General features: G+C 61.6%; 56 protein-coding genes and 2 other RNA genes (2 of these 58 running past the window's edge). 29 read left to right on the top strand and 29 right to left on the bottom strand.

Annotated elements, in window-relative coordinates:
- Positions 1-1,554: the 5' portion of a TonB-dependent siderophore receptor gene (locus BUC04_RS10350; protein WP_067656404.1), read on the bottom strand. The gene continues 573 nt to the left of window position 1, outside the view; the window shows 1,554 of its 2,127 coding nt (coding positions 1-1,554); the start codon lies at positions 1,552-1,554; its stop codon lies beyond the left edge, outside the window.
- Between the two features lie 496 nt (positions 1,555-2,050).
- Between BUC04_RS10350 and BUC04_RS10355 the strand changes: the two genes are divergently transcribed.
- The 9 genes from BUC04_RS10355 (at position 2,051) to BUC04_RS10395 (ending at position 8,379) form a co-directional block, all read left to right on the top strand.
- Positions 2,051-2,677 carry a PepSY-associated TM helix domain-containing protein gene (locus BUC04_RS10355; protein WP_067656411.1) on the top strand — a complete coding sequence of 209 codons (627 nt, stop codon included), beginning with the start codon at positions 2,051-2,053 and terminating at the stop codon, positions 2,675-2,677.
- 31 nt (positions 2,678-2,708) lie between these two features.
- Entirely contained in the window at positions 2,709-3,224 is a 516-nt protein-coding gene (locus tag BUC04_RS10360) for a DUF2271 domain-containing protein (protein WP_067656414.1), read from the top strand.
- A 23-nt stretch (positions 3,225-3,247) separates the two neighbouring features.
- On the top strand, positions 3,248-4,066 hold the full coding sequence (locus BUC04_RS10365; protein ID WP_067656417.1) for a DUF4198 domain-containing protein: 819 nt from the start codon (positions 3,248-3,250) through the stop codon (positions 4,064-4,066).
- 64 nt (positions 4,067-4,130) lie between these two features.
- Complete coding sequence (locus tag BUC04_RS10370) at positions 4,131-4,451, top strand: hypothetical protein (RefSeq protein ID WP_067656419.1); 321 nt, start codon at positions 4,131-4,133, stop codon at positions 4,449-4,451.
- On the top strand, positions 4,451-5,005 hold the full coding sequence (locus tag BUC04_RS10375; protein WP_143165678.1) for a DUF6162 family protein: 555 nt from the start codon (positions 4,451-4,453) through the stop codon (positions 5,003-5,005). The genes BUC04_RS10370 and BUC04_RS10375 overlap by 1 nt, the downstream gene beginning before the upstream one ends.
- A gap of 8 nt (positions 5,006-5,013) precedes the next feature.
- Complete coding sequence (locus BUC04_RS10380; protein ID WP_082766562.1) at positions 5,014-5,919, top strand: metal ABC transporter solute-binding protein, Zn/Mn family; 906 nt, start codon at positions 5,014-5,016, stop codon at positions 5,917-5,919.
- Complete coding sequence (locus tag BUC04_RS10385; RefSeq protein WP_200804679.1) at positions 5,919-6,629, top strand: metal ABC transporter ATP-binding protein; 711 nt, start codon at positions 5,919-5,921, stop codon at positions 6,627-6,629. Before BUC04_RS10380 ends, BUC04_RS10385 begins: the two co-directional genes overlap by 1 nt.
- Positions 6,629-7,504, top strand: coding sequence for a metal ABC transporter permease (locus BUC04_RS10390; RefSeq protein ID WP_067656427.1), 876 nt, complete (start codon positions 6,629-6,631; stop codon positions 7,502-7,504). Before BUC04_RS10385 ends, BUC04_RS10390 begins: the two co-directional genes overlap by 1 nt.
- Positions 7,504-8,379 carry a metal ABC transporter solute-binding protein, Zn/Mn family gene (locus BUC04_RS10395; protein WP_067656429.1) on the top strand — a complete coding sequence of 292 codons (876 nt, stop codon included), beginning with the start codon at positions 7,504-7,506 and terminating at the stop codon, positions 8,377-8,379. Before BUC04_RS10390 ends, BUC04_RS10395 begins: the two co-directional genes overlap by 1 nt.
- 417 nt (positions 8,380-8,796) lie before the next feature.
- Here BUC04_RS10395 and BUC04_RS10400 read toward each other — a convergent pair whose 3' ends face one another.
- The 3 genes from BUC04_RS10400 to BUC04_RS10410 form a co-directional block, all read right to left on the bottom strand.
- Positions 8,797-9,408 (bottom strand): BamJ family beta-barrel-assembly machinery protein, encoded by a 612-nt coding sequence (locus BUC04_RS10400; RefSeq protein ID WP_067656436.1) that lies wholly within the window; start codon positions 9,406-9,408, stop codon positions 8,797-8,799.
- 92 nt (positions 9,409-9,500) lie between these two features.
- Positions 9,501-10,319, bottom strand: coding sequence for a M48 family metallopeptidase (locus BUC04_RS10405; protein ID WP_067656438.1), 819 nt, complete (start codon positions 10,317-10,319; stop codon positions 9,501-9,503).
- Between the two features lie 98 nt (positions 10,320-10,417).
- On the bottom strand, positions 10,418-12,367 hold the full coding sequence (locus tag BUC04_RS10410; protein ID WP_067656446.1) for a S9 family peptidase: 1,950 nt from the start codon (positions 12,365-12,367) through the stop codon (positions 10,418-10,420).
- A 234-nt stretch (positions 12,368-12,601) separates the two neighbouring features.
- On the opposite strand from BUC04_RS10410, the gene BUC04_RS10415 reads away from it, so the two are divergent.
- A complete protein-coding gene (locus BUC04_RS10415; RefSeq protein ID WP_067656449.1) occupies positions 12,602-13,219 on the top strand; it encodes a lipid-binding SYLF domain-containing protein in 618 nt (205 codons plus the stop codon).
- Between the two features lie 81 nt (positions 13,220-13,300).
- Here the strand turns inward: BUC04_RS10415 and BUC04_RS10420 are convergent, their stop codons facing one another.
- From BUC04_RS10420 to dnaK, 3 genes are all read right to left on the bottom strand, one after another.
- A complete protein-coding gene (locus tag BUC04_RS10420; RefSeq protein ID WP_067656452.1) occupies positions 13,301-15,259 on the bottom strand; it encodes an alpha/beta hydrolase family protein in 1,959 nt (652 codons plus the stop codon).
- A 208-nt stretch (positions 15,260-15,467) separates the two neighbouring features.
- Positions 15,468-16,601, bottom strand: coding sequence for a molecular chaperone DnaJ (gene dnaJ / locus BUC04_RS10425; protein WP_067656455.1), 1,134 nt, complete (start codon positions 16,599-16,601; stop codon positions 15,468-15,470).
- 115 nt (positions 16,602-16,716) lie between these two features.
- Positions 16,717-18,645, bottom strand: a complete 1,929-nt coding sequence (gene dnaK, locus BUC04_RS10430) for a molecular chaperone DnaK (protein ID WP_067656456.1) — start codon at positions 18,643-18,645, stop codon at positions 16,717-16,719.
- A gap of 244 nt (positions 18,646-18,889) precedes the next feature.
- Between dnaK and BUC04_RS10435 the strand changes: the two genes are divergently transcribed.
- The 3 genes from BUC04_RS10435 to BUC04_RS10445 all read left to right on the top strand — a co-directional run bounded on the left by BUC04_RS10435 (position 18,890) and on the right by BUC04_RS10445 (position 21,011).
- On the top strand, positions 18,890-19,795 hold the full coding sequence (locus BUC04_RS10435) for a DMT family transporter (RefSeq protein ID WP_067656461.1): 906 nt from the start codon (positions 18,890-18,892) through the stop codon (positions 19,793-19,795).
- 68 nt (positions 19,796-19,863) lie between these two features.
- Positions 19,864-20,121, top strand: coding sequence for a hypothetical protein (locus BUC04_RS10440; protein ID WP_067656464.1), 258 nt, complete (start codon positions 19,864-19,866; stop codon positions 20,119-20,121).
- Between the two features lie 251 nt (positions 20,122-20,372).
- Positions 20,373-21,011 (top strand): L,D-transpeptidase family protein, encoded by a 639-nt coding sequence (locus BUC04_RS10445; RefSeq protein ID WP_067656466.1) that lies wholly within the window; start codon positions 20,373-20,375, stop codon positions 21,009-21,011.
- Between the two features lie 58 nt (positions 21,012-21,069).
- Here the strand turns inward: BUC04_RS10445 and grpE are convergent, their stop codons facing one another.
- Entirely contained in the window at positions 21,070-21,684 is a 615-nt protein-coding gene (gene grpE / locus BUC04_RS10450) for a nucleotide exchange factor GrpE (RefSeq protein WP_067656470.1), read from the bottom strand.
- Between the two features lie 94 nt (positions 21,685-21,778).
- Here grpE and nadK point away from each other — a divergent pair, with 94 nt between their 5' ends.
- Complete coding sequence (gene nadK, locus BUC04_RS10455; protein ID WP_067656473.1) at positions 21,779-22,663, top strand: NAD(+) kinase; 885 nt, start codon at positions 21,779-21,781, stop codon at positions 22,661-22,663.
- Between the two features lie 68 nt (positions 22,664-22,731).
- Here the strand turns inward: nadK and BUC04_RS10460 are convergent, their stop codons facing one another.
- Entirely contained in the window at positions 22,732-23,436 is a 705-nt protein-coding gene (locus BUC04_RS10460; RefSeq protein WP_067656477.1) for an SDR family NAD(P)-dependent oxidoreductase, read from the bottom strand.
- A gap of 65 nt (positions 23,437-23,501) precedes the next feature.
- Positions 23,502-24,515 (bottom strand): hypothetical protein, encoded by a 1,014-nt coding sequence (locus BUC04_RS10465; RefSeq protein WP_067656479.1) that lies wholly within the window; start codon positions 24,513-24,515, stop codon positions 23,502-23,504.
- A 227-nt stretch (positions 24,516-24,742) separates the two neighbouring features.
- On the opposite strand from BUC04_RS10465, the gene recN reads away from it, so the two are divergent.
- The 3 genes from recN (at position 24,743) to BUC04_RS10480 (ending at position 28,264) form a co-directional block, all read left to right on the top strand.
- Positions 24,743-26,404, top strand: coding sequence for a DNA repair protein RecN (gene recN, locus BUC04_RS10470; protein ID WP_067656480.1), 1,662 nt, complete (start codon positions 24,743-24,745; stop codon positions 26,402-26,404).
- A 235-nt stretch (positions 26,405-26,639) separates the two neighbouring features.
- Positions 26,640-27,791 (top strand): L-threonine dehydrogenase, encoded by a 1,152-nt coding sequence (gene yiaY, locus BUC04_RS10475; RefSeq protein ID WP_067656482.1) that lies wholly within the window; start codon positions 26,640-26,642, stop codon positions 27,789-27,791.
- A 101-nt stretch (positions 27,792-27,892) separates the two neighbouring features.
- Positions 27,893-28,264 (top strand): outer membrane protein assembly factor BamE, encoded by a 372-nt coding sequence (locus tag BUC04_RS10480; protein WP_067656485.1) that lies wholly within the window; start codon positions 27,893-27,895, stop codon positions 28,262-28,264.
- Between the two features lie 69 nt (positions 28,265-28,333).
- Here BUC04_RS10480 and BUC04_RS10485 read toward each other — a convergent pair whose 3' ends face one another.
- The gene (locus tag BUC04_RS10485) at positions 28,334-28,690 is read right to left on the bottom strand and encodes an RnfH family protein (protein WP_073325848.1); all 357 of its coding nucleotides are present in this window, start codon (positions 28,688-28,690) and stop codon (positions 28,334-28,336) included.
- Complete coding sequence (locus BUC04_RS10490; protein ID WP_067656489.1) at positions 28,683-29,117, bottom strand: SRPBCC family protein; 435 nt, start codon at positions 29,115-29,117, stop codon at positions 28,683-28,685. Before BUC04_RS10490 ends, BUC04_RS10485 begins: the two co-directional genes overlap by 8 nt.
- Before the next feature lie 253 nt (positions 29,118-29,370).
- Here BUC04_RS10490 and smpB point away from each other — a divergent pair, with 253 nt between their 5' ends.
- The 3 genes from smpB (at position 29,371) to BUC04_RS10505 (ending at position 31,159) form a co-directional block, all read left to right on the top strand.
- On the top strand, positions 29,371-29,859 hold the full coding sequence (gene smpB / locus BUC04_RS10495; protein WP_067656491.1) for an SsrA-binding protein SmpB: 489 nt from the start codon (positions 29,371-29,373) through the stop codon (positions 29,857-29,859).
- Between the two features lie 67 nt (positions 29,860-29,926).
- Positions 29,927-30,287: a transfer-messenger RNA gene (gene ssrA / locus BUC04_RS10500) on the top strand.
- A 158-nt stretch (positions 30,288-30,445) separates the two neighbouring features.
- Positions 30,446-31,159, top strand: a complete 714-nt coding sequence (locus tag BUC04_RS10505) for an HNH endonuclease family protein (RefSeq protein WP_067656492.1) — start codon at positions 30,446-30,448, stop codon at positions 31,157-31,159.
- On the opposite strand, the gene BUC04_RS10510 is transcribed toward BUC04_RS10505, so the two are convergent.
- Complete coding sequence (locus BUC04_RS10510; RefSeq protein ID WP_067656494.1) at positions 31,129-31,623, bottom strand: DUF6491 family protein; 495 nt, start codon at positions 31,621-31,623, stop codon at positions 31,129-31,131. The two genes, BUC04_RS10505 and BUC04_RS10510, sit on opposite strands and share 31 nt — an antisense overlap.
- 153 nt (positions 31,624-31,776) lie before the next feature.
- Here BUC04_RS10510 and BUC04_RS10515 point away from each other — a divergent pair, with 153 nt between their 5' ends.
- Positions 31,777-33,480: a DUF885 family protein gene (locus tag BUC04_RS10515; protein WP_067656496.1), complete on the top strand. Its 1,704-nt coding sequence runs from the start codon at positions 31,777-31,779 to the stop codon at positions 33,478-33,480.
- 25 nt (positions 33,481-33,505) lie between these two features.
- Here the strand turns inward: BUC04_RS10515 and BUC04_RS10520 are convergent, their stop codons facing one another.
- From BUC04_RS10520 to BUC04_RS10550, 7 genes are all read right to left on the bottom strand, one after another.
- A complete protein-coding gene (locus BUC04_RS10520; RefSeq protein WP_082766563.1) occupies positions 33,506-34,876 on the bottom strand; it encodes a BatD family protein in 1,371 nt (456 codons plus the stop codon).
- Complete coding sequence (locus BUC04_RS10525) at positions 34,873-36,426, bottom strand: VWA domain-containing protein (protein WP_067656502.1); 1,554 nt, start codon at positions 36,424-36,426, stop codon at positions 34,873-34,875. Before BUC04_RS10525 ends, BUC04_RS10520 begins: the two co-directional genes overlap by 4 nt.
- On the bottom strand, positions 36,419-37,396 hold the full coding sequence (locus BUC04_RS10530) for a vWA domain-containing protein (protein ID WP_067656505.1): 978 nt from the start codon (positions 37,394-37,396) through the stop codon (positions 36,419-36,421). The genes BUC04_RS10525 and BUC04_RS10530 overlap by 8 nt, the downstream gene beginning before the upstream one ends.
- Positions 37,389-37,892 (bottom strand): DUF4381 domain-containing protein, encoded by a 504-nt coding sequence (locus BUC04_RS10535; protein WP_067656508.1) that lies wholly within the window; start codon positions 37,890-37,892, stop codon positions 37,389-37,391. Before BUC04_RS10535 ends, BUC04_RS10530 begins: the two co-directional genes overlap by 8 nt.
- On the bottom strand, positions 37,889-38,797 hold the full coding sequence (locus BUC04_RS10540; RefSeq protein ID WP_067656511.1) for a DUF58 domain-containing protein: 909 nt from the start codon (positions 38,795-38,797) through the stop codon (positions 37,889-37,891). Before BUC04_RS10540 ends, BUC04_RS10535 begins: the two co-directional genes overlap by 4 nt.
- A gap of 4 nt (positions 38,798-38,801) precedes the next feature.
- Positions 38,802-39,767 (bottom strand): AAA family ATPase, encoded by a 966-nt coding sequence (locus tag BUC04_RS10545; protein WP_067656514.1) that lies wholly within the window; start codon positions 39,765-39,767, stop codon positions 38,802-38,804.
- Positions 39,768-39,832: 65 nt separating this feature from the next.
- Positions 39,833-40,783, bottom strand: coding sequence for an ankyrin repeat domain-containing protein (locus BUC04_RS10550; RefSeq protein WP_073325852.1), 951 nt, complete (start codon positions 40,781-40,783; stop codon positions 39,833-39,835).
- A gap of 139 nt (positions 40,784-40,922) precedes the next feature.
- Between BUC04_RS10550 and BUC04_RS10555 the strand changes: the two genes are divergently transcribed.
- Positions 40,923-42,233 carry an ion transporter gene (locus BUC04_RS10555; RefSeq protein WP_073325854.1) on the top strand — a complete coding sequence of 437 codons (1,311 nt, stop codon included), beginning with the start codon at positions 40,923-40,925 and terminating at the stop codon, positions 42,231-42,233.
- A 56-nt stretch (positions 42,234-42,289) separates the two neighbouring features.
- On the top strand, positions 42,290-42,652 hold the full coding sequence (locus BUC04_RS10560; protein ID WP_143165680.1) for a hypothetical protein: 363 nt from the start codon (positions 42,290-42,292) through the stop codon (positions 42,650-42,652).
- Between the two features lie 48 nt (positions 42,653-42,700).
- Here the strand turns inward: BUC04_RS10560 and rfaD are convergent, their stop codons facing one another.
- Positions 42,701-43,654: an ADP-glyceromanno-heptose 6-epimerase gene (gene rfaD / locus BUC04_RS10565; RefSeq protein WP_067656527.1), complete on the bottom strand. Its 954-nt coding sequence runs from the start codon at positions 43,652-43,654 to the stop codon at positions 42,701-42,703.
- Between the two features lie 52 nt (positions 43,655-43,706).
- A complete protein-coding gene (locus tag BUC04_RS10570; protein ID WP_067656972.1) occupies positions 43,707-44,714 on the bottom strand; it encodes a glycosyltransferase family 9 protein in 1,008 nt (335 codons plus the stop codon).
- Between the two features lie 414 nt (positions 44,715-45,128).
- Here BUC04_RS10570 and sigZ point away from each other — a divergent pair, with 414 nt between their 5' ends.
- On the top strand, positions 45,129-45,662 hold the full coding sequence (gene sigZ / locus BUC04_RS10575; RefSeq protein WP_067656530.1) for an RNA polymerase sigma factor SigZ: 534 nt from the start codon (positions 45,129-45,131) through the stop codon (positions 45,660-45,662).
- 80 nt (positions 45,663-45,742) lie between these two features.
- Here sigZ and BUC04_RS10580 read toward each other — a convergent pair whose 3' ends face one another.
- Entirely contained in the window at positions 45,743-46,618 is an 876-nt protein-coding gene (locus BUC04_RS10580; RefSeq protein ID WP_067656533.1) for a LysR family transcriptional regulator, read from the bottom strand.
- Between the two features lie 122 nt (positions 46,619-46,740).
- Here BUC04_RS10580 and BUC04_RS10585 point away from each other — a divergent pair, with 122 nt between their 5' ends.
- Positions 46,741-47,733: an oxidoreductase gene (locus tag BUC04_RS10585; RefSeq protein ID WP_067656536.1), complete on the top strand. Its 993-nt coding sequence runs from the start codon at positions 46,741-46,743 to the stop codon at positions 47,731-47,733.
- A gap of 183 nt (positions 47,734-47,916) precedes the next feature.
- On the opposite strand, the gene ffs is transcribed toward BUC04_RS10585, so the two are convergent.
- An RNA gene (gene ffs / locus BUC04_RS10590) (signal recognition particle sRNA small type) lies at positions 47,917-48,013 on the bottom strand.
- 120 nt (positions 48,014-48,133) lie between these two features.
- Complete coding sequence (locus BUC04_RS10595; RefSeq protein ID WP_067656539.1) at positions 48,134-49,525, bottom strand: DASS family sodium-coupled anion symporter; 1,392 nt, start codon at positions 49,523-49,525, stop codon at positions 48,134-48,136.
- Between the two features lie 307 nt (positions 49,526-49,832).
- Here BUC04_RS10595 and BUC04_RS10600 point away from each other — a divergent pair, with 307 nt between their 5' ends.
- The 4 genes from BUC04_RS10600 (at position 49,833) to BUC04_RS10615 (ending at position 52,452) form a co-directional block, all read left to right on the top strand.
- Complete coding sequence (locus tag BUC04_RS10600) at positions 49,833-50,123, top strand: ComEA family DNA-binding protein (protein WP_067656541.1); 291 nt, start codon at positions 49,833-49,835, stop codon at positions 50,121-50,123.
- A gap of 153 nt (positions 50,124-50,276) precedes the next feature.
- Entirely contained in the window at positions 50,277-51,173 is an 897-nt protein-coding gene (gene galU / locus BUC04_RS10605; RefSeq protein WP_067656543.1) for a UTP--glucose-1-phosphate uridylyltransferase GalU, read from the top strand.
- Positions 51,174-51,382: 209 nt separating this feature from the next.
- Positions 51,383-51,799, top strand: a complete 417-nt coding sequence (locus BUC04_RS10610; protein WP_067656545.1) for a bactofilin family protein — start codon at positions 51,383-51,385, stop codon at positions 51,797-51,799.
- Positions 51,800-51,819: 20 nt separating this feature from the next.
- Positions 51,820-52,452, top strand: a complete 633-nt coding sequence (locus BUC04_RS10615; RefSeq protein ID WP_082766566.1) for a DUF2982 domain-containing protein — start codon at positions 51,820-51,822, stop codon at positions 52,450-52,452.
- Here the strand turns inward: BUC04_RS10615 and BUC04_RS10620 are convergent.
- The 4 genes from BUC04_RS10620 to glmM all read right to left on the bottom strand — a co-directional run.
- Positions 52,412-53,266 carry an EamA family transporter gene (locus BUC04_RS10620; protein WP_067656549.1) on the bottom strand — a complete coding sequence of 285 codons (855 nt, stop codon included), beginning with the start codon at positions 53,264-53,266 and terminating at the stop codon, positions 52,412-52,414. The genes BUC04_RS10615 and BUC04_RS10620 overlap by 41 nt on opposite strands.
- Positions 53,267-53,279: 13 nt before the next feature.
- A complete protein-coding gene (locus tag BUC04_RS10625) occupies positions 53,280-54,008 on the bottom strand; it encodes an ElyC/SanA/YdcF family protein (protein ID WP_067656975.1) in 729 nt (242 codons plus the stop codon).
- The gene (locus tag BUC04_RS10630; protein WP_067656551.1) at positions 54,008-54,928 is read right to left on the bottom strand and encodes an ROK family protein; all 921 of its coding nucleotides are present in this window, start codon (positions 54,926-54,928) and stop codon (positions 54,008-54,010) included. The genes BUC04_RS10625 and BUC04_RS10630 overlap by 1 nt, the downstream gene beginning before the upstream one ends.
- A gap of 119 nt (positions 54,929-55,047) precedes the next feature.
- Positions 55,048-56,016 carry the 3' portion of a phosphoglucosamine mutase gene (glmM, locus tag BUC04_RS10635; RefSeq protein ID WP_067656553.1) on the bottom strand. 375 nt of this gene lie beyond the right edge of the window, so only the last 969 of its 1,344 coding nucleotides appear in the window; the start codon falls outside the window, past its right edge; it ends in the stop codon at positions 55,048-55,050.

Below are 56,016 nucleotides of genomic sequence, written 5' to 3' on the forward strand. Positions count from 1 at the left end.
CAGCAGGCGGCCTTCGCTCAGCTCCCACTTCGCTCCCAGTTCCCAGGACTTGGCCAGTTCCGGATCCAGTTCCATGCCGTCGTTAACGTCATCCTCGTCATTCACCGACCCTTGCGGAGTGAAGCTCTCGGAGTAGCTCAGGTAGATGCTGGAGTCCTGGTTCGGGTGGAAGATGGCACCAACACGAGGCAGAAAGGCACTGTTGCCATCGTAATCGCCCTTGGTTTGCTGATCGTAGCGACCACCAATGAGCACCTGCCACTGGTCGTTCAGGGTGATCAAATCCTGCACATAGATGCCGTAGTAATCCCACTCGGTGGGGTCACCGGCTTCCACCCGGTTGTAGTCCAGGTCCGGTCGGGCCGGGATGCTGCTGGCATCGCCGTAGGTGATGGTGTAAGTGTCACCGGACTGACGGCGCTGCAGGTAGTAGTACTCCAGACGGTTGGCGCCGATCAGCATGTTGTGCTCGATGCCGCCGGTGCTGAACTCACCGGTAAAATCGACGTAGTAGCTGGTATACTGCCAGTCATCGAAACGGGAGAACGGGCTGACGGTGTAGGTCTGATCTGCCGAGTTGTAGCTGTTGTAACGCGGCGAGCTATCAAAGCGGTGACGGTTGAACTCGTTTTGGTTGTAGCCCACCTTCATCTGCCAATCCATGCCCAGGTAGACGGTCAGGTCCGCACCGTAGTTTTCCACCTCGTTGTCAAAGTTGGCCCAGGGCATATCCCAGGCGGTGCGGCGATCGCCCACCACGTTGCCGTCGAGATCCAGCCAGGCACCGGAGTCGTTACCGGACTCGTCGTTGGTCTTGTCATAGTAGACAGACACCATACCCCAATCGCCGATGTCGGCTTCCAGGTTGAGGTAGCCCAACCAGCGATCCCGCTCATGGTCAGAGCCGTCGCCGTACTGACGCCAGAAGGTCACATCCTGCTTCACACCCACGGCGCGGTAGCGGAAGTTGCCCTCTTCATCGATGCGGCCACCGGTGTCGATCTGGTAGCGGGTGCTGCCCTGGTCATCAAAGTCGAAGCCCACATCAACGAAACGATCGTGGGTCGGCTTCTTGCTGACCATGTTGACCAGGCCGCCCGGAGCGGTCTTGCCGTACAGCATGGAAGAGGGGCCCTTCAGCACCTCAATCTGCTCGGAGGTCTCGATCGGCGGCACGTAGTAGGCCCAGAACTGGTGACCGTCACGCATGTAGCCATCGTTGCTGATCTTGAAGCCGCGGGAGTTGAAGCTTTCCCGGTTCCAGAACTTGGTGCCGCCGGTGATGCTGGCATCATTGGTGAGCACCTCGCCCAGGGTGGTGGCAAGCTGCTCATCAATGATGATCTCCGGGATCACGGTCACCGACTGGGGGGTATTCAACAGCGGGATGTCTGCCCGCATGGCGCCACGAGCGCTGTCGTTCTTGTAGTCGTCGAAGCTGACACCCTTAACGGTGATGCGCTCTACCTCCTCCAGTGAGGAGGCGTCAGCCAGGGCGGGAGCGGCACAAAGTGCAGAGATGATCAGTGCCAGGGGGCGAAGCGTTGCAGACATCCTGTTGTCTCCTAAGACGGTAAGAAGCAAAAAGAAACGATTCTCAATTAAGTGGCTCGAACCTTAACTGAAAATGATTCTCACTTAGAATCAACAGAGTTCAAAAATGTTAGCCAGATCACTCATTGGTTAAAACAGCAACAAGCGTTTGCAATCTGAAGCGGTATAAAACCGCCGCGACAGCCCTTGTGTCAGGGCGGTTTGCGACTGAGCTGATCCGATCTGATCTACCGCAATCCCTTGTCCCGCAAGGGTTTAGATTTAAACCTGGCACCTTAATCGCTTTTTTCAAAAACTGTGGTTATCAGCAATCGATGGCTTAGCTGTAGGGGCTCAACCCCACCCTTCTCATTAACATCAATGCAACAGCCATGGCGGGTGACGTGATCCCCCTCACGGTTATCGAGATTCATTCTCACTTTTTAATGAGAGCGATTCCCATTTGCCTTCTCAGTTTGTACTCTCGGTTCCATCTTTTTGTTAGTCGATCAGTCCCATGCCCCTGACACGAAAGCCGGTACAGAGCCTGGCACGCACCATCCATATCTACAGCTCTATGAGCCTGTTACTGGTAATGCTGTTTTTCGCCATCACCGGCATCACCCTGAATCGACCTGACTGGTTCGGCGCCGAGGGGCCAGAGCGTCAACAGTGGGAGATCGAGGTACCGGCTTTCTTGCTGGGTCAGGAAGATGGCTCGCTGCGCCCCGATAACCAGGCCCTGGTGCACTACCTGCGCCAACAGCCTGGTATCCGTGGCCTGGCCTCCTCGGTGGACGTGTACACCGTGGTGGAGGATGGCGAGCTGCTGGAGGGGGAAGCCAGCCTGGACTTCAAGGGCCCCGGTTACAACGCCAGCGTCTACATCGACCTGCTCGACCGGGTAGCCGAACTGGAAACCCAGGACTACGGCACCATCGCCTGGCTCAATGACCTGCATAAGGGCCGCAACACGGGCGAGGCCTGGAAGTGGTTCATCGATTTCTCCGCGCTGATCATGGTGCTGTTCATTATCACCGGGGTGATCATCCTGCTGCCAAAGAAGCGCAGTGTCCGCTCTGCCATGACCTGGACCGGGGTGGGCAGCGTCGCCACCGCCCTGATCTATTTCGCCAGTTTTTAATGCTCCGCTTTTTGCTAAGGAAGCTTCCGCTATGAATCGCCTTTCTCTCGTCGCCGCTGCCTTTGGCCTGCTGGCCAGCAGCACTCTCAGCGCTACCACGCTGTCGGACGACGCCAACATGACCATCCAATTTGAATTGCCCCAGCTGGACGTGGCCCAGTACGCCCGCCCCTATGTGGCGATCTGGCTGGAGAACAGCGACCGCGAGTCTGTTCGTACCATCACCCTGTGGACCGGAAAGCAAACCGAGTGGCTCAAGGATATCCGTAGCTGGTGGCGCAAGGTCGGTCGCTACGACGCCGAGTTTGCCGACGCCCTCTCCGGCGCCACCCGCCCAGCCGGTCAATACCGGGTCGAGTGGGACGGCAAGGACGACAACGGTCAGTTGGTGCCCGCCGGTGAATACACCCTGATGACCGAAGTGGTGCGTGAGCACGGCGGGCGTGACCTGGTCCGCATGCCCATCACCCTGGGTGACGCCCCCTTTACCCAAAGCAGCGAAGCGCAGGATGAGATCGGTGTTATCTCCCTGAGCTACCAGCCTTAATTGAAGAACAACAAGGAATGATCATGCTCAAACGTACACTCTCTGCTGCGGCCCTGCTGGCCGCCTTCGCTGCCCCTCAGGCCCTGGCTCACCCGCTGTGGATCCTGCCGTCGCACTTTACCGTGTCCGCCGACGAAGGCGACTGGATCACCTTCGACGTGACCGCTTCCCACGGCACCTTTACCTTCGACAAGCCGGCCAGTGCCGACTCCGCCCGCATTGAGCGTCCGGATGGCGAGCAGGACCGTCCTGATCACGTGTTCAAGGGCAAGCGTCGCTCCGTGTTCGATTACCACTTCGTCGAAGACGGCACCTACCGCATCGGTGTGGCCTTCCCGGAGATGTACATGACCAACTTCCAGGCCGGCCGCCGCGACAGCGTTCGCCGCATCCCCGCCAGCAAGGCCGAGCGTGATGCCCTGCTGCCGGAAGGCGCTCGTGAGGTGGTGACCACCCAGATGCTGCGTGCTGCGCACACCTACGTCACCGTCAAGGCCCCGGACCGTACCGTACTGGAACCCAAAGGCCAGGGTTTTGAGATCATCCCGCTGACCCACCCGGCGGACTTCATCGAGCAGGAGGAGGTGAGCTTCCAGTTCCTGTTCAACGGTGAAGCCGTTCAGGGCGTCGAGGTGAATGTCACCCCGGAAGGTACCCTGTACCGTAACCGCCAGGATGCCATCTCCGCCGTCTCCGGTGACGACGGCAAGATCAGCTTCACCCCTGAGCATGCCGGCCGCTACCTGATGGACACCAGCTTCACCCAGGAGCTGAAGGATGACCCCCGCGCTGACCGTTACCGCGCGGTGGTGAACGTCACCTTCGAAGTACAGCTGGACTGATATGCCGTTAAGCGCCCAACTGACCTTGATTGCGTGAGTTGGGCGCCTGCGTCTTGGAGACCCCATGAAAAGATCCCTTTCCCTGTTTGCCGCGGCGATGGCCCTGGCCCTGCCGACTCAAGCCCACTACGGCACCCTGGCCTGCTGGTTTGAGCAGGACCGCAGCGAGGTGCATTGCCAGGCTGGCTGGACCGACGGCAGCAGCGCCACCAACTACGAAGTCCGGCTGTTCGATTACGACGATACCCTGATCGACCTGGCCCGCACCGACAACCGTTCCCGGGTGCTGTTTGAGGCCCCGGAGACCGACGAGTTCTACCTGGTGTTTGACCCAGGCCACGAAGCCCCGGCTGAAGTGGATGTGGTCGAGATGCGGGAGCGCTGATGATGCGCGCCACGACGGTACAAAGAGTAAAACCGGATAATGGCGTCCGGGAAGGGATGTGGGTTGGCTCAGCGATAGCTGGGCTGTTGCTGTTTGCGGTCACTGCCCTGCCCTTTCACCAGGCCCAATCCCACGACCATGGTCTGGCCCAACACCAGGTCTCCGACCGCGACATCGACAGTGATAATCACGCCCTGTTTGCCGAGCTGCGCATCGCCTTCGAGGAGATCCGGGACCTGTACCAGGACAACGGACAACAGTGGCCCGAGATCACCGAGCTGCAGGATGAGTTCCTGCCGCCCTTCGTTGAGGACATGAGCTGGCAGCGCCAGGGCGCACACCGGTGGCAACACCTGGGTGACGGCGAGTACCTGGGCCAGCCGGGTCAGGACAGCGCACCGGCGGTGCTGCTGTTGGCCGCCCAGCAGCCGGCCCAGATCTGGTTTCATCCGGCTCCCGTCGCCGGCGCCACCGACACCAACATTGATCAGCTTATCCACCAGGGCTGGAAACAGCTGGTCAACGCCCAAGCCACACCCGGCCATCATCATTGAGAGTTGATATGCGTTTCTCCAAACCCTCCCTGCTGGCGGCGGTGCTGCTGCTGCCCACCCTGTTCCCCGTTACCGCCTGGGCCAAGCTCAAGGTTGGCATCACCCTGCACCCCTATTACAGCTACGTTGCTGCCGTGGTGGGTGACAAGGCCGAGATCGTGCCACTGGTGGATGCCGGCTTTAACCCCCACAACTACCTGCCTCAGCCTGGTGATCTGCGCCGCCTGAGCCAGATGGACGCCATCGTAGTCAACGGCATCGGCCATGACGAGTTCGCCATGCAGGTGATCGCCTCCGCCAACCGTAGCGATCTGGCGGTGATCGAGGCCAACGTTGGCATCCCGCTGCTGCCGGCCATGGGCGCCTCCGTCGGCGACGGTGCCATCAACCCACACACCTTTGTGGGCATCGCCACCACCATCCAGAAGGTCTACACCATCGCCGCCGAACTGGGCAAACTGGACCCGGACAACGCCGCCGAATACCGCCGCAATGCCCGCGCCTACGCCCGCGAGCTGCGCCAAATGAAGCAGGCCGCGATGAACCAGCTCAATGGCCTGGACACCCAGGGCCTCAAGGTGGCCACCACCCACAACGCCTACGGCTACCTGCTGCAGGAGTTCGGTATTGGTGTGGATGCGGTGATCGAGCCGGCCCACGGGGTCGAGCCCTCTGCCAGCCAGTTGCAAGGTACCATCGAGCGGATCCAGGCCTCCGGGGTCAACGTGCTGTTCTACGAGCTGGACATGCCCAACCGCTTCGTCGACACCATCCAGGAGGCCACCGGCGTTCGACTCTACCAGTTCTCCCACATGACCCATGGCCCCTACGATGCCGACAAGGTGATCAAGGAGACCGGCGACAACCTGGATACCCTGGTTAAGGCGATCCACTACATTGCCGAGGCCGAGTGATGGGACCGAGTATCGAAGTTAAGGGCCTGTCGCTGCGCTACGGCAACGACCAGATCCTGCACCCCTTCAACCACCAGTTCGACGCCGGCGGCTGTCACGTCATCATGGGGCCCAACGGCGGCGGCAAAACCTCGCTGATCCGCTCGGTACTGGGCCTGACCCCGTTCGAGGGTGAAATCAGCATCCACTGGCCACAGGGCAGCAGCGGCAAGATCGGCTACGTGCCCCAGGCGGCTGGCTTCGAGGCCAGCCTGCCGCTGACCGTGATGGATTTTGTTCTGCTCAACTGCAGCCAGCGCCCCCTGTTTGGCGGCGTGAAGCGGACCGATCGCGCGTTTGCCCTCACCCAGTTGGAGCGGGTAGGCATGGCCGACAAGGCCAAGCGCCGCATGGGCCAACTCTCCGGTGGTGAGCAGCAACGGGTGCTGTTTGCCCAGGCCCTGCTGGACAACCCGGATCTTATCGTGCTGGATGAGCCCGCCACCGGCATGGACAAGGACGGCCTGCGCTACCTCGACCAGCTGATGATGGACCTACTTTCCGAAGGCAAAACCCTGTTGATGGTGCACCACGACATCCGTGCCGTCCGGCGCCTCGAGCAGGCCCGGGTTCACGTGATTAACCGCCGCCTGATCACCAGCGGCCACCCGGATACCGTGCTGGCACCGGAAAACATCGAAAACCTGTTTCACCCGGAGGAAGCCGCCTGATGGAAAGCTTACGTCAATGGGCCCTGGCCGGCGCCGAGGCCGGTTACCTGCCGGAGAGCTTCGGCTACGCCTTTATGGTCAATGCCCTGATCGCCGCGGTGATGGTGGGCCCACTATTGGGCGGCCTCGGTACCCTGGTGATCGCCAAGCGCCTGGCCTTTTTCTCTGAAGCGGTGGGCCACGCAGCACTGACCGGCATCGCCATCGGCATTCTGCTGGGTGAACCGGCGGAGAACCCGATCATCTCGCTGTTCACCTTCTGCATGCTGTTTGCGCTGATCCTGCACTTCGTGCGTAACCGCACCGCCGTGCCCTACGACACTCTGGTGGGGGTGTTCCTGGCCATCGCCCTGGCCGGTGGCTCAGCACTGCTGATGTTCGTGGCCCGCAAGATCAACATCCACATGCTGGAGAACGTGCTGTTCGGCTCCATCCTGACGGTCAACGACGCCGATATCCTGCTGCTGGCTCTGTGCTGTGCGGTCATCGTTGCCCTGCTGCTGCCCACCTTCAATCGCATGCTGCTGACCTGCATCAGCCCGGATCTCGCGCGGGTGCGCGGCTACAACAGCCAGTTCTACGACTACCTGTTCGTCATCATGGTGACCCTGGTGACCATCGCGGCGGTGAAGATCGTCGGTGCGGTGCTGGTGGGGGCGCTGTTGCTGATCCCCGGCGCCACCGCCCGCCTGTTGACCACCAACATGGGCAGCTTCGTGCGCCTGTCGGCGCTGCTGGCCACCATCGCCTGCGTCGGTGGCATCTACCTGCCGATGGCGATGGAGATACCGGTGCCCTCCGGTGCCGCCATCATCCTGATCAGCGCCTTGTTCTTTATCAGTGCCAACCTGTACAAGATTGGAGTGAAATCCTGATGAAACGTCTGTTTACCCTGTTGTGCATGCTATTGGCGCCGCTGACGGCCATGGCAGAGCAAGCGAAGCACCACAGCGTACTGACCGGCTTGCCGGTCAACTATATGCTGGCCTCCCAGCTGCTGGAAGGCACCGACGCCGAGGTAAAGTACCTGCCACCGAGCCGATATGGCATGCATCGAATGGCCAACTGGCTGGATGGTCAGGGGCAGCAAACAGTGCAAAGCGCCGCCTCCGAGGCCGATGCGGTCATTACCCTGGCCGCCGCCTGGCCCCAGGACCCGCTGTTCCGCTACGCTCGCGCCCACAACATCCGCCTGGTGGAGATCGACGCCAGCCAGACCATCGGCCCCCGCGCCCAGAGTGTGGCGGTACTGCCCGGCAACAACGGCCAGCCCTCCCCCTACGTCTGGCTCAATCCCGCCAACCTGGCGCAGATGAACACCATCGTGGCGATGGATCTGCAACGCCTTTGGCCTCAGCACCAGGCCACCATCCGCGCCAACCGTGCCAAGCTCAACCAGGCGATCCTGTCGATGCAACAGCGCCAGGCAATGCAGTTGATGGAAGCAGAGATCGACTCGGTGATCCTGCTGGATGAGCCGATGGAAGACTTTGCCGCTGGCCACCAGCTGTTCGTTCACCACCGTCAGTTCGGCTCCGAGCTGGAGTGGAGTGATGCCCAGTCCCAGGCCCTGGTTCAGGCTCTTGAGGACGATCCGGAAGCGGTGATCCTGATGACCCGTCGTGCCAGTGGCAAACTCAACGGCCTGCTGCCGGAGGGTACCCGTGTGCTGCAGATAGACGCCCTGGACCGCTGGGGTCGCGGCATCGACAACGCCGATCCCCTAGCCCGCTGGGCACTGCCGTTGTAACAGGGCTGCCGCCCTGCTGGGTGCCAAGGTTTCCCCTAGCACTATGTGCCATAGGTGTTTCCCTGGCGCCCAGTTTCTTTACCGCTTTTAGTTCCCACGTCAGGGGCTCCGCCCCCGACACCCCCTTGCCTCCAGTCGGTGCTTCTCCTCGCTCGCTACCAACGAGACTGCGGTACCGGCCAGAGTCGGCACCCCTGCCTCCGCTGGCCTTTCGGGCCATCCAGGCCCTCAACCTAGTCTCATTGGGCTCACTCGGGCACCTCTAAGTCGGCGCAAGATCCGTGTGCCACCATTACTTTATGAGCCTGAACCCCGACTAAAAGGGACCTTGTAGGTAATCTTTCCGCGAAAAGAAAACAAAAAAGCCGTCGCCTCCTTTTAAGAGCGCGACGGCTTTTTCTTGCTACAAGATACCCTTTACAGGATCTCCAGCAGCTCCACTTCGAACACCAGGGCGGCGTACGGCGGGATAGCACCACCAGCACCTTGCTCGCCGTAGGCCAGGTTGTGCGGGATGTACAGCTTGACCTTGGTGCCAACCGGCATGGTCTGCAGGGCTTCGGTCCAGCCAGCGATCACGCCGCCAACCGGGAAGTCAGCCGGCTGGCCACGCTCTACGGAGCTGTCGAACACACGGCCATCGGTGAAGGTACCGTGGTAGTGGCAGCGAACAGTAGATTCGCGGGTCGGCTTCTCGCCTTCACCCTGCTTCAGAACCTCGATCTGCAGGCCAGACTCGGTCACGGTCACTTCGTCACGCTTGGCGTTCTCAGCCAGGAAGGCTTCGCCTTCGGCAGCGGCGGCCTTGGCCTTGGCTTCCTGCTCGGCTTTCAGACGCTCGGAGATCACGGCGAAGGCCTGTTGCAGCTCTTCTTGCGGTACCTGGCTGTCAACGCCGCTCATGGCGTCGGCCAGACCGGCCTGTACAGAAGCGATGTCTACGCCTTCAAAGCTCTGGCTGGCCAGTTGCTCACCCATCTGGCGGCCAACACCGTAGCTCACCTTCTTCTCAACAGAATCAAAACTCATTAGAGGTTCCCTAAATTAGGACGGAGTAAAGGCGGCAAGTGTACCACCGAATCCCCCTAAGCTCCCGACAATTCCGCCCAACTAAGCCCAACTCAGCCCGGAGGCTGACATTGGGGCTGGTGACCCGCCTGCCTTGCCGCCTGGTACCACTGCTGGGCCTGGTTCTGTCGATATCTCAACTCGCTGATGCGGCTGTCGTGGGAGGGGTGGGTGGACAGCATCTCCGGTGGCGCGCCACCGCCTGAAGCCTTGGCCATGTTTTGCCACAGGCTCACCGAGGCGCTGGGGTTGAAGCCGGCACGGGCCATCAGCTCCAGGCCGATGATGTCCGACTCAAGCTCCTGTTCGCGACCGAACGGCAGGATGATCCCCACCTGGGCGCCCATGCCGAGGCCAGCCATGATCATATCGGAGTTATCAACCCCACCGGCGCCCAGCGCCACCGAGGCGATCTGCAATCCGGCGTTGGTCATCTGGCCGCGGGAAACCTGTTCGTTACCGTGGTTGGCCAGCACGTGGCCGATCTCATGGCCCATTACCGCCGCCAGCTGGTCCTGGGTCTTAGCCACCTTGAGCAGCCCGGTATAAACACCGATGTGACCGCCGGGCAGGGCAAAGGCGTTGACCTGGTCGGAGTCAAACACCACCACCTCCCAGGTCTCCACCTGCTCAGGGTCGATCGCCGCCAGGTGCTGAGCCTCGGTCAGGGCATCGGCAATACAGCTGACGTAACGATTGGTGGCAGCATCCTTGGAGATGGTCTCCTGCTGCTTGATCTGCTCAAACGACTGCGCCCCCATCTGGCGCATCTCATCCGGTGAGAACAGCAGCATCTGCCCCCGACCGGTGGGGGATTGCGTGCTGCACGCCGCCAGCATCAGCGACAACGCGCACAGGACTGTTCGCTTCATCCTTCCTCCTTGGGATTCAACTTAACTCCGTGACGGTTCCAGTGTGCCAGCGCCGGCCACAGAAACAAAGCGGGGACACCCTATGGTGTCCCCTCTGCTCACAGCTTCAGGTGCTGCTCTAAAAAGCCCAACAGCTCGGCGTACATCTCGGCCCGATTGTCCTCGTTGTAGAAGCCGTGGCCCTCTTTCTCCATCACCATCCACTCGTAGGGGTAATCGATCGCCTCCAGGCCATCGCGCAGGGCGTAGGCGTGCTCAATCGGCGCCCGCACATCCTCTTTGCCGTGGATGATCATCACCGCCGCCTTGAGCTTGTCCAGGTGGTGGATCGGGCTAAAGGCACGCAGCTGTTCCTTGTCAGAGCCCAGGTACTTGTCGAGGATCTTCATCCCCATGGTGCTCTCAGTGGTGTCGCCCTTCTTGAACATCAGCTCCATGTCGTAGATGCCGACAAAGCCCACGCTGCAGGCAAACAGCTCCGGTGCCAACACCGCCGATTGCAGTGCCGAATAGCCACCAAAGGAGGCGCCGTAGATGCAGATCCGCTCCGGATCGGCAATGCCCTGGGCTATCACGTACTCGGTGGCATCGATGATGTCGTACTGGATCTCCTGCCCCCACTTGCGATAGCCCGACTCCTCAAACGCCTTGCCATAACCGCCAGAGCCGCGGAAATTGACCTGCAGTACCGCCATGCCCCGGCTGGCCAGCAGCTGAGTCTCCGGGTTGTAGCCCCACTCATCCCGCGGACCGTGTGGGCCGCCATGGGGGTTGACCACCAGCGGCAGCTTCTCCGCCTTGGCCCCGTTCGGCAGGGTCAGGTAGCCGTGGATCTCCACCCCATCCCGGGTGGTCAGGCTGATCGGCTTGACCTGGGCGGACTGCGTCGGCTTCACCCAGGGACGTGCGGCGGTCAGGTGACGCACCGTGTTATTGCTGCCGTCATACAGATAGAAGGTACCCGGATCCTGGGCGCTGTAGCTGACCACGATCGCCTTGCTGCCATCCGCCGTGGTGCTGGTGATGCGCACCTGATGATCCGGAAAGGCCGCATCCAGGCCACGCATCAGCTGGGCTTCCCGGGCCTCGTTATCGATGTAGACCACCTCGGACACATCCGGCATCACCTCCAGGCCATACAGCTTGCGGCCATCGGCGCTGAGATAGAAGTCACTGGGATCCACCCGTTCATCCCGGTAAAGCAGCTCACGGCTGCCATCGCGCATGTCCATCAGGTAGAGGCCCAGCCGGCTCTCACCAGCCCGGTCCAGTGCATAGACCCGATGCTCGTCGGCAAAGGCCAGCGGGGAAAAATCGAAATCACTGTCCGCCGCCTTGGATTGAGCCACCAGCCGCCACTCCGCTTTGTCGTCTTCGCGGTAGTAGATCTCCAGTTGATCCTTGTCATTGAGGCCAAAGCTAAAGCGGGCCCGGCCCTGGTGATCGGTCAGGAAGCTGCCGTGGGGCACGGGCGCCCGGGCAACCTGCTTCTTACGACCGCTGTAGATGTTGACCTTGTAGAGGGTGGGTTTGGGGTTCTTCCCCTCCAGGAAGGGCGTGGAGGCGATCAGCACCGATTTGGGCTCGTCCGGCAGCAGGTCAACCACCTGGCCGGAGCCCATGGTGGCGTTACGCCGGCCAACGTGGCTGGACAGCCCGCTATTGCCGGCATTGACGCCAAAGATGTTCTTCTTGCGCTTGCCATTGACGTTCACCGCCAGCCACTCGCCGTTGCTGCGCGGCTGCTCGTACCAACTGGAGAAGGTTTCCAGCCGGAAGATCACCCGCTCGTCATTGGCCCAGTGGTACGCCCCAACCTGGTTGTTGCCATCCAACTTGGCCAGGTAGGTGGGCTTAAGGGTATCAGCCGCCAGGATCGCCAGCACGTTCTTGCCTTCGTGCGGGGTGATCACCGCCAGATGCTTGCCATCCGGCGAGATCTTTACCGAGTGAAATTGACTGTTTTTACTGAAATGCTCAATCTCAGCCGGCGCAGCCTGGATACCCCAGGCCAGAATCACCAGCAAGAGCGATAAAATTCGCTGCATAGGAACCTCCTTTTCCTTTGGTGGCACCATGCTAACACCAGAATTTATCTCACTAAAGACAGTAAGTTACTGTCGATATGACCCTCCAATACTCAGATCCCTGAAGCACCAGCCACAGCCAGCCACTCACACCAGGCCACAATGTTAAATTGGTGAATTAATCTACACTTTGCTGCGCTGTCTGGATAAACCACCGAGGCTGGCCAGTATTGGCAGCCAGTAAGGAGAACTGGGATGAAACGCATAGTGGGACTGAGCCTAGTGGCCCTGACACTGAGCCTGGGCCAAGGCTGGGCGGAAGAGGAGGCCGAGGCCGCTCGAGCCGCTGCCAAGGAAGCCAATGACAAGGCGGATGCGGCCAAAGAGGAGGCCAAGGCCGCTGAGGATGCCAAAGACGCGGCGGAATCGCTGGAGGAAGCAGAAGCCACGGTGAAGCAGTTTAAGAAAGAGGACGACTCGCTGGCGGCGGTGATGGATAAGGCCGCGGGCTATGCGGTGTTCCCCACCGTCGGCAAGGCTGGTATGGGGGTGGGCGGTGCCCACGGCTCCGGTATTGTCTACGCCGGTGGCAAACCCATCGGTACCACCTCACTGACCCAGTTGACCATCGGCTTCCAGCTCGGCGGCCAGGTGTTCAGTGAGCTGATCCTGTTCGAAGATGCCGAGGCACTGGAGAACTTCAAGGGCGGCAACTTCGAGATGAGCGCGCAGATCTCCGCGGTGGTTGCCGCGGCGGGTGCCGCGGCCTCCGCGCCCTATGAGAACGGCATCAAGGTGCTGACCATGACCGGTGGCGGCCTGATGTACGAGGCCTCCGTCGGTGGCCAGAAGTTCTCCTACAAGGACCTCTGATAGCCCCATAAAAAAACGCCCGGGCAGTGCCCGGGCGTTCTTTAGCTCAAGCCAGAGGCTGGGTGCCTCCAGCAGCTCGCCTTAGAGTTTCAGGTGCTCATCAAAGAAGCCCGCGATATCTTCAAATAGCACCTTACGGTTCTCGTCGTTGTAGAAGCCGTGCCCCTCTTTCTTCATCACCTTCCAGCGATAGGGATGGTTGGCCGCCTCCAGTGCCTTGCGCAGCGCCTCGGCCTGCTCAATGGGCGCCCTCTCATCCTGGCCACCGTGGATGATGAACACCGGTGCCTTGAGCTTGTCGATATTGTGCACCGGGCTGAATGCCTGAAGCTGCGCCTTGTCCTGGCCAATCACCCGGTTCAGATAGCGCATACCGGATTCATGCTCAGGAATGTCCCCCTCGGTGTACATCATTTCAAGATCATACACCCCGACAAAGCCCAGGCTGCAGGCGAACAGATCCGGTTCGAGGATCGCCGACTGCAGCGCCGAGTAGCCGCCAAAGCTGCCACCGTAGAGGCAGATCCGCTGTTTATCGGCGTAGCCCTGCTCGACCACGTGGCGGGTGGCGTCGATGATGTCGTACTGGATCTTATCGCCCCAGTGACGATAACCGGCCCGTTCAAAGTCACTGCCAAAGCCGCCGGAGCCACGGAAGTTAACCTGCAACACCGCGTAGCCGCGGCTGGCCAGGAACTGGGTGGTGGTATCGTACTGCCACCAATCCCGGGGTCCATGAGGCCCACCGTGGGGATTGACGATCAGCGGCAGGTTCTTGGCCTCTTTACCCTCAGGCAGGGTCAAATAGCCCCGAATGGTCAGGCCGTCCCGGGCCTCGAAGCTGATGGGCTTGACCGTGGCTGATTTCGCAGTCTCGACCCAAGGGCGGGCACGCGCCACCTGCTTGAGGCTGTTTTTCTCCGCATCAAATAGGTAGAACACCCCGGGTACGGTATCACTGAACGCGTTCACAATGGCGAAGCGGCCATCGAATGACTGGTGGCTGAGGCGTACCTGCATCCCCGGCAGGGCCTGGATCAGCCCCTTGAGCAGGGCGGTTTCCGGACGCTGTTTATCGATAAACAGGTAGGAGGGATAATCCGGCTCCACCTCCAGTGCATAGAGGTGGCGACCATCGGCACTGAACCAGTAGTGTGACGGGTCGACCTCCTTATCACGGTAAACCAGCTTGCGCTCACCGGTCTTCATATCCATGCGGTAGACACCACTGATAGGGCTATCGCCACGGGCAGCGATATAGACCTGGTGATCATCAGCAAATGCCAGCGGGGCGTAATCCACGTTCTCGCCGGTGGGCTCACCTTCATAAACCAGCGCCCAATCCGCGTCTTTCTTATCCCGGTAGTAGAGCCGGACCTGGCCGTTGGCGGCGACACCACTGACAAACCGAGCGACACCTTTGTGATCGACAAGGAAATCAGCGCTTGGTACTGGCGAGCGTCCCTTACTGCGCATGCGTCCTGTGTAGACATTGAGCAGGTGTAGCTCCGGCAATACATTGTCGCTGCTAGAGAAAGGGGTGACGCTGATCAGGATGTTCTTCTTATCCTCGGGCAACAGGTCAACGATTTGACCATAACCATAGGTAGCGGTGGCCTGCTTGATCTTGCGACCGGTCTGCATCCCCCCCATCCGATAGCCAAAGATATTCTTGCGCTTCTTGCCATTGACGTTGATGCCAAACCATTCGCCGGCACTCACTGGCTGCTCCATCCAACCCTTGTAGTAGTTGAGCTGAACGATCACCCGCTCCTTGTTGACCCAGTGGAAGTCACCCACCTCCTTGTTGTCGCCAAAGCGGGCCACCGTGGTCGGCTCCAGTGATTCACTGTTGAGGATCGCCAGGGCGTTCTTGCCCTCGATGGGGGTCAGCACGGCGATGTGCTTGCCATCCGGGGACACTTTCACATCCAGAAACTGGCTGTCCTTACTGTAATACTCCACGCTGTCCGGGCCAGGCTGCGCAGCACTGAGGGAGAGGCTGAGAAACAGCCCCAAAACTAAGCTTAAGTACCTCATTATCTTGGATCTCCTTATCCATCTTTCGGCTCTAACCTAACGCCATGTTGCGCCATTGTTAAGGACAAACTGCCCGTATGGCGTCATGCCTCTGGCGTATGGATTTTTCGCAAAGCGATGCAGTTAGGAGCGTGAAAGGCCCAGTTAAACTGGTCGGAATGGGCACAAAAAAGGCGCCCTCAAGGGCGCCTTTTCATCCAAACCCAGCTTAGCTGGTCAGGTCATCGAAGAACTTCTTCACACCGTCGAAGAAGCCTTCAGCCTTGGGCTTGTGACGTTTGGCAGAGACCGCACAGGTCTCCTCAAACTCCCGCAGCAGCTCCTTCTGACGCTCGGTCAGGTTCACCGGGGTTTCGACGATCACCTTACAGATGAGATCGCCCACCGCGTGGCTGCGCACCGACTTCACGCCCTTGCCGCGCAGGCGGAACATCCGGCCGGTCTGGGTCTCGGACGGTACCTTGAGGGAGACACGACCGTCCAGGGTCGGTACCTCGATCTCGCCGCCCAGCGCCGCGTTGGCAAAGGAGATCGGCACCTCGCAGTAGAGGTTGTTGCCGTCACGGACGAAGATCGGGTGCTCCTTGATGTGCACCTGAACGTAGAGATCCCCCGCCGGGGCCCCCATCTCGCCCGCTTCGCCTTCGCCTGCCAGACGGATACGGTCGCCGTTATCAACGCCCGCCGGGATGGTGACGGACAGGGTCTTGGTGGTTTCCACCCGGCCCTGGCCGTGACACTTGTTGCAGGGGTCTTTGATCACCTTGCCGCGACCGCCACAGGTGGGACAGGTCTGCGCCACGGCGAAGAAGCCCTGGCGGATCTGCACCTGACCGGTGCCGTGACAGGTGCCACAGGAGGAGACGCCGGTCTTGGACTTGGAGCCGGTGCCGCCACAGCTGTCGCAGCTGGACAGGGAGGGGATCTTCAGCTCTTTCTTGCAGCCCTTCACCGCCTCTTCCAGGCTCAGCTCCAGGTTGTAGCGCAGATCGCTGCCGCCCCGGGCTTGCTGACGACCACCACGGCGGCCGCCAAAGATGTCACCGAACACGTCGCCAAAGATGTCGCCAAAGTCGGCACCACCGCCACCACCAAAGCCGCCGGCACCGCGGTTGGGATCCACCCCGGCGTGGCCAAACTGGTCGTAGGCCGCGCGCTTCTGTTCGTCGGTGAGGATCTCGTAGGCTTCCTTCACCTCTTTGAACGCCGCCTCGGCCGCTTCGTCACCCGGGTTGCGATCCGGGTGGTACTTCATCGCCAGGCGCTTGTACGCCTTCTTGATGTCGCGGTCGCTGGCATCGCGGGCCACGCCCAGTACTTCGTAAAAATCGCGTTTTGACATTGGTTTGCCGTGATCCGTTAGTTAAACCAGTTGGACTTGCTGTTAAGCAAAAACGGGCGGCCGGGAAAGGCCGGTCGCCCGCTTCATTCAATGCTAAGAAGGGTAAGACAAAGAATTACTTCTTGTCGTCTTTCACTTCTTCAAACTCAGCGTCAACCACGTCGTCCGCCGGCTTGGCTTGTGCCTCGGCGCCCGCGTCGCCACCCGGGGCTGCGCCCTGGGCCGCTTGAGCTTGTTGCTGGGCCAGCTCCATCAGCTTGGCAGACGCCTGGATCAGCTCCTGGGTCTTGGCCTCGATGGCGTCCTTGTCTTCGCCCTTAACCGCTTCTTCCACGGCCTTGGCCGCTTCTTCGATCTTGGCTTTGTCTTCTTCGCCCAGGGCTTCGCCGGCTTCTTCCACCTGCTTGCGGGTGGCGTGCACCAGACCGTCAGCCTGGTTGCGAGCCGCGACCAGCTCTTCGAACTTCTTGTCCGCTTCGGCGTTTGCTTCGGCGTCGTTCACCATGGCGTTGATCTCATCCTCGGACAGACCGGAAGAGGCCTGGATGGTGATCTTCTGCTCTTTGCCGGTGTTCTTGTCCTTGGCAGACACGTGCAGGATGCCGTCGGCATCGATGTCGAAGGTCACTTCGATCTGCGGCATGCCGCGCGGCGCTGCCTGGATGCCTTCCAGGTTGAACTGACCCAGGGACTTGTTGCCCTGCGCCTGCTTACGCTCACCCTGCAGCACGTGGATGGTTACCGCAGCCTGGTTGTCTTCCGCAGTGGAGAACACCTGAGACTTTTTGGTCGGGATGGTGGTGTTCTTCTCGATCAGCGCGGTCATCACGCCGCCCATGGTCTCGATGCCCAGGGACAGCGGGGTTACGTCCAGCAGCAGCACGTCTTTCACGTCACCGGCCAGTACGCCACCTTGAACCGCAGCGCCCATGGCTACCGCTTCGTCCGGGTTCACGTCCTTACGCGGCTCTTTGCCAAAGAAGTCAGCAACGGCCTGCTGTACCTTCGGCATACGAGTCTGGCCACCCACCAGGATGATGTCGTTGACGTCGGACACAGACAGGTCAGCGTCCTGCAGAGCTACCTTCAGCGGCTCCAGGGAGCGGATGATCAGGTCTTCTACCAGGGATTCCAGCTTGGCGCGGGTTACCTTGATGTTCATGTGCTTCGGCCCGGTGGCGTCGGCAGTGATGTACGGCAGGTTGACGTCGGTCTGCTGGGCAGAGGACAGCTCAATCTTGGCCTTTTCAGCGGCTTCTTTCAGGCGCTGCATCGCCAGGGGATCGTTCTTCAGATCGATGCCCTGCTCGTTCTTGAATTCGTCCGCCAGGTAGTTGATCAGGCGGTTGTCGAAGTCTTCACCACCCAGGTGGGTGTCACCGTTGGTGGCCAGAACCTCGAAGGTGTGCTCGCCATCCACCTCATCGATCTCGATGATGGAGATATCGAAGGTACCACCACCCAGGTCGTACACGGCGATGACGTTGTCACCGGCCTTCTTGTCCATGCCGTAGGCCAGGGCCGCGGCAGTGGGCTCGTTGATGATGCGCTTCACGTCCAGACCGGCGATGCGACCGGCATCCTTGGTGGCCTGACGCTGAGAATCGTTGAAGTAGGCCGGTACGGTGATTACCGCTTCGGTCACTTCCTCGCCCAGGTAATCCTCGGCGGTCTTCTTCATTTTCTTCAGGACTTCAGCAGATACCTGCGGCGCAGCCATCTTCTCGCCGTGGGCTTCAACCCAGGCGTCACCGTTGTCCGCTTCGACGATCTTGAACGGCATGATGTCGATATCACGCTGTACCACTTCGTCTTTAAAGCGACGACCGATCAGACGCTTGATCGCGTACAGGGTGTTGTGCGGGTTGGTCACCGCCTGGCGCTTAGCCGGCTGGCCCACCAAGGTCTCGCCATCGGTGTAGGCAATGACAGAGGGGGTGGTGCGATCACCCTCAGCGTTTTCAATTACTCGCGGCTTGTCGCCATCCAGAATGGCCACACAGGAGTTTGTGGTGCCCAGATCGATACCGATGATCTTACCCATCGAGTGCCTCCAAAAAACTTTGAAACAACGCGGTTCTTAACTGTTACGAGGTATTTGGGGCTGGCGCTTTGGCCTTTCAAGGCCCGGCCTAAAAAATAATTTCGCCCCGGAACTGACAGCAAAGATGGGGTCGGGGTGCCCGCTTTCAAGGGGCAGACCCAAAAAAGTTGTGGGAATTCTGAGTCGAGCTGCACTAACTGGGTATAATTGCTGCCAATTCCTGCCCCATCAGATCCAACCACCCATGGCAAAAAATCAAACCCGCGCGATGCAGTTCGGCTTTGCCGCCGTGTTGCTCTGGTCCACCGTGGCCACCGCCTTCAAGCTGTCGCTGGCCCATATGTCGCCGGCCCAGTTGCTGCTGTACGCTTCCCTTACCTCCGCCACGTTGCTGGCCGCCATCGTCTTGGTGCAAAAGCGCGGCCAGCAGGTGGTGCGTCAATGGCGCGGGCAACCGCTGCAATACATTAAAAGCGGTTTGCTTAACCCCTTTCTCTATTACCTGGCACTGTTTGGCGCCTACGACCGGCTGCCAGCACAGCAGGCCCAGGCGCTGAACTACACCTGGGCTATTCTGCTCAGTCTGCTGGCAGTGCCAATGTTGGGGCAAAAACTGCGGCGCTGGGATGTGCTGGCCGCGGTGGCGGCCTATTTCGGCGTGGTGGTGATCGCCACCGGTGGCAACCTGGCCAGCCTGGATTTTGCCAGCCCACTGGGGGTGGGCCTGGCGCTGCTCTCCACCCTGCTCTGGTCGCTCTACTGGATCGTCAACACCAAGGACCAGGGTGATCCGGTGGCCAGTTTGCTGCTCAGCTTCCTGGTCTCCCTGCCCTGCATCGCCCTGGTCTGTGCCTGGCGCGGCGAACTGGCGCTGCCCTCCTGGCAGGGGCTAGCGGGCGCCGCCTACGTTGGCCTGTTTGAGATGGGACTAACCTTCGTACTCTGGCTGACCGCCATGCGCACCGCGGAGCGCACCGCGCCGCTGTCCAACCTGGTGTTCCTCGGCCCCTTCCTGTCGCTGTTCTTTATCGCCCAGATCCTGGGCGAGGCGATCGCCCCTGCCACCTTGTATGGCCTGGGATTGATCGTCGCCGGCCTGCTGATCCAGCAGTTTGGCCCCAAGTGGCAGCAGCGTAATGCGACAAACTAACACTTGCAATTGATTCGCATTTGCATCAGCCTTGGCGGTGATGAGATGACTGCACTGGAAGCGATGCGATGTCGACACTGCAAGATACCCGCAACACCCTGCCTTTCGTCTTGGCTCTGGGGCTGCTGCTGAGCCTGAGCCTGCTGCCTTTGCTGCCCCAAGGCAACGCCCTTTGGTGGCTGCTTCCCCTGGTCACCCTGGGGTTCGCCGCCCTGGCGGCCAGCCTGGCGGAGATGCTGGCCCAACGTCCCAGCCGCTGGGCCTGGGCCGCATTAGGCCTTAGCTGGCTGCTGATGCCGATACTGATGCCATTCGATGGGCTCTGATCCCCCGCACAGAACCCCTGTTTTTGCGGCTTTGACCATTTTTCACCCAGGCTCCGGCCAAAAAAATTTTTGCCTCTGTAACTGCCTAAGTTGCCGTCGATTTTGTTTTACCACTATGCTGGGTTAATCCCCCACGGGATTGAATGACCTGCTGATTTATGGAACATTGCGGCGCTTGAACACGATAGAGGTGAGTCTTGCGGATCTTTCGACTTTGCACACTGGCGCTGACATTAGTCTGCACGTCAGCCTTGTCCCAAAAGCACACGGTGACCTCCGTGCTGAGCCACTATGGCCCGGCGGTGCAACAGCGACTGGCTCCCTTCTGGCAGCTGGTCCCGGAAGGCTTCGAGGTGAGCAACGCCAAGTTTGTCGCCCTCAAGGCGGAGCAAAAGCTGGAGATCTGGCTGCAAAGCAGCGACGGCCAATGGCACTTCTTCCGTACCTACCCCATCCTCAAGACCAGCGGCAGCCTGCGCCCCAAGATGCGCCAGGGTGATCTGCAGGTCCCCGAAGGCGTGTACCGTCTGGACGCCGCCAACCCCAACAGCCAGTTTCACCTCTCCTTGCGGATCAACTACCCCAACGAGATGGATCGCTACTTCGGTGCCCAGGAGCAGCGGGGTGATCTGGGTGGCAACATATTCATCCATGGCAACGAGGTATCCTGGGGCTGCCTGGCCATGGGGGATCGGGCCATCGAAGAGCTGTTTGTGCTGGCCCACGACCTGGGGCTGGACAACATCGAGGTGGTGATCGCCCCACGAGACCCGCGTCAGCATCAGCTTAAGCGCCCCGATAGCCTGCCCAAATGGGTGGATCTCAAATACCTGGAGATCCAGGCCAGCATTGCCGAGCTGGACCAGCATAGCCCGGCGCTGCTGCTCTGACAGCCAATCAGCCGACACAAAAAAACCGCCTTTCGGCGGTTTTTTTGTTTTGTCAGGCTCAGGCCTGGGTGTCGACCTTGGGGGCACCGCCCTGTGACACCATCACCATGGCCGGGCGCAGCAGGCGACCGTTCAGGGTGTAGCCCTTCTGCATCACGGTCATCACGGTGTTGGCCGGATGATCCGGGCTCGGCACCATGGAGATCGCCTGGTGCAGCTCCGGGTTGAACGGCTGACCGGTCGGGTCCACCACCTCAACGCCAAACTTGGCCACGCTGGCGATAAAGCTCTTCTGAGTCAGCTCCACCCCTTCCAGGATCGGCTTCACCAGCTCCTCCTCCCGGTTCGGTACCTCCAGGGCACGCTCCAGGTTATCCAGGATCGGCAGCAGTTCGTTGGCGAACTTCTCCAGCGCGAACTTGCGCGCCTTCTCCAGATCCTGTGCGGTGCGACGACGGATGTTCTCCACCTCCGCGGCCGCTCGTACCACACTGTCTTTCTGGCCGGCAATCTCGGCTTTGGCAGCGTTCAGTTCAGCTTCCAGTTCAGCGATACGCTGGTCACGAGGATCCACCTCCTGACCCGCTTCGGTTTCTACCTCAGCGTCTACCTGCTCCGGTTGCTGTTCTGCAATCTCTTCTTGATCAACTACTTTTTGCTGCTCGTCGCTCATCACAACTCCGCCAAACCACTTTATTCATTAAAACACTGAGCCTATTATGGGGACGAAATCGACCACTTCAAGGCCGCGATGACGCGGATTCTGCATGCCAGAGCACTTCAAGACCATTGGCCTTATCGGCAAACCCCATCACGACGGGGCCAACAAAACCATCAAACGCCTCCATCAGTGGTTGAACAGCCTCGGCTACGAGGTGCTGATCGAACAGCGGGTAGCCCGACAACTGAGCCAACTCAACGCCCCGGGGCACACCCTCAATGAGTTGGGGGAGCGCTGCGACCTGGCCATTGTGGTGGGCGGTGACGGCAACATGCTGGGGGCCGCCCGGGTACTGTCCCGCTACGATGTGGCGGTGATCGGCGTCAACCGTGGCAACCTGGGTTTTCTGACCGACTTGCCGCCGGAGGGTTTCGAGCCGGCGCTGAGCAAGGTGCTAGAGGGGGAGTTCAGCACCGAGCACCGCTTCCTGCTACAGGCCGAGGTGTACCGACACGGTGCGCTCAAGGCCTCCAACAGCGCGGTCAACGAGGCGGTACTCCACCCGGGCCGGGTGGCCAACATGATCGAGTTCGAGGTCTACATCGACGGTCAGTTCATGTACAGCCAGCGGGCCGACGGCATGATCGTCTCCACCCCTACCGGCTCCACCGCCTACTCTCTGTCCGCCGGCGGGGCGATCCTCACCCCCAACCTCAACGCCATCATCCTGGTGCCGATGTTCCCCCACTCGCTGTCCGGCCGCCCCATCGTGGTGGACGGCAACAGCGAGGTGAAGCTCATTGCCTCACCGGAGATGGGCGAGCGACCACTGGAGGTCAGCTGTGACGGTCACGTTACCCTCTCTGCCCTGCCGGGGGATGAGATCATCATCCGCAAGGCCGACCATTCGCTGCGCCTGATCCACCCCCGTGGTCGCAGCTACTTCGAGGTGCTGCGCAGCAAACTGGGTTGGGGCAGCAAGCTGTTCTGACCCCATACCAACAAAAACGCCCGCAACCGAAGCCATCGATTGCGGGCGTTTTTGTTGGTACTGCATCGCTACCAGGGGATAGCCCGGCGGTCCCGCAGAAACTGGCCACTGGGGCCATCACTGGGCAGGGTGGCGGCCCAGACGATGTCCGCCGCCGCCTGCTGCGGTGAACGATCCGCCTCCGGGCCGCCCATGTCGGTCCGTACCCAGCCCGGGCAGACCGAATTGACCTTGATGTCCTGCTCCACCACCTCCGCAGCCAACACCGCGGTTAAGGCGTTAAGGCCCGCCTTGGAGATCCGGTAGGCGGTGATCTTCGGCCCCATATCCGCCAGGGCACCGTAACCGGAGGAGACATTGACGATGCGACCGAAGCAGCGCTGCATCATCCCCGGCAGCGCCGCCCGACACAGGTAGATAGGCCCGTACAGGTTGGTCTCCAGTGTTTGGTGCAGGGTGAGGTCATCCAGCTCCGGTAGGCTCAATGTCGCATCCAGGTACACCCCGGCGTTGTTGATCAGCAGATCCAGCCCCCCTTCCGATTCGATCTGCGCCAACAGCGTGTCCACCTGGGATGAAGAGCGCACCTCCAGGCTGACCGCTCGGGCCCTCCCTCCCTGCGCCTCAATCGCTTCCGCGGTGGCCTGCGCTGCGGCAACCTGACGGGCTGCGCACCAGACCTGGATCCCCCGCTCAGCCAGTTGCAGACAGATTTCGCGGCCAATCCCGCGGCTGGCGCCGGTGACCAGCGCCACTGGACTCGATTTTGCCATCCTATCCTCCTCACCTGAGTGATTGCAGTATGGCCTGTCCGTTCGGCTCTGGCCGCCTTGTCGCGCTAGCGCTGCAGACCCCGGTAGCGGTAGCCGGCAAAGCGGCTTTGCACCCATTGCCGGGCTGCCTTTCGTCGGGCCAGTTCCTGCTTCGCCTCATGATTGAGCTCATTGGTATCCAGCAGCCCCAGCTCCCGCAATCTCGGCTCCAGGTGACGCAACTCGCGCAGACCCATGGGGCTGCTCACCGGCGTCAGCTCGGCAAACAGCGCCACCAGCCGACGGGCCTGGAACAGCTTGGCCACCGATTCATGCAGCGATGCGTCCCACAGCAGGGCCTTGGGCCGTCGTTGTCGACCTGTAGCCGAGTTGGCCATGGCAAAGCTGTGCACATAGGCGCTATCGCGCTTCAGCACCTTGAGCTGACGGCCCATATCTCGCAGTGCCAGTGCCATCTCCGCTAGCCCCAGCTCGACCCCCTGCGAGTAATCGAGCTGATTTTGTTCCAGCGCCAGGCCACAGCGCTCAGCACATTGACTCAATGGCTCGGGCAACTCGGTCAGCAGCGCCTCGCCGCTGTCGAGCAGGCGCACCCCGCGATGGGTCTCATCGCAACGCTCAAACAGCTTGTCGTACAGGCCGGTGCCCAGGCTGATACCGTAGCGCTGCTCGATCTCCTCCAGCAGGTCCTGGAAGCGATCCTTGTGGGCGTGGTAGTTATTGACCTTGCGGTCGACCGAGCTCTGGCTGAACTGCTGCTGGGCCAGCTCCACCCGCTTCTGGGTCAGGGCAAACTGGCTGTTGCTTAAGGCGTGCTGCTTCAAGCTCTGGTTCAGTTGCAGCTGATTGATCTCAACCCGGTACATCCCCATCCGAATGGTGCGCATCGCCAGCCAGGCGCCGATCACCGACAGTGGCGCCTTGTACAGATCAAACAGCTGCTCCACCCACTCCGGAGTCCAGCTCAACGGCACCGTCACGGCGGCCTTGGTGGAGACAATCAGCAGCGGCAGACAGACCACCAGCGTGGCCACGAACAGGCGCTGCACATCCCGTTCGTACTGTTGTTTCAGTTCCATCCTCATTCCCAGGCGATTTGCTATCGCGCCGCACTCTATCGAAAAATCGCGATCATTGACGGGACCAAAACGGCAGTTTTTCCTTACGCTGAGCGTTACCAGGGCCAAGTTGCGGCCCCGGTTCAGCTCGGTTGGCCACACTTCGTCAATAAAACCCTTTACTGACCACTTTTTCCTCATATACTGTACCCCCATACAGTACATGTTTATCCATACAGGGATTCACCATGCTCGCACAGCTGACGGTCAGCAACTTCGCCATCGTTAAGTTCTTGGAACTGGACCTGCACCCGGGGATGACCAGCATCACCGGGGAAACCGGCGCCGGTAAGTCCATCGCCATCGATGCCCTGAGCCTGTGTCTTGGCGGTCGTGGCGAGGCCAGCATGGTGCGCCCCGGTGCGCCACGGGCGGAGCTGTCCGCCCGCTTTGATCTGAGCAAAATCCCAGCCGCCCGCCGCTGGCTACAGGACAACGCGCTGGACGAGGAGGAGGAGTGCATCCTGCGCCGCACCATCTCCGGCGAAGGCCGCTCGCGCGCCTGGATCAACGGCCATCCGGTGCCCCTGGCCCAATTGAAAAGCCTGGGCGAATTGCTGGTGAGCATCCATGGGCAGCATGCCCACCACAGCATGCTGCACCCGGATGTTCAGCTCACCCTGTTGGACCAGTACGCCGGCCACGACGCCCTGCTCAGCCGCTGTCGCCAGTCCCACAAAGCCTGGAAGCAACTTGATCAGCGCATCCGTCAGTTGCAGCAGGAGCAGGAGGAGCGCCGAGCCCGGGCCCAGCTGCTGGAGTACCAGGTGCAGGAACTGGATGAGTTTGCCCTGCAACCCGGCGAGTTTGAGCAGATAGAGACCGAGCATCACCGCCTGGCCAACTGCGGCAACCTGCTGGAACAAAGCCAGCGAGCACTGTATCTGCTCAGCGAGGGCGAAGAGGTCTCGGTTCAGAGCCTGCTCAGCCAGGTGATCAGCGAGGTGGAGTCGCTGCAACAGGCGGATCCCAGCCTGGGTGAGGTGGTCAGTATGCTGCACGAGGGCCTGATCCAGGTGCAGGAGAGCAGCAATGAGCTGGACAGCTACCGCAGCAGCCTGGAGATGGACCCGGAACGCTTTAACGAGCTGGAACAGCGCCTGTCCCGGGCGATGTCGCTGGCCCGCAAACACATGGTTTCAGGCAACGAGCTGGCAGCGCACCACCAGGCCCTGGCGGAAGAGCTGGCCAGCATCGCCGGCGACGACGCCGAACTGGAGACCCTGGCCGAGGCCCGGGAAGCAGCCCTGGCTGAACTGCAGGCCCAGGCATTGCGCCTGAGCAAAAGCCGACAACGCTACGCCAAGGAGCTGGACAAGCTGGTCACTGCCAACATGCGCGAGCTGGCGATGCCCCATGCCCGCTTTGCCATCGATGTGGACCACCAGAGCGAAGCACCCGGCCCGGAAGGCGCCGACAAGGTACAGTTTCTGGTCTGCACCAACCCGGGACAGCCGATGCAGCCCATCGCCAAGACCGCCTCCGGCGGCGAGCTCTCCCGCATCGGCCTGGCCATTCAGGTGATCACCGCCCGCAAGGTGGCCACCCCGACCCTGATCTTTGACGAGGTAGACGTGGGGATCTCCGGCCCCACCGCCGCGGTGGTTGGTCGCATGCTGCGCCAGCTGGGTCAGTCCACCCAGGTGTTCTGTGTCACCCACCTGCCGCAGGTGGCAGGCAACGGCCACAACCACATGTACGTCGCCAAGCAAAGCCGCTCAGGCCAAACCGAAACCCAGATGATGCCGCTGCTGGGCGACGCCCGGGTGGATGAGCTGGCCCGCCTACTCGGTGGCGATACCATCACCGATAACACCCGGGCGAACGCCCTTGAGTTGTTGGCGCAGTAACCGTCTCACTCAATCCCTGACCCTGCCTCGGGTCAACCTGGCCCGAGGCAACCCGGCGTGAGCAGCACGCCACAAACCGCAATCGATTTGTTTTACCCTCCGCTTTCGGGATCTCAGATCCCACTACGAAACATTTTCGCCACATCATCTTATGACGCCGGTCACATAACCTTGCAGCAGCCGGTGCTAGCTTGGTTCTCAGCAAAGGATTAATTCACTGTTGAGGAGTGCTGTCATGGCCGTTACCAAATTCTTCATCCCTGCCGTCAATACCCTGGGCCAGGGTGCCCTGGACGACGCCATCGGCGATATTGTCGCCCTGGGTTTTCGCAAGGCGCTGATCGTCACCGATAAGCCGCTGGTGCAACTGGGGATCAGTAGTCAGGTGGTGGACAAGCTCCAGACCCAAGGCATCGAAGCTGTGGTGTTCGACGGCGTGCAGCCCAACCCAACCACCGCCAACGTGGCCGCCGGTCTGGCCATGCTGAAGCAGGCTGAGTGTGACTTCGTGCTCTCCCTCGGCGGTGGCTCGCCGCATGACTGCGCTAAGGGGATCGCCCTGGTCGCCACCAACGGCGGCGACATCCGCGACTACGAAGGGGTAGACCAATCCGCCAAGCCGCAGCTACCGCTGGTGGCGATCAATACCACCGCCGGCACCGCCTCGGAGATGACCCGCTTCTGCATCATCACCGATGAGTCACGCCACATTAAGATGGCCATCGTCGACAAGAACACCACACCGATCCTGTCGGTCAATGACCCGGAGCTGATGCGCCTTAAGCCCAAAGACCTGACCGCGGCCACCGGTATGGACGCGCTGACCCACGCCATCGAGGCCTACGTCTCCACCGCCGCCAGCCCCATCACCGACGCCTGCGCCGAGAAGGCGATCAGCCTGATCAGCCAGCACCTACGTGCCGCAGTGGCCAATGGCGACGATCTGGAGGCGCGGGAGCAGATGGCCTATGCCCAGTTCCTCGGTGGCATGGCCTTTAACAACGCCAGTCTGGGTTATGTTCACGCCATGGCCCACCAACTGGGTGGCTTCTACGACCTGCCCCACGGCGTCTGTAACGCCCTACTGCTGCCCCATGTGCAGCGCTTCAATGCCCCGGCTTGTGCCGCCCGCCTCAAGGCCGTGGCTGCGTTGATGGGCGTCGACACCAGCGCACTGGATGACACCGCCGGGGCCGAGGCTGCCATCGTTGCCATCCAGACCCTGGCCAGTGACATTGGCATCCCGGCCAACCTGACCGCGCTGGAGGTGAAGGCGGAGGACATCCCCACCCTGGCCAGCAACGCGTTGAAGGACGCCTGTGGCCTGACCAACCCGCGCCAGGCCAGCCATGAGGAGATCATGGGGATCTTCCAGGCGGCGATGTAACTTGCCAGAGAAAAAAGGGCGGCACCGAGGTGCCGCCCTTTTTTTGCAGCCACGGCTTCGCTATGATGCGGGCTTACTAACATGGCGACACAGAGAAAAGAATGAAGCAGTTCCGCACGCTGGTATTGGCAGCGGCCCTGTCCACAGGGATGGCAGGTTGTTCCGTATTTGACTGGATGGTGTACAAGATTGACATCCCCCAGGGGAACTTCATCGAACAGGTGCAGGTGGAAAAGCTGCGCATTGGCATGACCCGCGAGCAGGTTGAGTTTGTACTGGGGCGCCCGGTACTGCGCGACAGCTTCGCTTCGAACAAGTGGTACTACGTCTACCAATTCAAGAACGGTCGCACCAATGAGCTGACCCGGCGTGAGCTGGTGGTCCGCTTCGAGGACGACGTGGTGGCCGAGGTGGAAGGCGACTACAACCTGAGCGACGAATTCATGACCCCGCTGGACGCCGGCCGACCCTGAGTGCCCTGGTCGTCATTCAACAAAAACGCAGCCCGATGGCTGCGTTTTTTGTTGCGACGGCTTCAGAGGCTACTGCTCGGCGTTGTCGTCCGCCCGCAGCGGATTGGGCCGGCCACCGGTGACCTTATCGGCACGCCCCTCCTGCTTGGCCTTCTCCGCCCGGCGCTTGCGCACCTCGCGAGGATCCGCCAGCAGAGGACGGTAGATCTCCACCCGCTCACCGGCCTTCAATGGCTGGCCCAGCTTAACGGTGCGGCTGAAGATCCCCACCTTCTGTTTGGCCAGATCTATCTCAGGATGCAGCAGCAACACCCCGGAAGCCTCGATGGCGGCCTCAACGTCACTGCCCACCGGCACATGTACCTTTTTCAGAAAGGCGCTGTCCGGCAGCGCGTAGACCACCTCCACCTCCATCATCTCAGCCACCGTAGACCTCCTTGGCCCGGACAGAGAAAGATTGCACCATGGACTGCGCCAGCTCGTTGAACACCTTGCCAAAGGCCTTTTCCACCAGGGCGTTGGCAAACTCGAACTGCAAAGTCAGCTCCACCTTGCAGGCGTCTTCCCGCAGCGGGGTAAACTGCCACTGGCCCTGCAGCTGACGAAACGGCCCCTCTTTCAGCTGCATCAGGATCCGGCTGCCCGGCTCCAGTTGATTCTCGGTGGTGAAGCTTTGGGCGATCCCCGCCTTACGCACCGATACCGAGGCCAGCATCGATTGTTCGTCGGCCTGGTGAACCTCGCTGCCAACGCAGCCAGGCAGAAACTGCGGATAGGCCGCCACATCATTGACCAGCGCGTACATCTGCGATGCGCTAAAGCGCACCAAAGCGCTGCGATTAATCTCTGGCATTACTGCCCTCCCATGTTCACTTCGCGCTAGTTTGCCATAGCGCCGATGCCGCTTCACGGGAAAATGGCGTAACACCCCAGTCCCAGCCGTTTTGAGACCAACCGCTGGGGCAAATCCTCAACCCAAGGGACGCCCATTTCGCTGCTGACATCGGTGCCATCTGCGCCAGCGCCAAGTCATTGCACTCTTGGCGTCAATAACTGGCACTTCAGGCCATACCAAATTGACCGTGGACGGGTATAATGTGCCGCCTATGGCTAAGAAAAACGCAAAGAAAACCAAGCCCACTTCCTCCACCATCGCGCTGAACAAGAAAGCGAAGCACGAGTACAAATTCCTGGAGAAGATTGAGGCGGGACTCTCCCTGCAAGGCTGGGAAGTCAAATCCATGCGGGCAGGTAAAGTGAACCTGACCGATTGTTACGTCATCATCCAACGGGGCGAGGCCTACCTGGTGGCCTGCAACATCACCCCCCTGAACACCGCCTCCACCCACGTGGTGTGCGAGCCGATGCGCCCGCGTAAGCTGCTGCTCAAGCGCCGTGAGCTGGACCGCCTGATTGGCCAGGTCGAGCAGAAGGGTCATACCCTGGTGCCAGTGGCGCTGTACTGGAGCAAATCGTTCGCCAAGCTGGAGGTTGCCCTGGCCCAGGGTAAGCAGATGCACGATAAGCGTCAGGACAGCAAAGAGCGCGACTGGCAGCGTGAGAAGGCCCGGGTGATGAAGGGCAAGATGCGCTAACTGCTGGTTGTCTGTACAGGGTTCACTTGCCCGCCAGCGGGTGAAGTGGTAGCCTTATAACGTACTTGGGGTCGATTTAGGATTCGACGGGATACTCGAAACCCAAGGTGCATGCCGTGGGGCGGTTGGCCACGTAAAAAGCCGCAAAAAAATAGTCGCAAACGACGAAAACTACGCCCTCGCTGCCTAATAAGCAGTAGAGTGCCTGCCTCTGAAGCCCCGCTTGCTGGCTGAAGGTTCAAGGCAGTCAAACCCTGCAAGATCGCGTGGAACCTTTGTCCGGAGGTGAAGCGTTAAAACCAATCGGACTCGCCTTGATGAAGCCTGTTGTTCGGCGTCTGACTGGGTTAACTAAAAGAGCAACTAAGCATGTAGTGCCGACGGCGTAGGTGTTTCGGACGCGGGTTCAACTCCCGCCGACTCCACCAAACGTTTGGAAAAAGCCCATCCGCAAGGATGGGCTTTTTTTGTGCCTGCTGGCCGGCCAAACCTAAGCCAAGCCACTGTTAAACCACAACAGATTGCCTCCGGGCCCGGGCTTTGTTAGCGTGCCTGCCAGATTGAAGCTTCGGATGTTGCCAACGCCATGCGCCTGTTTGTCCTCTGGGTGCTGCTGTGGCCGGCCTTCTCACTCCACGCTGACGAGATTAAGCTCTCCAACAGCGGGATCTGCCACGACCACAACAGCCCCTCCTACGCCCGTACCCAAAACTTCCAACCCTTTGCCAGCCTGGAAGCCTGCCTGAAGGCCGGTGGCCGCCTGCCCGCCAATCGGGCGGAACCGACGGCCGTCAACAGCCAGAGTGGAGACTACCATCGCAGTGCCTTTCGCCACTGGAGCGGCAGCTGCCCCAACACACGTCATCAGCTGCTGGCCGAACAGTCCACCGCGGTGCAGACCACCTTCACCAACGACCGCGGCTGCACGGTAGATCGGGGTAAGTGGCGCGACCTCTACTCCGGCCTGACCCACTACGTGGCCAGGGAGCTGGACATCGACCACATCGTGCCGCTGGCCTACTCCTGGTCGCGGGGCAGTGACCGCTGGGACGATGCCACCCGCGAGCGCTTTGCCAACGACAACGCCAACCTGGTGGTCACCACCGCCCGGCTAAACCGCCAAAAGGGGGCACTGGGCCCCACCGAATGGCTGCCACCGGATGAGGCCTACCGCTGCCAGTACCTGCTCAGATTTGACCGGGTGATGAAGCGCTATGGCCTGAGCTATCAGCCCGATGAGGCACTGGAAATGGCCGCACTAAAGCAACGCTACTGCGGCATCGAGCCCTCATCCGATTGAGTGTCATCCTGCGCCAGGGCCTCGACCCCATTGGCGATCTGGGCCTTCACCGCCTGGTACTGCTCCTTACCGTCCACCTTGTAGATCCGCTCGATATGAGTCTTACGACCCCGCTCCAGTGGGGTCGATACCGTATCGAACCGCGCCTCCACCGAGCCCACCGTGGAGCTGACCAGCACCACATTGGCAAAGGTCAGGTTGGGATCCGGCCGCTGCAGGATCAGCAGGTACCAGGTTCGGGGTGACTGCTGGATCAGCACCGCTTGGTTATCCAGTGCCTCCCAGGAGTTCATCCGGTAGTTCTCGATGCGCTGTACCTGTTCCAGCTCGCTGAAGCTGTACTTGGGATCCTCCACATAGGGCTCAGAGCTGCACCCCGCCAATACCAGGCCCCAGGCCAGAAGCAGCCCCCACACCAGAACCGGCCGGGAGCTGATCGAGAATCCGCTTTGTCGCCACGCCATACTCGGCTCCTTTTTCACTGTCTCACTGCAGTATTCGCAATATCCCTGACCCCTGCCAGAGTGCGCCGACCCGGTCAGTGCCATATCCCTTGTTGTTGCCCTGCCCCTATGCCACCATCACAGTCCGTTTCATGGCGATGTTGTAGAGGATACATGGACGCATTTTCCCAAATAGAACAAGACTATATCCAGCTTATCAGCCAAGACCCCAACGCCTGTGTTGAGCTGGGACTGCCGCAACGCCTGGGGGATCTGCCAGATCCCTCCATGGCCGCTGCCAAGGCGCAGCGAGAGCGGGCTGAGGATATGCTGACTGCCATTAACGCCCTCGATGCCGAACTGCTGAGCTTTGAGCAGCAGCAGGACCTGGCCCTGATGGCCCTATCCGCCCGCCAGATCCTGGTCAAGGGCGACTTCCAGGTGGAGGGGCAGAGTACCCTGCAGATGCTGCCCCAGGCCGGCGATAAGCTCAGTGCCGGCATTTTCCTACTGGTGGTGGCGGATCCCCGTCCGGCCCAGGCTCGGCTGGATGACATCCTGTCTCGCTTGCAGCAGGCCCCCGAGTTTCTCAGCGCCATGCTGGCGCGCTTGCAGACCCCAGTGGCGCGCTGGGTCAATATCGAGCTGGAAACCCTGGATGGCCTGCCGGGCTTCTTTGCCACCATCGCCGATTGGGCCGAGCAGGAGGACTATGAAGCCCTCGACAGCCTGCGCCGCGCCATCGACCAGACTAATGACGCCATGGAGCGCTATGCCGCCGCCCTGAAGGGGCTGCTCACCACTGAGCAGTTTGCTATCGGTGCTGAGCAGGCACAGCGTCTGCTGGCCGCTAATGGTATCGAGCAGAGCCTGGAGAGCATCCACAGCTTTGCCTGTGATTTTGTCAGCCGCACCCAGGCGGAGATCGAGGCCCTGCGCCAGCAGCTGTGTCAGCGCTACGAACTCGCCGCCGACACCACTGTTCAGCAACTGCAACAGTGGCTCTACCAACGCTATGCCGTAGAGGTGGCGGATGGTGATCTGCAAGGGGTGATCCGCCGCTACCAGGACGAGGCGAACAAGATCGAGGCCTTTATCCGCGATACCGGGCTGTTCCCCATCCCGGCGCAACAACGGATGCAGATCATGCAAACCCCGGCATTCATGGCACCAATGATCCCCGCCGGCGCGATGATGCAGCCGGCTGCGATGCGCCCCGGTGAAAAGGTGTCGCAGATCTACCTGACCCTGAGCGAAGCGCTGCTGGATGAGCACACCGAGCTGGGCATTCCGGTGATGATGATCCACGAGGGGATCCCCGGTCATCACCTGCAGTTGGCCACCGCCAGCCTGCATGACTCGCCGGTACGCCGGGTCTTCCCCGCCATGGAGCTGGCCGAGGGCTGGACCACCATGCTGGAGGATTACATGCTGGACCAGGGCTACATGGGGTCACTGACCGACGAAGCCCGCTTTATCGCCAAGCTGGACATCAGCCGCATCAGTGCCCGGGTGGCGATTGATCTTTACTTCCTCACCGGCGAGCGGCGCTACCTGGAGATCGGCTATCCGGTCGCCCTGGACAGCGAGGATCCCTTCATCAATGCCGGGGCTCTTTTGCAAGCAGTGACGGGCTTCACCGAGGGGCGTGTCCAGGCGGAGCTGAACTGGTACTCACAGGAGCGCGGCTATCCGATGTGCTACCTGCTGGGCAACACCCTGGTGTGGCAGCTGAAACGGGATTTCGATGCCCACCACACCGAGCTGACCGAGCGGGAGCGGGACCAGGCGTTCCACCGCCACTTCCTGCAAGCGGGCAACATGCCGATGGCGATGCTACGTCAGCGCTTTGCCCACTTAGGCCTGATCGCCGCCTAAGCGAACCCCTCACGGCCCCCGCTGTTCAGCGGGGGCTGTCGCTCTGGTGTTCGTCCCTCACTGCCGCTGTCTCATTGGCTGCTGTCCCCTCTGCTATTCTCCCTTCAGCCTCGCTCTTCTCCAGGTTCGAACGCATCTGGCCCAATCGGTTCAAGGCCGGGATCGCCAGGGGCCAGCGCCAGCCTCGCGGGCGTCGTATGCTGTACCACAGCGCCCAGAGTGCCCCGGCACTGGGCCTGCCACCCGGGGCAAACTGCTGCTGTGACCAGCGGGCACGCAATCCAGAAGAGAGGTCCGGGGCCAGCAACCAGGTCCCCTGCTTGCGCACCCGCTTGAGGTAGAGCAGCCGATTGGCCTCGGCGTAGTGGCGCTTAAGCAGCGCCACACGAAACTGCCAGCCCAGTGGAACCCGCCCCTGCTGCCAGCGACGGCGCAGCCAACGCAATCCCAACCAAAGTCCAGACAGCACCAACAAGAACACCAGCAGTGGCCCGCCATAGGCCCGTACAGCGCTTGCCGGGGTGTGCCTCACCGACCACTGGCCGCCAGGCACCACCAGGCTCTGTAGCTTGTCCTGCTCGGTATCCCACCACTTGATTGACCACTGAGGCAGGGTCAGCTGGCCCCCTTGTTGAACCAGCCAGGTTTGCTCATCGACCCGCTGGGCACTGTAGGCACCGCGATTTTGCTGATCGGTCAGCACCGGCGGCGCCGCGTAGGCCTGAACCTTGGCATTGCTGGGCAGCGGCGGGGCCGGCAGCATCGCTGCGGTGGTGTTGTCTGCGTACTGGGTGATGGTGCGGGTGATGCTGTCGCCCACCCGCAGCTCGCCGCCCGGCTCAGGTTGCCACTGCACCTTTAGCGAAAGATCACTGGCGGCTACCCAGGGCACCGCTTCGGTCAGGCTGGGATCCGGCAGCTGCGCCTGGAACTGCAGCGGCGGGGTGGGCAGCGTCCCCACAATGGCTTGCCGGTCCGGGCCACTAATGCTCAACGTCACCGGCACCGGCGGCACCGTGCGTGCCCCCTCGGCTTGCGGGTAGAGCACCAGCTCCCAGCGCTGCACCGCCCAGCTCTGCTGCCCCTCACGGCGGCTGTAGTTGGTGGCAAGCTGACTGCGCTGCATCACCAGGGTGTTGGGGATCTCCAGGTGGCCCAGCCGGGTGCCGGCGGTCAGCCAGCTGTCAGTGGAAACCTCGATCACCATACGGATCTGCTCACCCACAGCGACGGACTCACTCGGCTCTAACCAGGCATCGAGCTTTACATGCCCCTGCTGCTGCCACTGCGCCAGGCTGGTGGCATGGGCCACACTCCCTGATTGCGTTGCCAACAGCAGCACAGCGAGGAAAGCCCGCAGCAGCAATAGGGGCCGAGCTGTTGCTATGCCTCTCATTGCTCCGCCTCCGCGGCGAACTTATTGCGCAGGAACACTGCAGGGTCTCCCTCCACTCGCCGCATCCAGCGCTCGTTCAGCGCGGGATCCGCCAGTAACTCGCTAGCCTGCCACTGCTGTGGCACCATCATCTGGCGACTGACCTGCTCCTCGGCCCCCTCGGCGCGCTGTGGATCATCCTCACCCAGCTCCTTGGATGCCTCGTTCTCGGTATTGGCCTGGCTTTCGCTGATGCGGTTGATCTCCTCGATGATCCCCTGGACCAGGGCCCGATTCTGCGCCGCACCGGGGAACTGCGGCGACTGCGCCAGCAACCGGTCATACAGGGCTCTCGCCGCCAGGTACTCGCGCTGATGGGCCAGGGCATTGGCGGCATTGAACAGCGCCTGGGGGCTATCCACCCTCAGGAAGTAGCTGTGGGCCGCGGCGAACTGGCGGTCGTAGTAGAGCGCAACCCCCTTCCACATTGGGTCCTCAAACCGCTTGGCCGCCTCACCGTACTCGCCCCGCTGAAACAGCCACTGCCCCTGCTGGTCCGGCGTCAGCCACAGATCAGCAAAGCGCCACTGCTCGGCCTCCGCTGCCGGTGTGACCAGGGTAAACAACACCAGCCACTGCACCGTCCAGCCACGCCGAAACCACAATAGAAACAGCGCCAGCAACGGGAACAGCAGCCCATAGCCCATATCCTGCCAAGGCATCACATTGTCCTCGCTCATCCGCATCTGCCGTGACAGCGCCGCCAGCACCTTGGTCACATCACCATCGTCTACGGTCACCGGCACCAGTTGACCTGAGGCCGCCTGAGCCAGGACCGCCAATCCCGCCTCGTCCATCGGGATGGTGCTGGGCCGGCTGGGATCCCCCATGGTCCAGACCAGCAGTTGATTAGGCTGATCGGTAAAGAACTCGGCGAAGCGCTCAGCGGTCTGTTGCCCCACCCCGTCGCTGAGCAGCACCAGGGTCAGTGGCCCGCCCGTTTGCTCCGCCAGCTGCGCCACCAGGGGCAGGGCATATTCGGCAAACTTGCCCGGTCGTGGCATCACTTGCGGTTTGAGGCCGTGCAGCAGCGGCAGAAACACCTGGGTGTCCTCGGTCATCGGCATGGCCAGGTGCGCGCTGCCTGCATAGGCGATCAGCGCCTGGCGACCGCCGCTGCGGGCCTCGAGCAGATCCTGGATCTTCTGCTTGGCCCGGGCCAGCCGACTGGGGGCCAGATCTGTCTGCTCCATCGACTCGGACAGGTCGAGCAGCAATACCATCGCCGCCTGATCCTCACCAAAGGGGGAAGGCTGACGCTGCCAACTGGGCCCCGCGGCCACCAGGCTAGCCAGGGCAAAGGCCACCAGCAGCAACTTCAGAGGCAGATGGGCACGCCAGCCCTGCTCTCCCACGCTCAGCGCCTTGAGCAGATGGGGCGGCAACACCGCCATCCAGCCGCCCAGCGTCTGTCGGTGGCGCCACTGCAGATAGGCCAGGGCAAAGATAGGCAGCATCACCAGCAGCCAGGCCGGTCGCAGGAAATGAAAGGCCGCGATTGCCTCAACCATGCACCCGCCTCCGCCACGTCGCCCAACTGAACAGCGTCAGGTAGAGCAGCAGCACCGCCGCCACCGGCAGGTAGTGGATGGACTGCTTCAGCCGGTACTCCACGCTCTGGTACTGGGCCGGCTCCAGCTCCCCCAGGGTGTTGGTGACCTCACGCAGCTGAGTTGGTGACAAGGCGAGGAAATGACGTCCGCCGGTACGCTCTGCCACCCCCTGGATCACCGTCATATCCAGCGCCTCCTCCCCCACGGTGGCCGGATCCCCCACTGCCACCATGTAGACAGTCACCCCCTCGGCTGCGGCCACCTTGGCCGCTTCCAGTGGTGGCACCAGGCTGTCGGTGTCGTTGCCGTCGGTCAGTACCAGCACCACCTTCTGCTCCAGGGTGGAGCTACGCATCAGCTTGATGGCCAACCCCAAGGCATCCCCCAGGTGGGTGCTCTGCCCGGCCATCCCCACCTGGGCCTGATCCAATAGCGCCAGCCAGACGGCCTGGTCGGCGGTGAAGGGGGCTTGCAGGTAAGCGGCATCACCAAACAGGATCAGCCCCAGTCGATCCCCCTGGCGCTGCTGGGCAAACTCCGCCAGCACCTGCTTTACCGCTGCCAGCCGGGATAGCGCCTGCTGGCCTGGCTGGGCGAAGTCCTTCGCCGCCATCGAGCCGGACAGGTCCACCACCACCATCAGGTCCCGTCCGCTCATCTGCCGGGTCTGGGGCGGGCCCAGCCACATCGGCTTAGCCAGGGCCAAGAGCAGCAACAACCAGGTCAGCACCAGGGCAACCCGCTGCCAGCGCGCCGGCTGGGCGGTACTGGTACCGCTGCCTGGGGTTTGGCCGGTAAGTTGAGCCAGCAAAGAGAGAAAGGGGACCTGGATAGCCCGTTGGCGGGTTTGGTAGGGCGGCAACCAGCGCACCAGCAGCAAAGGCAGGGGCAGCAACCAGAGCCAGTTAGGGTGGGCAAACTCAACCATGGCGGCATCCGGGGTGGCAGCGGATCCACAGCTCCGCCTGGGCCAGCACCGCCAACATCTGCTCGGCGTCGATCTGCCACGCCTGTCGCGGCTGAAACAACGCCCGCTGCCAGGCCAGTCCGGGCCCTTTGCTGAATTCACTCTGGCCGGTTTCATCCAGGAAGCTAAGCCAGCCCAGGCCATGGCGAGCCGGCGGTGTTGCCTCCGGATAGGCATAACGTACCATCAGTGACATCAGCTGCTGCAGCTCGGTGATCTGCTGGGCCAGGGCACATCCCTTGAGCCGTTGCAGCGTCGCCAATCCCTCCCGGCGATAGCGAGCACGCCACCAGCGGCGGCCCCAGCGAGATAGCCAAACCACTCCCCACAGCAGCGCAGCCAGCATTAGCACCTGCCAGCCCAGGGTTTGTGGCCACCAAGGCACCGCCTCGGGCAGCGGCACCTCCTGCAGCTCCTTAAGCAGATGACTGGAGAGCTGGGGCAGCGACTGGCTCATGATGCCCGTCCCAGCGCGCGCTTAAGCTGGCCAACTTCATCCCCGCCAGTGTCGATCTGCAGCAGCGGCAAGCCACGCCGGGCAAAGGCACGCTGCAGTGCGGTGGCCTTGTCCGCCGCAGCTTCGGCAAAGCGCTGAGACAATGAGGCGGAGGCCGGGTCTACCGCCATCTGCTGCTGGCCGTCACTGGCAACAAAGGGCCCGGGCAGCTGTTGCTCCATGGGATCGGTAAGGTAACAGGTCAACACCTCGTTGTGGCGCTGCAGGTGGCGGATCCGGGTCAGGCAGCCGGGTTGCCAGCCATCAAAGTCGCTGATCAGCACCAGGGTATAGGCCTTGAGCTGACGCCGCTGCAGCGCGGCCAGCGCCTGCTCCAGTTGCTGCGGCTGACTATCGGCCCGCCCGGCTCCCAGTGCCTGGTTGGCCTTGGCCAATCGGGCCAGGGCGCGCATCCAGGCCAGGGACTGCCGCTGTGGCTCAAACCAGTCACAGCCGCTGTCGGTCAGCAGCAGCATTCCGACCCGATCGCCATCGGCCAGGGCCCGCCAGCCCAGCAGGCTGGCCAAACGGGCCGCCACCACCGATTTCATGGTGACCTGGGAGGCAAAAAATAGGGATTGGCGTTGATCGGCCAGGATCAGTACCGAGCGATCCCGCTCCTCGGTGAACACCCTAACGTGGGGCTTGCCGGTGCGCAGCGTCACCTTCCAGTCCAGGGTGCGGATGTCGTCGCCATCGCGGTAGTGGCGCAGCTCCTCGAAATCCAGGCCACGGCCACGAAAGCGCGAACCGTGCTGGCCCGCTAATGGGCTGGCACTGGGCGAACGGGGCAGCAAGCTTAATCCCTGCAGCGCCCCTTTGAGGCTAAGCAGCTGACGGTAATCCACATGGATACGAGGGTCCATCGCCCTACCCCACCGGCACCCGCTCAAGCAGTGCCGCCACCACATCCTGCGACCGCACCTGATCGGCCAGGGCATCAAAACTCAGCTTGATACGATGGCCTAATACCCCCTGCGCCACGGCACGGATATCCTCTGCATCCACGTAATCCCGCCTGGCCAGCCAGGCCTTGACCCGGGCGCATCGGTCCAGCGCAATGGAGGCTCGGGGACTGGCGCCAATCTGGATCCAGCTGGCCAGTTCACCGAAGTTGCTGGGTTGTCGGGTGGCCATCACCAGGGCTACCAGGTAGCGTTCGGCGGTGTCGGAGACCTGGACCTGGCTGATCGCCTGACGTGCCGCCAGCACCTGCTCAGCGCTGACAATCCCCGCAGGCGGGGCCACGGGCTGCTCCTCATCACGCATCAGGCGGACAATGGCCCGCTCCTCTTCCTCCTCCGGATAGGGCACGGTGACCTTCATCAGGAAGCGATCCATCTGCGCCTCAGGCAACGGGTAGGTGCCCTCCTGCTCGATGGGGTTCTGGGTGGCCAGCACCATAAACAGTGGCGGTAGCTGGTGGGTCTGGCCGCCGACGGTGAGGGTACGCTCGGCCATCGCCTCCAGCAGGGCCGCTTGCACCTTGGCCGGCGCCCGGTTGACCTCATCGGCCAAAACCAGTTGATTGAAGATGGGGCCCGGCTGGAACACCAGGCTGGGCTTGCCCTCCACCTCCCGGTACACCTCGGTGCCGGTGACATCAGAAGGGAGCAGGTCCGGAGTGAACTGGATGCGACCAAACTGTGCCGACAGGGCCTGGGCCAGCGCCTTGACCGCCCGGGTCTTGGCCGTGCCAGGCAGGCCCTCCAGCAGCAGGTGGCCGTCGCTGAGCAGTCCTATGATCAGAGCTTCCACCACCTCAGCCTGGCCGATGATGCTCTGGCCAATCTGCTGTTGCAGCTGCACCATCGCCTCCCGTGCTGCGTCAGACATCATCTTCTCCCTGGGTTATGAGTCGCCGGAACGCTCGACATGGATTCCGCAGCGGCAACGGACACTCACTGCGATTGCAGCAAACTGAGGATCTCCAGGTAGCCCAGCGCCTGGGCCATCTGTGCCGGAGTCTGACCGTCGTAGCCTGTCAGATCGGTGCGCACCCCATGGGTCAGCAGGGCCAAGACTGCCTGACGATGGCCATGCCACACCGCATCGTGCAGCGGGGTGTAACCATTGTTTGGCCCCTGCAGATCCTTGACCCGGTGAAAGCCGGGGAAGTGGGCCAACAACTCAATCACCTCGGCGTGGCCCATATAGGCGGCCTTGTGCAGGGGCACCGCTGCCATGTAGTGATCCGCCAGGGTTTGATCCGCACCGCCCTCCAGCAGCGCCCGCACCACCGAGGCCATCCCCTCACGGGCAGCGATCAACAGCGGGGTATGGCCGTCATTGCCGCTGCCATCCACCGGCCAGCAAGCGTTCACTTCGGCTCCATTGGCCAACAGGGTGGTGACCTTATCCCGCTTCTGCGCTTCGCTCAGGCCCGGATTGGTGATCACCAGAAACAGCGGCTGACTCGCCTCCCACTGGGCCCGGTCGTGGCCGTATTGGGCCAGCAACTGCGCCATCTGCTCGCTTTGCTGCTGACCGAAGGGATCCGAATCCGCCGCACCAAACTCGGTCAGGCCCAAGGCGGTGAGACCGAAGTGGGAAACCAGTTGCGGGTTGATCTGGGGGTGGGCCAGCAGCTGTGCCACGACCGCCGGTTGACGATGCCACACCGCCACCATCAAGGGGGTGACCCCATGAGTGGGGGTTTGCAGGTTGACCGGTGCGCCGGCCTCCAGCAGCAGCGACACCAGCTCGGTATCCCCGCGCTGTACCGCCAGGTGCAGAGCGCTGTTACCCATCCCCGGCTCCAGCTCAAACACCGATGCGCCCTCACTCAATGCCAGGGCAAGGGCAGCTCTATCCCCCTCCAATACCGCTTGGTGTAATCTCGGCCAGCGCATCCGGCTCCCTCCCGCCATTTCCGTGCAACAAGCATAGTTGCTGCCATCCCCACTGGCAGCTTACGCCCAGCGCATATGGCGAAGCGGCGAAAAATCAGCCACATTGAAGCCAACCAAGGACGCGACGGGGCATCGACTGATGGGACGGAATCGCTGGGAAGGCGTGCGGGATGGGGTAGCGATAGTGGCGATCTTCACCAGCATGGTGATGGTCGCCCTGGCCCTGGTGATCCCGGAACTGGGCCAACGCTGGCTGCCCTGGCTCTACCTGCTGGATCTGCTGTGCTGGGCCGATCTGGTCTACCGGGCCCTGCGTGCCCGTCAGGGTGGCTACCTGGAGTCGATGCAAGGCAGCAAGCTGGCTCTGCTACTGGCCACCGCCCCCTGGGAGCTGCTGTTTGTCACTACGCCAATGATCGAAGGCGCCCTGCCCTGGCTTTGGGCCTTACGGCTGTTTCGGCTGTTCCAGATCAACGTGCTGCTGCTGCGGTTGCAACTGCTGGGGCTGCAGCGCAGTGGCTCGATACACCTGTTCCGGCTGTTGATCAACATCGCCCTGATCAGTCATCTGCTGGCCTGCAGCTGGCTGCTGCTGGGCTACCTGGCAGAGGACAGCTCCTGGTTGGCCAAGACCGAGCTGCTCGACGCCGAGAGTCAGCGCCAGTACATCCGCGCCCTGTACTGGACCATCACCACCATGACCACCGTGGGCTACGGCGACATCACCCCGGCCCACGACGTGGAGTTTTTGTTCTCCGCCGGGGTGATGCTGGTGGGGGCCTCGTTCTACGCTTATGTCATCGGCAACGTGGCGCTGCTGGTGGGCCAGTTAAACGCCAGCCGCAATCAGTACTACCAACAGGCCCAGCAGGTCAGCGAGTACCTTTATGAACAACAAGCCCCGCCGGCGCTGATCCAGCGCATCAAGGCCTACTACTTTCATCGCTGGCGCCGCTATAACAGCGTCAGCCGAGCCAGCTGGCTGGATGACCTGCCCCACTCCCTTGCGGTGGAGGTGAAGACCTTCCTGGCCCGACGACTGATAGAGCAGGTGCCGCTGTTTCAGCAAGCCAGTGAACCGCTGCGGGAACAACTGCTCGATGCGCTGGAGCTGGAGTACGTCGCTCCCCAGTGCCAGGTAGCCCGGGAGGGGGAGTACAACGAGCAGCTGAGCTTTATCCTGGAGGGCAGCATGAGGGTAGTCCAGGGCGGTGAGACCCTGGCGATGTTTGGCCCGGGGGACGAATATGGCCTGCATTCCATGACCAGCGGCGAACGGCGCACCGCCGGGCTGGTGACCGACAGCTACTGCGAGCTGATGCACCTGTCCCAGACCGATTACGATCGGATCCAACAGCACTATCCCGAGATTAAGACGCTGCTGGAGCAAGCACTGTCTGACAACCTGGCGGAGCTCGACCGGCTCAATCAACAAGGGGCAAGACTCTGACGCTTTTGCCGTTGCTGAGCTAGGCTTGATCCGCCGAGACAGAAGAGGTCGAGCCGATGAGATTGCTGATATTACTGCTCGTCTGTGCCCCCTTGGGGGTACTGGCTAATCACCACAAAAGCCAGGAGCTGCCGCGGGAGATGGTGGTGCCTTGCGACGGCAAAGCGGAGGGCGACAGCTGCCAGTTCAGCCGCGAATCCGGCGAACGGATCCAGGGCCAGTGCCAGCTGGCCCGGGGCCAGATGATCTGCCACCCCAGTAGCGAACACCGCAGCTCCATCAACCAGGAACTGCTGAAAGCCTGTCACCAGCGGGTGGCTGGCGAGGCCTGCAGCTTCTCCGTCGAGGGGGGCAACAGCATCGAGGGCCACTGCGAGGCCAACCCGGAAGGCGAGCTGTTCTGCAAACACGACCGTTAAGCCACAAAAAAGGGCCCCGAGGGGCCCTTTTTCCGTTATCGATACGCCTTACTGGCCGATAAAGTGCTGCTCAGCCAGCCAGTCCAGGTAGAGCGGTACCGCCTGCTCCACACTCTTGAACGGTTCGCTGTAGCCAGCGGCACGCAGCTGGGTTAGATCCGCCTGGGTGTAGCTTTGGTAGGCCCCCTTGAGCTTGTCCGGGAACGGGATGTACTCGACGTTGCCACCCTTGTGGTAGTCGATCACCGCATTGGCCACGTCGTTGAAGCTTTGTGCCTTGCCGGTGCCGCAGTTGAAGATCCCGGAGACCTCGGGGTTTTGCCACAACCACAGGTTCACCTTGACCACGTCTTCGACGAAGACAAAGTCGCGCAGCTGCTCGCCATCCTCGTAACCATCCACCCCTTCAAACAGACGACACACGCCGTTGGCCTTGAGTTGGTTGTTGAAGTGGAAGGCCACGCTGGCCATGCCGCCCTTGTGCTGCTCCCGCGGCCCGTAGACGTTGAAGTAGCGCAGACCGGCCACTTGGCAGCGGTGATCATTCTGGCGTACGTACTGGTCAAACAGGAACTTGGAGTAGGCGTACACGTTCAGCGGTTTCTCGTGCTCACGCTGTTCACTGAAGGTGTCGCTGCCGCCGTACACCGAGGCCGAGGAGGCGTAGATGTACTGACAACGGTTGCGGTTGCAGTAGTGCAGCAGCTCTTTGGAGTACTCGTAGTTGTTCTCCATCATGAAGCGGCCATCCCACTCAGTGGTGGCGGAACACGCCCCCTGGTGGAAGATCACCTCGAGCTGACCGTCGAACTCACCGCCCTGGATCTGGGCCAGGAACAGGTCCTTATCCAGGTAATCGGCGATCTCACAATCCGCCAGGTTAAACATCTTGGTGCCGTCACTGAGGTCATCCACCGCGATGATGTCGGTACGACCCATGGCATTGAGGGCCTTCACCAGGTTGCTGCCGATAAAGCCGGCGGCGCCAGTCACTACGATCATTCTCTGTTCCTTCTTGTGGCCTCGCTGGCCACCCTGTTGGTTCAAGCTAAGTTTACTTACCTTGGTCTTGATTCAAAAATGCCGCCACCTTGCTGGCCGCCAGATCGACGTCGACCAGGGCCATATTGCGGCCATCGCGACGCCCCGGCGGCGGGGTGAAGCTCAACCGCTTGTGAGCCTGCGACAGGGTCTGCCACTTCACGTGCACCGCTGAGCGGCGTGCGGCATAAAACCCCACGGTGGGCACATCGTGCAATCCCGCTAGGTGCAGGGGGCCAGTGGAGCCGGCGATGAACATATCGGCGGCCACCAGCGACTTGGCAAAATCCACCAGCTTATCCAGCGGCGGGGCCAGCGCCACGTTCACCGGCGTATCCGCCAGCGCCTGGTGGATCTCCTCCGCCAGCTTGCGCTCCTCACCGCTGTAGGTCAGCACAAACTGGCAGGGCTGCTCGGTCTGCTCATGGATCTGGCGGATAAGGCTAACAAAATGGGAGGTGGGCAGGCTACCGGAGGAGCCCCCGGTACCGGCATGAACAAACACCAGCTGGCTGTCCGCCTGCTTCTGGTAGAACGCCTGCCACTTGGGACGCTCGGCGCTGAGATCCCAGTACTGGGTGGGCAGGGACGGGATCGGAATGTCGTTGTCACGCAGCAGCCGCTCGGTCAGTCGGCAACCCTTACGCCATACCGGCTCCCCTTCGCCCATCTGAATGTTGACCCGGTGCTTGTAGCAGTACTGGTACCAGTGCAGTTTGGGGGCCACCACGTAGGGCACGCCCAGGCCCCGAACCAGGAACATGGTGCGGACCTGGGAGCGGGCCATCACGATGCCGTCGTAGTTACGCTCGGCGATCTGTGCCCGAATCGCCTTGTCATCGCCGGTATCCAGGATGATGTGATCAACATAGGGACAAGCTTCTGCCAGGCTGGCCACCACGGGGGTGACAAACACCTCGATGCTGGCCTCCGGCAGCGCCCGCTTGAGCATCGCCAGGGCCGGCCAGGCCAACACGAAATCGCCGATCTTATCGTGGCGAAAATAAAGGATTCTCTTCATCTTACCCATAGGTTCGTGAACAAAAAGGCAAAGCCCCAGTGGGCACGCACTGCCAGCTCAGGCAGCAACAGCGGATCCCACCAGGCAAAGTGACTCGATTATAACGGCTTTCCTATGGCAAATGCGTGTCCGAACTCCACAAAACAACCCGAGAGGTCCCACAAGCGGAACGATTGGCCCCAGGGAAGCAGGCCAACCACCGGGCATCTCGGCATCCCACCCGCTCCCTGATCAGCCAGCGACACCGGGCGAACATGGCGCGACTCAACTTGATAAACTGACACTGCTTGGCAGTAAACTCCGATGCGTCACCAGATAGATAGACGCGACCCAATGGGCAACAGGAAGAATTTTCGCGTCTTTTTCGCGGGTACACCGTCTGTCTAAGATTGCCCCAAAACCAAAGAGGCCCGGATGCTCTCCCATTGGCAACAGCACAAATCCCAGCTGCGCAGCTACATCCACAAACGCATTGACGACCCCAGCGCCGTTGATGACATCCTGCAGGAGGTCTACATCAAGGCCAGCACCCACCTGCACCAGCTCAAATCCCAGGGCAGCCTGGGGGGCTGGCTCTATCGCATCGCCCACAACGCCATCATGGATCACTACCGCCAGCAGCGCCCCACCACCGAGCTGCCAGAGGAGTTGGCTGCCGACGAGGCAGAGCCGGCCATCCAGGCGCATCAAAAACTGGCGCAGTGCCTGCGACCGCTGATCGAAGAGCTGCCGGACAAGTACCGCCAGCCACTGAAGCTGGCGGAGCTGGAGGGCACCTCACAGCAACAGATCGCCGATCAGCTGGGGCTGTCTCTGTCGGGCGCCAAGAGTCGGGTCCAGCGAGCCCGGGTCAAGCTGCGGGAGCAGCTGACCACCTGCTGCGACATCGAGGTCGGCCACGGCGGCGTCACCCATTTCGAGCCCAAGGATCCCAACCGCCGCTGCTAATCATCGCAGCTAACTGTGGCTAAGAGCTGCTGAACCCCATTTTTGTGCCAGACGGCTGGTGCCATTGATGTGACAAGGCATCAGCTCGCGTCTGTTTGGCCTGCAATGCCCTCACTCAGCGGCGCCAGCCAGTGGTAAACCGCAGGCTTGGGCTGACACAGCCAGATCACCTGCTCACAGGTGTAGGGGCAGCCAGATACCGGCAACACGGCGAGCCCCTGGCTTTGCGCCAGGTAATCCGGCACATAGGCCAGCCAGTCAGTGGCTTTGACCAGGCTCACCAGGGTGGCCACATCCTCAACCCGGGCGCGGATCTGGCGATGAAACGGCTCGTCGTACCAACCATCCAGGCTGGTCTGGCTGCTCATCTGGCCATAGATGGGCTTGGCCGGCACCACGAACGGCTGTTGCAGCACACGATCAATGGGCACCGCCTCCGAGCAGTCGCTCAGCAAGGGGTGCCCTGGCCGGGCGACGGTGACAAACTGGGCCTGCGCCAGCTCGGTGGCCTGCCACTCCCTGCCCTGCGGGCGCTCACCGCTGAGGGTAGAGAGCAGGGCAAGATCCACCTGGTGGCGGGCCAGGGGGACCAAATCCGCCGCCAACTGGGTCTCCACACTGACGGGCGTGTCCAACCGGGCCAGGATGGGGGCAACAAACTGGCTGAGTAGCGCCTGGGAGCCACTGATCCGCAGATGGCGTCGCCGGGGCTGACCCAGCTCGCCATCGATCTTATCCAGGGTCTGCGCCAACTCCAGCGCGCGAACAAACAGCATTTTACCCGCTTCGGTCAGCGCCCAGCCCTGGCGTCGAAACAGCGCCTGCTGATAGTGCGTTTCTATCCGTTTGATCGCTTTGGAGACCGTACCCGGTGACTGCCCCAGTTGACGCGCCGCCTCTCTCAGGCCCGGAGCACGCGCCACCGCGACAAACAGCTTCAAATCGTCCAGCTTCATATTGATTCCTTACTGGAAACGCCCGTTGCACATCCGTTTCTATTATCACAGCGAGCATAGCGCTAGACTGGCGCAGCAAACAACAACGACAGCGCACGAAAGCCGTATTTCAAGGACCCCGCATGGATCGCTTCTCCCCCCTGGCCCTCGGCCCCCACCGACTTGCCAATCGACTGGTGGTGCCCCCCATGGCCTCCCAAACCGCAGACCGCCACGGCCTGGTCACGGCCGAAACCCTCAGCCATTACCGCACCCTGGCCCAGTCCACGGCCTCGTTGGTGATGGTGGAGTACAGCTTTGTCAGCCCCTGCGGCCGCAGTGAGCCAAACCAGCTGGGGGCTCATCAAGACACCTGCATCGAGGGCCTGGGCGCCATCGCTGAGACCATCCACGCTCAAGGGGCCAAGGCGGGTCTGCAGCTGACCCACTGCGGCGGCAAGGCACAACTCGATGTATGCCCGGATCTTATGGGCCCCTCCGGCATCACCGTGCCCGCCTATGACCGCACCCTGCCCCAGCCTAAAGCGATGTCTGAACAGGCCGTATGGCACTGGCGCGATGCCTTTATCGCCGCGGCGCTGCGGGCTGCCAAGGCCGGATTTGACCTGGTCGAGCTGCACTGCGCCCACGGCTATGGCCTGAACCAGTTCCTCTCCCCCGTCACCAATCACCGAACCGACCGGTACGGCGCCAGCCTGGCTGGTAGGACGCAACTGGTGGTGGAGATCATTGAGGCGATCCGGGCCCAGACCCAGCTGACCGTGATGGTGCGGATCCCGGGGCAGGATCTCTACCCCGGCGGACTGAGCCGCGATGACATGGTGGCCGTCTCACAGCGATTGATTGCCGCCGGGGCCCAGGTACTGGATGTGTCTTCCGGTATCGGTGGCTGGAACCGCCCCCGCGACCGTCAGGGCGAGGGCTACCTGGTATCCGAGGCGGCGTATCTGAAACAGGCGGGACTGGGCGTGCCGGTGATTGGGGTTGGTGGCATTGAAACCGGTGAATACATCGACCATGCCCTGCAACAGGGCTGGCTCGACCTGGCCGCGGTTGGCCGCAAGATCCTGAGCAATCCCCAGGCCTTTGCCCAACAGCAGATGCAAGCAGCCTGACCAAAAGGCCTATCTGAGCCAGCAAGAGAGAAACAACGAGAGAGAAACGCCTGACAGATCCTGACGGGCAGCGAACATCAGAGCTGAATAGATCAGATGGATCTGTGCCTTGGGGGCTTCAAAGACTTACATTGAGGGGGGTTGGCCAGTGCCAGGGAAGACAACTCAAAAGAGAGTTGGGTGGCACCCCAGCCACATCCCGGCACATGCGTCCACCGCCTTGGCTGCTCCCTTCCGGGCCTGACCAGGTCAACGATTTAGCATTGCGAGAGGACCGGGGTACCATAGACGGTACGTCCGAAAACGCAGGGGCATTATTACCTCGCCGCTGCCGCCATGCAAGACAAGGCCGCCAGAAAGGCGGCCTTTTTCACGTGTTCGCTGTTTTATTGCGCAGGCGCTAGGTCCACAGCCACTGGCTGAGCAGGTAAAGCACCAGCACGCAGAGGCCGTTTACCACCACCCCGGCCCGCATCATGTCGGTCTGCTTGATAAAGCCGGAACCGAACATGATGGCGTTGGGCGGCGTCGCCACCGGCAGCATAAAGGCGCAACTGGCAGCGATACCGATCAGCACCGACAGGATCACCGGTGAGACCCCCAGCGCCTCAGCAATCGAGGCAAACACCGGGACCAACAGCGCGGCACTGGCGGTGTTACTGGCAAACTCGGTGAGCAGCACCACAAACACGATGATCACCAGCACCAGCAGCGCCAGCGGCGCGTTGCCCATCACCTCCATCAGGGTATTGGCCATAAACACCGAGGTGCCGGTGGTCTTAAGCACGCCAGACAGTGCCAGGCCGCCACCAAACAGCAGCAGCACACCCCACTCGGTCTGCTTCTCGATTTGCTTCCAGCTGGCCAGGCGCAGTGCCCCCAAGGCCACCACGGCAGAGAGCGCGACAAAGGTGTCGAACTTGCTGATTCCACCCAGCGCAGCGGACAGCGGCTTGGAGAAGATCCAGGCACTGACGGTCAACAGGAACACCACCAGGGTCAGCTTGGCCGGGCCACTCATCGGCGCACTGTCAGCACGAAACTCAAATCTGTGGTTCAGGTTGGGCTTAATCATCAGGTAGAGCGCCAGGATGGTGACCGGCCACAGCACCAGCATCGCCACCAGGCCAAACTCCATCCAGCCGGCGAAATCCAGCCCCACCTGGGCCGCGGCAATGGCATTGGGTGGGCTGCCCACCAGGGTGCCGATGCCGCCGATATTGGCGCTGTAGGCGCAGCCCAACAGCACAAACACGTAGGTTCGCCGATGGTGGTTGGCATCCAGCTGGGACAGCATGCCCAGGGCCAGGGGCAGCATCATGGCGGCGGTGGCGGTATTGCTGATCCACATCGACAACAAACCGGTGACCGCAAACAGCAGCAGGGAGGCGGTAGCGAGCTTGCCCCCCGCCAGGTTAACCACCTTGGCGGCAATACGTTGATCGATCCCCTGCACATGCAGTGCCGCCGCCAGGGCGAAGCCACCGAAGAACAGGAAGATAATGGGGTTGGCGAAGTTCGACAGCGCCGCCGTGGTATCCATCAGTCCGAGGAAGATGGCCAACACCGGCACCAGGATCGCAGTGACAGTGATATGGATAGCCTGGGTCAGCCACAAGGTGGCAATAAACACCAGCAGTGCCAGCCCCTTGGTCACCTCCGCTTCAAACGGCAGCCAGGCCAGCATGGCCAGAAACACCGCAACAGCGCCTATCAGTATCATCGCTTTGGTATCCAATACCGGCAGCGGTGCCTCCGAGGACACCGGCTGCTGACGGTCAACGTTATGCATCGAGGGTTCCTTCCTTGCCATTGTTGTTATAGGTCAAATCTGTCCCGGCATTTAACCATGTCGAATCTCGGTCACGGTGGTGGCTCCCCCTCGACCAAAGGCCAATGGCCAAACCGGAATCACTGCCAATGCCCCGCAATCCCGCGACACTACGGCCAGGATCCGGTCTGGATTACGGCTTTATGCTGTGATCTCTTGAACATCCAGGTTGATTTTTCTTACGCGAAGATCAGAGCTTTTATTGATCTAGATCCTGATTTCCCTTTCTAAGCTCCAACAACACCCTCATCAAACAGGAGAAAATGCGATGAAAAGTGTGTTGTTCTTGGTAGTTGTTCTGCTGGCCGCCAGCCCCTGGGCCCTGGCTAACCCCTCGATGGATACCGCTGCGGCCGCGCAGTCAACGATGGTAAACATCAATACCGCCTCGGCCACGGCCTTGGCTGATGCCCTGGTGGGCGTCGGCGAGAAGAAGGCCCAGGCGATCGTTGATTACCGCCAGCAGCACGGCGAGTTTGAGGCCATTGACCAGTTGGAGCGGGTTAAGGGGATCGGCGCCGAGCTGGTGTCCAAAAACCGCAGCCGCATCCAGCTTTAACCTTGACCGGCGGGGGTTTTCCCCGCCCACTTTTGCTATGAAGGGCCGCTTTCTTACGCATTTCATTCACGTTTTTCTCAAACCGCCCCATTAACAACTACACTCCAGAGCACACCCATCGAAGTTGCACGTTGCTTATAGGGAGGTAGACAGATGCATGCGAAGGTGCGTAAAGCGGTGATCCCCGTGGCGGGGTTGGGAACAAGAATGTTACCCGCCACCAAGGCCATCCCCAAAGAGATGTTGCCGGTCGTGGACAAGCCGCTAATCCAATACGTGGTCTCAGAAACCATCGCCGCTGGGATCAAAGAGATCGTTCTGGTCACCCACTCCAGTAAAAACTCCATCGAAAACCACTTTGATACCTCGTTCGAGCTGGAAGCCACCCTGGAAAAGCGGGTCAAGCGACAGCTATTGCGCGAGGTTCAAGCCATCTGCCCGGAGGATGTCACCGTCATCAGCGTGCGCCAGAACGAAGCTAAGGGGCTGGGTCACGCCATCCTCTGCGCCCGCCCGGTGGTCGGTGACGAGCCGTTCGTGGTGGTGTTGCCGGATGTACTGATCGACATGTACCAGTCTGATCTGACCCGGGATAACCTGGCGCTGATGATCCAGAACTACAACGAGCGCGGACAGAACCAGATCATGGTGGAGCCGGTACCCCATGAGCGGGTGTCCAGCTACGGTGTCGTCGACATCAACGGCCACAATCTGGGTCCAGGCGACTGCGCCCCCATCAACGCCCTGGTGGAGAAGCCGGATCCCGCCCATGCACCGTCCAACCTGGCGGTGGTAGGTCGCTATGTCCTGTCAGAGCAGATCTGGCCTATCCTGGCCGAAACCCCACCCGGGGCCGGCGGTGAGATCCAGCTGACCGACGCCATCGCCGAGCTGCTCGACCGGGAGTCCGTCGACGCCTTCGCCATGCAGGGCAAGAGCCACGATTGCGGCAGCAAGTTCGGCTACATGGTGGCCAACATCGAGTACGGCCTGCGCCATCGCGAGTTGAGCGAGCGGATGCAGGAGTACCTGTCCCGATTGTCGGTTTAACCCCAAAGCCCTGCACCTCAGAGTGCAGGGCCCATTCTCCTCACCTTCCCAGCGTAAACCTCTAAAGTCCCACTACTAAGCGGTCGTTCTAATCTCAATAAGTGCCACATAACTTGGACCTGTGCGGCAGAACCCAACACAGCCACTGGCGAAACTAATTTTTGTCAGGGTAAACTGCATTCACACTCTTGCTAGAAAGACCGACCATCATGTTTGGAAAAAAGAAAACCACAAAAAGCGCCTCTGGCCTGACCTACATCTCCACCGACTGCCGCCTCAGCGGTGAGCTGGTACTGGACAGCGACTGCATGGTAGACGGCACCATCGAAGGGGTGGTGAGTGCTAAGGGCAGCGTTATCATCGAGCAGGCCGGCCGCATCGACGGTGAGCTGGAAGCGGAAGAGGTTCGTGTTTCCGGCCAGTTCAAGGGCAAGCTGAAGTGCAAGCGCCTGTCCATCACCGCCAACGGCCTGGTGGACGGCGAAGTCCTGTCCGAGAAGATCGAGATCTTCGAGGGGGGCCAGTTCGTCGGCACCCGCCTGAAGGAAGAGATGCTGCGTCTGGATGGCCCCAAAGAGGTCCAAACCAAAGAAAAAGCCTCAGTAAAACTGGCGGAAAGCGCCTAAGAATTTGCTAGGCTGATCGTATGGATACGATCGCTATCGCACCAATGAGCCGCCGCAACAGCATCACCCTGATGTGTTGCGGCGGTTTGCTTTTAGCCCTGGCCATCCTGCTCAACCCGTTCTGGCCCGGCCCTAGCGTTGGCCTGGGCGTTACCTCCCTGGCGCTGCTGTTTCTCGGCTTCATCAAGCGCCAGGACAAGGTGGTGAGCGTTCACCTTACCCCGGAGGGGCTGCACTACCACCACCGCAAGGGGGAATGGTTTCTGCCCTGGGGCGAGATCCAGCGACTGGACCAGCCTCGCCTGCCTGATACCCACGAGCCCCTCGACTTTGTCGGCCTAAGGCTGATCCCGGAGCACACCCACCTGGAGCATATCCGACCCCGCCTGGCACTGGCGCTACTGATGGAGCAGCGGCCACTGCACCAGTTGACCGCTTCCTGCGACGAAGGGGCCTGCATGCCCAGCCTCAGCAGCAAGAAACACCCGCACCTCACCGGCGTTATGGCTGCCTACGCGGCGCAGATGAACCAACTGCGCGACGGCCTGGGTTTTGATCTCTACCTGCCCCACTCGGTGCTGGATCGCTCCAGTGAACAGATGGTGAGCCTGATCAAGCAGTACCGTCAGCAGGCGCTGCACCAGGGCGACTGAGCCACACCGACAGACCAATCACTGCCCCACCTAAAGCCAGCCGCAGCAGGTCTGCCTCCCGGTTCCAGATCAGCACATTAACCAGGATACCGGCGGGGATCAGCACGTTGTTCATCACCGCCAACGCGGTGGCATTGACCTGGGTGGCACCATAGTTCCAGCCAAAGTAGCCCAAACCCGACGCCACCAACCCCAGCCACAGCAGCACACCCCACTGGATACCCTCAGTGGGCAACCCCTCCAGATTGCCCAGCCAGAGGAAGTTGCACAGCGCCAGTGTACCGGCTCCGACGAAGAACCAGGCAAAGGCCTGGTGACGGGCCAGGCCCGATTGGTGGGGTAAGGCACGGTAGGCGATCTGGCCGAAGGCAAAGCAGAGGTTGGCCCCCTGGACCAGCAGGAAGCCAAGCCAAAAATCGCTCTCGATCGGCTCGTAGCGAATGATGATGGCACCCAGCACCGCGGCCAGGGCGGGCCAGAGGCCACTGGGGTGGAACTGACGCAGGCGCAGATCCTCCAGCACCCGAACCCAAACCGGGGTCATCACGGTGAACAGCAGCACCTCCGGTACGCTGAGAAAAGCAAAGGCGTGGTACAGCAGGGTGAACATCAGCCCCAACTGCACCGCGCCGATCCCCGCCAGTTTCAACGCCATGGGCACCGGCACCGGCCGCAGCAACGGCACAAACAGCAAACAGGCCAGCACCATGCGCGACAGCACGGCAAAGTAGGGGTCCACCTGTCCGGCGATGTAGACGTCAATCAGGGAGAAGGAGAAGGCCCAGACCAGGGTCACAATCCAAAGCAACGGCATAACAGAGATTCTTTTAGGTAAGAGAGAGCCACAACAGGCCCAGGTATTCGTGCAGTGCACGCTGGCTGGTCCAGAGGTTACCGGCGGTGAGGTACCAGGGGTGGGTCGGCGTAGCGATAAAATCCGTGGGGGCGGCCACCGGAGTCATCCCCATGCGCTGATAGCTCAGCATGGAACGGTGCATGTGTGTGGCGGAGGTCACCAGCGCGGCCTGGCCATCACCCACCAGAAGCTGGGTTGCGCGAGCTTCTTCGCGGGTATCTCGGGCCTGCTCCAGCGCCACGATCTGCTGCGCCGGCACCCCGAGCTCGATGGCCGCCTGGCGCAGTATGCGAGCATGGGGCACGGCATCCTGACCACTGTAGCCCGACACCACCAGGGTCGCCTGGGGGTTGGCCTGCCAGATCCGTACCCCCTCCGACAGCCGCTTAAGGCCGATCGCCGAGAGCTGCTGTACCGCGGTTCGATCCGGGTCAGAATGGTGGGCGCTGCCCAGCACCAGGACGTAATCCACTGGCTGGTTGATGTCGAACACCGGGTAGCGTTGCTCCAGCGAGTTCGCCAGGGCCGTGCTGAGCGGCGAGAAACTCAGTAGCAACAGGTAAACCGGGCCGGCCAACAGCAGGGTTCGCCCCAGTCGTGGCCACCGGCGCCAGCACAGCCCGCCGGCCAGCATCAACAGGCAGGCCAGCGGCACCGGCAACAGTAGCGCGGTGATGGCCTTTTTCAGCCAAAACCCCATCAGGGCTTGCCCCACAACCAGGCCGCGCCCCGAACCCCGGAGGAGTCTCCGTGCTGGTTGCGCAGAATAGGCAGGTCACACTCTTGCCCGATCACCTGCAGACGTAACTGCTCCGGCAGGTCGCTGTAGATCCAGTCCAGGTTGGACAGACCGCCACCGAGCACCACACAATCTGGGTCCAGCAGGTGAACCACGTGGGCCAGGGCCCGGGCCAGTTGGCTGAGAAACTGCTGTCGGATCTGCAGAGCTGCCGGCTCACCGGCGCGGGCTCGCAGCTCTATCTCAGTGGCACTCAAGCCATCGCCGGTGAGGCGGCGGTATTGTGCCTCCAGCCCGCTGCCGGAGATGTAGCGCTCGATGCAGCCGCGCTTACCGCAGAAGCACTCCGGCCCCGGGAACTCCTGTTCGGTCATCCAGGGCAGCGGATTATGACCCCACTCGCCGGCGATACCGTGGCGGCCGGCATGGGCCTGACCGTCGATGGCCAGGCCGGCGCCGCAACCGGTGCCGAGGATGGCGCCAAACACCACCCGGTAGCCACGCCCGGCGCCATCCATCGCCTCGGACACGGCGAAGCAGTTGGCGTCGTTGGCGGTGCGCACCGGCCGCTGCAGCCGCTGGCTGAGATCCCGCTCCAGCGGCTGACCATTGAGGCAGGTGGAGCTGGCCGCCTTGACCGTTTCGGTACGACTGGACACCACCCCGGGGATCCCCACCCCGACGCTGCCAACGCACTGGATCTCCCGTTCGCACTGCAACACCATCTCGGTGATGGTGGCCAAGGTGGGCTGGTACTGCCCCTTGGGGGTGGGACGGCGCTGACGCCACAGGATCTGGCCTATGGGGTCCAGGGCGATCACCTCGATCTTGCTGCCCCCCAGATCGACCCCGATCCGGACCGGAAGTTGCGCGGGATTCATCGCGGTTCCTTCATAAAAAACAAAACGTTGTCAATTAACTCAAAGTGTAATGCCCAGTGACGCTGGGCGCAAAAACGCAAACAGCCCGCCGAAGCGGGCTGTCACCTGCGAAGCGTGGCTCAACCGGCCTGATCGACCCGCTGTACCTCGTCGGCGATGCGCTGGGCCAGGGCGGCCACATCGAAGTGAGGCTGCGCCTCCACCATCACCCGGATCAGCGGCTCGGTACCGGACTTACGCAGCAGCACCCGGCCCTGCTCGCCCATCTCCTGCTCCACCTCGGCCACAGCGGCTTTCACCGACTCGGCCTCCAGCGGGGCGGTCTTGCCGGAGAAGCGAACATTGACCAGCACCTGCGGCAGCATCTTCAGATCCGCCCGGGCTTCGCACAGGGTCTCGTTCATCTGCTGCAGGGCGTTGAGCACCTGCAGCGCAGCGATGATGCCGTCACCGGTGCTGTGATGCTTGAGGCTGAGGATGTGACCGGAGTTTTCACCGCCGAGCATCCACTGCTTCTCTTTGAGCATCTCAACCACGTAGCGGTCACCCACCTTGGAGCGGGCAAAGGGGATATCCAGTGCTTTCAGCGCCAGCTCCAGGCCCAGGTTGGCCATCAGGGTACCCACTACGCCACCTTCCATCTTGCCGCTATGGTGCCAGTGGCGAGCGATGATGTAGAGGATGCCATCGCCATCCACCACGGTGCCGTCCTTGTCGACCATCATCACCCGGTCACCGTCGCCGTCAAAGGCGATGCCCAGGTCGGCATCGGTTTCCAGCACCTTGGCCACCAGGTCATCCAGGTGGGTTGCTCCGCAGCGCTCATTGATGTTGAGGCCATTGGGTTCAGCACCGATCACGGTGATCTCCGCCCCCAGCTCACGAAACACCGCCGGAGCGATGTGGTAGGTAGCGCCATGGGCACAATCCAGCACGATGTGCATCCCTTCCAGGGAGCCGTTCTTGCTGAAGGTACTTTTACAAAATTCGATGTAGCGGCCTGCGGCATCATTGATGCGGCGCACTTTGCCCAGCTTATCAGATGCGGCACAACCCATCGGCTTATCCAGCTCCGCTTCGATCGCCAG

Source organism: Ferrimonas marina, assembly GCF_900129905.1.
GTDB lineage: Bacteria > Pseudomonadota > Gammaproteobacteria > Enterobacterales > Shewanellaceae > Ferrimonas > Ferrimonas marina.

Coding starts and splice junctions, on each gene's coding strand:
- BUC04_RS10615 (WP_082766566.1), top strand. CDS start 51,820: ATGGATACGATCGCTATCGCACCAATGAGCCGCCGCAACAGCATCACC.
- BUC04_RS10375 (WP_143165678.1), top strand. CDS start 4,451: ATGATGCGCGCCACGACGGTACAAAGAGTAAAACCGGATAATGGCGTC.
- BUC04_RS10395 (WP_067656429.1), top strand. CDS start 7,504: ATGAAACGTCTGTTTACCCTGTTGTGCATGCTATTGGCGCCGCTGACG.
- BUC04_RS10535 (WP_067656508.1), bottom strand. CDS start 37,892: ATGAGCCAGTCGCTGCCCCAGCTCTCCAGTCATCTGCTTAAGGAGCTG.
- BUC04_RS10630 (WP_067656551.1), bottom strand. CDS start 54,928: ATGAATCCCGCGCAACTTCCGGTCCGGATCGGGGTCGATCTGGGGGGC.
- BUC04_RS10540 (WP_067656511.1), bottom strand. CDS start 38,797: ATGGACCCTCGTATCCATGTGGATTACCGTCAGCTGCTTAGCCTCAAA.
- BUC04_RS10510 (WP_067656494.1), bottom strand. CDS start 31,623: ATGGCGTGGCGACAAAGCGGATTCTCGATCAGCTCCCGGCCGGTTCTG.
- BUC04_RS10480 (WP_067656485.1), top strand. CDS start 27,893: ATGAAGCAGTTCCGCACGCTGGTATTGGCAGCGGCCCTGTCCACAGGG.
- BUC04_RS10580 (WP_067656533.1), bottom strand. CDS start 46,618: ATGAAGCTGGACGATTTGAAGCTGTTTGTCGCGGTGGCGCGTGCTCCG.
- BUC04_RS10355 (WP_067656411.1), top strand. CDS start 2,051: ATGCCCCTGACACGAAAGCCGGTACAGAGCCTGGCACGCACCATCCAT.
- BUC04_RS10390 (WP_067656427.1), top strand. CDS start 6,629: ATGGAAAGCTTACGTCAATGGGCCCTGGCCGGCGCCGAGGCCGGTTAC.
- BUC04_RS10360 (WP_067656414.1), top strand. CDS start 2,709: ATGAATCGCCTTTCTCTCGTCGCCGCTGCCTTTGGCCTGCTGGCCAGC.
- BUC04_RS10530 (WP_067656505.1), bottom strand. CDS start 37,396: ATGGTTGAGTTTGCCCACCCTAACTGGCTCTGGTTGCTGCCCCTGCCT.
- dnaK (WP_067656456.1), bottom strand. CDS start 18,645: ATGGGTAAGATCATCGGTATCGATCTGGGCACCACAAACTCCTGTGTG.
- BUC04_RS10410 (WP_067656446.1), bottom strand. CDS start 12,367: ATGCAGCGAATTTTATCGCTCTTGCTGGTGATTCTGGCCTGGGGTATC.
- rfaD (WP_067656527.1), bottom strand. CDS start 43,654: ATGATCGTAGTGACTGGCGCCGCCGGCTTTATCGGCAGCAACCTGGTG.
- BUC04_RS10440 (WP_067656464.1), top strand. CDS start 19,864: ATGTCGACACTGCAAGATACCCGCAACACCCTGCCTTTCGTCTTGGCT.
- BUC04_RS10545 (WP_067656514.1), bottom strand. CDS start 39,767: ATGTCTGACGCAGCACGGGAGGCGATGGTGCAGCTGCAACAGCAGATT.
- BUC04_RS10570 (WP_067656972.1), bottom strand. CDS start 44,714: ATGAAGAGAATCCTTTATTTTCGCCACGATAAGATCGGCGATTTCGTG.
- BUC04_RS10490 (WP_067656489.1), bottom strand. CDS start 29,117: ATGCCAGAGATTAATCGCAGCGCTTTGGTGCGCTTTAGCGCATCGCAG.
- BUC04_RS10560 (WP_143165680.1), top strand. CDS start 42,290: ATGAGATTGCTGATATTACTGCTCGTCTGTGCCCCCTTGGGGGTACTG.
- BUC04_RS10380 (WP_082766562.1), top strand. CDS start 5,014: ATGCGTTTCTCCAAACCCTCCCTGCTGGCGGCGGTGCTGCTGCTGCCC.
- BUC04_RS10505 (WP_067656492.1), top strand. CDS start 30,446: ATGCGCCTGTTTGTCCTCTGGGTGCTGCTGTGGCCGGCCTTCTCACTC.
- recN (WP_067656480.1), top strand. CDS start 24,743: ATGCTCGCACAGCTGACGGTCAGCAACTTCGCCATCGTTAAGTTCTTG.
- BUC04_RS10610 (WP_067656545.1), top strand. CDS start 51,383: ATGTTTGGAAAAAAGAAAACCACAAAAAGCGCCTCTGGCCTGACCTAC.
- BUC04_RS10460 (WP_067656477.1), bottom strand. CDS start 23,436: ATGGCAAAATCGAGTCCAGTGGCGCTGGTCACCGGCGCCAGCCGCGGG.
- grpE (WP_067656470.1), bottom strand. CDS start 21,684: ATGAGCGACGAGCAGCAAAAAGTAGTTGATCAAGAAGAGATTGCAGAA.
- nadK (WP_067656473.1), top strand. CDS start 21,779: ATGCCAGAGCACTTCAAGACCATTGGCCTTATCGGCAAACCCCATCAC.
- BUC04_RS10385 (WP_200804679.1), top strand. CDS start 5,919: ATGGGACCGAGTATCGAAGTTAAGGGCCTGTCGCTGCGCTACGGCAAC.
- BUC04_RS10405 (WP_067656438.1), bottom strand. CDS start 10,319: ATGAAGCGAACAGTCCTGTGCGCGTTGTCGCTGATGCTGGCGGCGTGC.
- BUC04_RS10520 (WP_082766563.1), bottom strand. CDS start 34,876: ATGAGAGGCATAGCAACAGCTCGGCCCCTATTGCTGCTGCGGGCTTTC.
- BUC04_RS10435 (WP_067656461.1), top strand. CDS start 18,890: ATGGCAAAAAATCAAACCCGCGCGATGCAGTTCGGCTTTGCCGCCGTG.
- BUC04_RS10620 (WP_067656549.1), bottom strand. CDS start 53,266: ATGCCGTTGCTTTGGATTGTGACCCTGGTCTGGGCCTTCTCCTTCTCC.
- BUC04_RS10600 (WP_067656541.1), top strand. CDS start 49,833: ATGAAAAGTGTGTTGTTCTTGGTAGTTGTTCTGCTGGCCGCCAGCCCC.
- BUC04_RS10420 (WP_067656452.1), bottom strand. CDS start 15,259: ATGAGGTACTTAAGCTTAGTTTTGGGGCTGTTTCTCAGCCTCTCCCTC.
- smpB (WP_067656491.1), top strand. CDS start 29,371: ATGGCTAAGAAAAACGCAAAGAAAACCAAGCCCACTTCCTCCACCATC.
- BUC04_RS10515 (WP_067656496.1), top strand. CDS start 31,777: ATGGACGCATTTTCCCAAATAGAACAAGACTATATCCAGCTTATCAGC.
- BUC04_RS10625 (WP_067656975.1), bottom strand. CDS start 54,008: ATGGGGTTTTGGCTGAAAAAGGCCATCACCGCGCTACTGTTGCCGGTG.
- yiaY (WP_067656482.1), top strand. CDS start 26,640: ATGGCCGTTACCAAATTCTTCATCCCTGCCGTCAATACCCTGGGCCAG.
- BUC04_RS10415 (WP_067656449.1), top strand. CDS start 12,602: ATGAAACGCATAGTGGGACTGAGCCTAGTGGCCCTGACACTGAGCCTG.
- BUC04_RS10595 (WP_067656539.1), bottom strand. CDS start 49,525: ATGCATAACGTTGACCGTCAGCAGCCGGTGTCCTCGGAGGCACCGCTG.
- sigZ (WP_067656530.1), top strand. CDS start 45,129: ATGCTCTCCCATTGGCAACAGCACAAATCCCAGCTGCGCAGCTACATC.
- BUC04_RS10525 (WP_067656502.1), bottom strand. CDS start 36,426: ATGGTTGAGGCAATCGCGGCCTTTCATTTCCTGCGACCGGCCTGGCTG.
- galU (WP_067656543.1), top strand. CDS start 50,277: ATGCATGCGAAGGTGCGTAAAGCGGTGATCCCCGTGGCGGGGTTGGGA.
- dnaJ (WP_067656455.1), bottom strand. CDS start 16,601: ATGTCAAAACGCGATTTTTACGAAGTACTGGGCGTGGCCCGCGATGCC.
- BUC04_RS10465 (WP_067656479.1), bottom strand. CDS start 24,515: ATGGAACTGAAACAACAGTACGAACGGGATGTGCAGCGCCTGTTCGTG.
- BUC04_RS10550 (WP_073325852.1), bottom strand. CDS start 40,783: ATGCGCTGGCCGAGATTACACCAAGCGGTATTGGAGGGGGATAGAGCT.
- BUC04_RS10365 (WP_067656417.1), top strand. CDS start 3,248: ATGCTCAAACGTACACTCTCTGCTGCGGCCCTGCTGGCCGCCTTCGCT.
- BUC04_RS10370 (WP_067656419.1), top strand. CDS start 4,131: ATGAAAAGATCCCTTTCCCTGTTTGCCGCGGCGATGGCCCTGGCCCTG.
- BUC04_RS10585 (WP_067656536.1), top strand. CDS start 46,741: ATGGATCGCTTCTCCCCCCTGGCCCTCGGCCCCCACCGACTTGCCAAT.
- BUC04_RS10555 (WP_073325854.1), top strand. CDS start 40,923: ATGGGACGGAATCGCTGGGAAGGCGTGCGGGATGGGGTAGCGATAGTG.
- BUC04_RS10400 (WP_067656436.1), bottom strand. CDS start 9,408: ATGAGTTTTGATTCTGTTGAGAAGAAGGTGAGCTACGGTGTTGGCCGC.